This is a genomic window from Balneola sp. EhC07 (assembly GCF_001650905.1).
Classification (GTDB): Bacteria; Bacteroidota; Rhodothermia; order Balneolales; family Balneolaceae; genus Balneola.
Genome location: NZ_LXYG01000018.1, coordinates 1 through 57,671, shown reverse-complemented (window position 1 = coordinate 57,671; position 57,671 = coordinate 1). Strand labels below are relative to the sequence as shown.

The window sequence follows — 57,671 nt, the reverse complement described above, 5'->3', positions numbered from 1 at the left end:
ATCATTTGACGGAACCAGCATGGCAAGTCCTGCCGTTGCCGGTGCAGCCGCTTTGTTGATGGCATACTATCCAAATCTATCAGCACATGATGTAAAAACGATTTTACTGGAAACGGTTACCAAACCTTCAAATGTGGTGTACAAACCCGGAAGTGATCAGGCGGTCTCTTTTTCCTCACTTTCTTCTACGGGAGGAATTTTAAATATATTTGAAGCGTTTAAACTGGCAGAGATTAAATCATCAGGATCGAATTAATTGAGTTCAACGCTTTCAAATTATGATGCCTTTGTTATTGGTTCGGGTCCGAATGGATTAGCTGCTGCTATTGCGTTGGCACAACAAGGTTTGAAAGTTAAAATTTTTGAAGCAAAAGATACTGTTGGCGGTGGAACCCGAACTCAGGAACTGATGGAATCCGGTTTTAAACATGATATTTGTTCAGCCGTACATCCAACCGCCCTTTCATCTCCCTTTTTTAAAAGCTTACCTTTAAAAGATTATGGTCTTGAATGGATTCATCCCGATTTTCCTGTTGCCCATCCTCTTGATAATGGTGAAGCAGTTATCGCTGAAAAGTCTTTTGAGAACACTTTAGAACGTCTTGGAGCTGATTCAAAAAACTATCGAAAGCTTTTCAAAGATTTTATAGATTCATGGGAATATCTCTCAAAAGATCTTTTCGGAACACTCAGAATACCTAACCACCCCCTGGCGATGATGAGATTTGGTTGGTATGGAATGTTTTCTTCCAACTTACTCTCCAATAGTTTTTTTAAACTGGAACAGACAAAAGCTTACTTTGCGGGTTTGGCTGCACATAGTATTTTACCTTTAGAAAATGCTTTTACAGCTTCTTTTGGCTTAGTTTTAGGTACAACTGTTCATTCTGTGGGATGGCCTATTGCTAAAAATGGTTCCCACTCTATCACGAAAGCTCTTGCAGGATTTTTTCAATTTTTGGGTGGTGAGATCGAACTGAATACTCATATTCAATCTTTAGATGAATTCCCTTCTGACAAGCCGATCCTTTTTGACCTTACTCCTCAACAAGTGATCACAATTGCAGATAATAAAATCCCTGATTCATTAAAAGACAAACTGCTTAGATTTAATTATGGTCCGGGGGCTTTCAAAGTTGATTTCGCCCTTTCAGAGCCTGTCCCTTGGTTAAATGAAGACTGCAAAAAAGCAGGCACTCTTCATCTAGGAGGTTCCATGAAGGAAATATCCCATTCTGAGAAAGAAGTTTGGAAAGGTATCCATTCCGAAAAACCCTATGTACTTGTATCTCAACCCTCTTTATTTGATGAAAGCAGAGCACCGGAAGGAAAACATGTGCTTTGGAGTTATTGTCATGTTCCAAATGGAAGTACTGAAAATATGGAAGAACGGATCATCAACCAGATTGAAAGATATGCACCGGGATTCAGAGATATAATCATTTCAACATCCACAATGAACGCAATGGATTTTGAAAAATACAACCCGAATTATATTGGTGGAGATATTAACGGTGGAGCTCAAAATTTAAAGCAATTATTTGGTCGACCTTTATTAAAATGGGATCCTTATAAACTTCCTGTTGATCATCTATATATTTGTTCATCATCTACCCCACCGGGTGGCGGAGTTCATGGGATGTCTGGTTTTAATGCCGCCAGATCTGTTCTTAAAAATGAATTTGGAATAAAACTCACCTTGTAGCTTAACATTCCTTATTTTTGACCTATGTTTAAAGCGCTTCGGTTTTTGGCCGGTACATTTACATCTTCTGATTCTAATAAATATCCAACTACGCTATCAAAGAAATGGGCAGTAGTGTCTGGGATTATTGCAGTTTTAGTTTCTATTCCAATTCTTTCGGTTCTCTCCTCATTCTTTGTTTCCTCGGGTGAGATATGGAGTCATTTAGCTTCTACTGTACTTGGAGACTACATAACCAATTCTCTTTTGTTAATTGTAGGAGTTTCTTCAGGAGTGGTTCTTCTTGGCGTCACTCTGGCATGGATCATTACCATGTGCAGTTTTCCGGGACAAAAGTATTTTGAATGGGCTGCGGTTCTTCCTTTTTCGATCCCCGCTTATTTATTGGCTTATATTTATACAGATTTCTTTGGAATAACCGGCACCTTACAAACGGCTATTCGTTCTACTTTTGATCTAGGTATCGGTGAATTTGTTCTGCCTGAAATCCGGTCTGTATGGGGTGCTATTTTAATTATGATATTGGCATTCTATCCATATGTTTATATGCTAGCGCGTTCTGCTTTTCTGAATCAATCTGTATCTCTTTTTGAAGCGAGCAGAATTATGGGTTATACCACTACTCAAAGCTTTTTTAAGATTGCGCTGCCTCTCGCCAGACCGGGAATCGCGGCGGGTTTAGCGTTAGCTTTAATGGAAACACTGAATGACTTCGGAACCGTACAATACTTTGGTGTACAAACATTTACAACAGGCATATATAGAACTTGGTTCGGTCTTGGAGAACGTCCAGCAGCAGCTCAGCTTGCCGGATTCTTATTACTTTTTATTGTTGTTCTGATATTACTCGAACGTTGGTCAAGGTCCAGAATTAAAGACCAGACCAACGCTACAAATCGTTTTAAAAGAATTCAAAGATTTGATCTGACGGGATTCAAAAAATGGGGAGCGTTTTTAGTGTGTGCCATTCCCGTTTTTTTAGGGTTCATTCTTCCCGTTGCGCTTTTGTTGTCCATGTTCTTTAATAATATAGATTCGGTAAATACACGGTTCTTATTATACTCATTGAATACACTTAGCGTTGCAGCCATTGCCGGACTTATTACAGTATCTGTTGCATTACTGATGGCATATTCATCCCGGCTTAATCCATCAAAATTGGTAAAAGGTCTAAATCAATTCGGTGCTCTGGGTTATGCTATTCCCGGGTCTGTGATAGCGGTTGGTGTTCTTATCCCCTTTGGTTGGCTTGATAATACCATTGATTCGTTTGCACGATCTAATTTTCAGGTTTCAACCGGATTACTGTTGAGTGGAACTCTGTTTGCAATGATCTTCGCCTATGTGGTTCGGTTTCTTTCTGTTTCTTACAATGGAATCAATTCCAGTTTACAGAAAATTTCTCCTAGTGTTGATGAAGCTTCCAGAGGAATGGGATATTCTTTCTCCCAGATCCTGAGGAAAATTCATATTCCCATGCTTTCCGGAGGATTACTTTCTGCTTTCTTATTGGTTTTTGTAGATGTGATGAAAGAACTGCCTGCTACCATTATCATTCGACCGTTTAACTTCGATACACTAGCTGTACAGGTCTATCGTCTTGCATCTGATGAAAGACTGGGTGAATCAGCCGGAGCAGCTCTAGCGATCGTTTTGGTGGGTATTATTCCTGTGATACTCCTCAGTAAGACCATTACCCGCTCCAGGAAAACTGAAGAGCATTAGATTCTGTTTTTAACACTCTCATTCCTCATACAAGGATATAGTTAAGCAACTGGACTTTAATATTCAGGACTGAAGTCCTTACTTGTTTATGTTCTTTTTATAATCCCGTACATATGCTAGCAAGGGATTTATCCCTGCTATTCATATTTCTGTTTTTTAGGAAGAAACAATTTAGACATCAAATAAAAAAGCACCCATACATAGTACAGATGCTTTAAAATACAATTTAAAAGTCAGCCGAAATCAGCGGTCTTACTTCCACCCTGCTCTGTCCATAATTCTGATAGCTTCAGGATTGTTTTTTCCCAGAGCTGAAACATTCATTTCATCCGCTTTAAACTCACCAAATCCTTGAAGAACAGGATTCCAGGTCGCATCATCGTTAACAGGATATTCATTGTTATCAACTGTCAGGTAACTTTGAGAAGTCTCGTTAGTAAGATATTCCATGAACTTAATGGCATTATCTCTGTTTGGAGCATCTTTCAGTACACCTGCTACACTTATATTTACATGAGCACCACGACCTACTTCACTTTGATTTGGGAATACAAGCTGAACACTTTTGGCAATTTCCTGATTCTCTTCATCACCGGTAAGCATCATAGCCAGATAGTAATGATTTACAATTGCAGCATCACAAACACCTGCAGAAACAGCTCTAATTTGATCTCTGTCTCCACCTTGGGGCGCACGAGCCATATTATTTACAATTCCTGTAGCCCACGCTTCAGCTGCTTCAACACCATTAGACTCGATGATAGAAGCCATTAATGACTGATTGTAAATGTTATTAGATGAACGGATACAAACTCTTCCTTTCCAGTCTTCAGTTGCAAGATCTTCATAAGTCAAAGACTCAGGATTAGCTACATTTGCAGGATTAATCACAATAGCTCTTACTCTTTTTGAGATTCCGTACCACAGTCCATCAGGATGTCTTAATGAACTCGGGATTCTTTCGTTAAGGATATCTGACTCAATAGAACCTAAAATTCCTGCCTCTTCTGCTCTCCAAACTCGTCCTGCATCAACAGTTACCAAAATATCTGCCGGAGAATTAACGCCTTCACTTTTGATTCGTTCGATCAGTCCGTCTGAACCACCTTCAATCAGATTAACCTTAATTCCGGTTTCCTCAGTGAAATCAGTATACAATGCCTGATCGGTCTCATAATGGCGGGCTGAATAAATGTTTACTTCCTTAGGTTGACTACAAGCTGATAGTACTAAAACAACACCAGCAGCAATTAGCGATAAATATTTCATTAGTTAGTTTTTGATTTAGCTTTTAAGTTCTGTCAAAAATAACATTATTTAGAGAGAATCTAAATAGAGAATTGAGATTATTCTGTTTTAAAATGTGAAAAGCTGTTAGACTTGTGAATTTAAATAAGTCTTTTGGCGATCATTAAAAGACTCGAATGGCTCTTACATGTAGAAGTCAGATTAATTACTTTTATAAATTGTCCTGTTTATAACCCAAATGATTTTCAAAAAAGCTTCCGCCTACACCGACCTTTAGAATTATTGGCGAGCCAAGAACGCAATGAAATCGACGGCTCCAAAGGAGCAATCATTACACTCAGGATGATTTGTGAATAGGCATCATACGAACGAAGACCTTTTGTAATGATTAGTCGATGTAATGAAGTTCGCGCCAAAAATTCTTGTCGGGAGTTTTTGGTACTTTTGTCGGCACAAAAGTACACGAAACCACGAATTGAACCCTGCAAACACTCAAAGCTTAGAATACGGGCACCTACTTTTGTCTTGATACAAAAGTAGCAAAAGATCAAGCCGAAGTATTTAAGACGGGTTCACTGATCCTGCGCTGAATAATCCTAAAGGTCTTCGTTCGATCTGATACATTTCTACACTCTTCACCTGAAAGGATTATTCCTGCTTCGCAGACGCATCCGGATCACGCTCTCTTCTCCGTCTTAAATACTAAGGGCAAACTTTTCTAGAACTATCACTCCTAAACTGTCAAGTAATTATCTAACATCTACAGGGATGACCCTCTAAAAAAAACCCTACTTATGATTCTCCGGATCCAGAAACCTCAAGGTTTCCCAGCGGTACATACCTGAATTGTGTCCATCAGCCCAGGTTATCTGGATGGCATGATTCCCAACCTGCTGAATATCTTTAATATCAATTTTAGAAGGATTTTCAACAAAGAACATCTTGGGCTCAAATTCATTCATATGCGCATGCCCTCCCCTGCACATCACGCAAGGACAGTTTTTTCGAAGCCCAAAAAGAGGATAAACTGATTTTACTCCATCCGACCATTCTATTTCCAGAACTTGATCATTGTTGCTAACTTCTATACCCGTAGGTTGAACTGAATTTTCCATACTCAAAATTAAGAAATGATCTGGACTATTATCTCAGCAGTTTTAGTTTTATTCGTTAGTATCTGGCTGGGTGAAAAACGATTTATCAAGCTCGAACAAATATCAATACGTCGCTTTCTTTTTGCCGGTATTATAGGAATGGCATTATTTCTGGTGCTAAGATATCTAAATAATCTGGGATATTTTCCTCAACCTGTCGGTGCAGCCTTCATGACCAACTGTTATTCTTCGTTCTCGGGATTCTTTCTTGGCGCTGCTTATGCTCAGTATAAAATGAAAAAAGAACTTGGGGATATTGATTATGTGAACACTGCTTTTATTTCTGATCTGCTACCAAATCTTCTAGCATTGACCATTATAATCCTAGGAATCGCACGGACTTCTATTTTCAGCGAGTTGCCCGTTTCGCCTATTCGAATGTCATCCGGTATTTCATTGATTGCTGTTGGAATTTATGCCATAACTCTGAAAGTGACACCGGAACTTCGAAAAAAAGGGTTTGTAATACTGGACAGAGAAATTCCCTGGAAAGATCTTATTTCGTACAATTGGTATCAGGAGCAGGTAATTGAGCTCGAGTTTAAATACAAAGATCAGATTCGTATTCATCGTAGCGTAGTTGCTCCGGAAGATGAAAAAGAAGTGGAAAAATTACTGTCTAAAAAAATGATCGAAAAGATGGAAAAAGAAGCTGATAGCTGATAGCTGATAGCTGATAGCTGATAGCTGATAGCTGATAGCTGATAGCTGATAGCTGATAAAAAATAACTAAATTACATCAAAACAAACTAAACGTAAGAACATGGCCTCATTCGATATAGTAAATGAAGTAAACACTCAGGAAGTAGATAACGCGATCAATAATACGCTGAAAGAAATCTCAACACGCTACGATTTCAGAGGACTGCATACCGAAGTAACCTTCCACAGCAAAGAAAACAGGATCCATCTTGTAGCGGCAGAAAGCATGAAAATGAAAGCCGTTCAGGAAATGTTGATCAAGAACTTCATTAAAAGAGGTGTCGATTCTAAAGTACTGGATTTTGGAACTGAAGAAGGGACTTCTCAAGGTCATTTGAAAATGGATGTAACTCTGAAAGAAGGAATTGACAGAGAAACTGCAAAAAAGATCGTTAAAGAGATCAAAGACCTGAAGATGAAAGTGCAGCCTCAGATTCAGGACGATCAGGTTCGAGTAAACGGCAAAAAAATAGACGATCTGCAAGCAGTGATCCAACATCTGAAACGCAAAGACATGGGCGTTCCATTACAATTCACGAATATGAAGTAACTGAATTAAGAATGTAGAATTAAGGATTAAGAATTAGCCGTAGTACTACGCCAATTCTTAATTTTGAATTCTTAATTCTACATTCTCTCCCATTCAACCATAATACACTTATTCTTTACATACGGTATTTGAGATTCTTCAGCGATCTGCTCAGCTTCATCAGAGGAAACATCTAATTGAGTCCAAATAACTGCTTTTTGGCCGGTTTTCTTGTTCCATTCCAGAACTTCTTCAACAACACCTGCCGTATGTTCATTAGCTCTAAAGACGTCAACAATGTCTATAGTGGTCTCAGTGGGGATATCGTTCAACGCATCGTAACACTTTTCTCCAAGTATTTCATTTTCTGCAGGATTGACAGGAATTATCGTATAACCTCTCTCCTTCAGAAACTTGGCAATGTAATTGCTTGTTCTATGTTCACTGGCTGAACATCCAACGATTGCAATGGTTTTGGATTCGTTTAAAACTTCATTGATATCAGGCGTGTTCAGTGACATAAGCTAAGATTTTGGATTTCAAATACTATGTGTTCGATTCCTTATCTTTAAGCTCTTAATAATTATTATAATTCCAAAAGAAAGAAAATATTTTGTCAACTATTAAAGACGGTAGCACCGTAAAAGTTCATTATACAGGTCAACTAAAAGACGGATCTGTATTTGATTCATCCATCCAGAAAGATCCACTAGAATTCACAATGGGACAAGGACAATTGATCCCGGGTTTTGAGAAAGCAATTGAAGGTTTAGCCGTTGGTGATAAAACAACTGCTGAAATTCCTGCAGCTGAAGCTTATGGAGAGCCAAATCCACAAATGGTTGTGGAAGTAGAAAAAGCTCAGCTTCCTGAAGACCTTGAGCCTGAAGTTGGTGTTCAACTTCAATTGAACCAGCCGGACGGACAAGCAATTCCGGTTCAGATCACAGCTGTAAACGAAGAAAAAGTTACACTTGATGCTAACCACCCGCTTGCAGGACAAGATCTTACCTTCGAAATCGAAGTAGTAGAGATCGCATAATTTCACTCTCAAAAAGGCTGTGAAATAAACTCACAGCCTTTTTTATATCTTATAATTACTATGGCTGACTTTTCTCAAAAATCCACAATTTCTATAACCTGTCCAAAATTAATGACTCCATATCTTCGGAAGGAAGTTGAAGATCTTGGATTCAAAGTTGATCATGAACGTCTTGCAGGGCTTGAAATCACAGGTTCTTTAAATGATTGTATGAAATTGAATCTGTGTTTAAGTACGGCTCACAGAGTTCATTTTTTACTGAAGAAATTTGAGGCACATAATGCAGATCAACTGCATGAGAAATTAGTAAGTATTCCGTGGGAAGAGTACATCGATAGAAGCGGATATGTGAGTGTTACTTCGTTCATCAAGAATAAAACGATTGATAACACCCAGTTTGCTCAATTGAAGGTAAAAGACGCCATTGTTGATAGAATCAGACAAGAAACAGGTGCAAGACCCGATTCCGGTTCTGATCTGAATCACACAGTAGTTTTTCTGTTCTGGAAAAATGAAGAAGCCATGGTTTATCTTGATACATCAGGAGAATCTATTTCACGCCGTGGGTACAGAGTTCAAAATCATACAGCTCCCATGCAGGAAACTTTGGCTGCGACTATTGTTCAGGCAAGCAAGTGGGAACCGGGACAACATTTTGTTAATCCGATGTGTGGTAGCGGAACCATTGCTATTGAAGCTGCGCTCAAAGCGTTAAATAAACCGACAGGACTGCTTCGTCCTAATTACGGCATCAAACATATACTTGGCTTTGATGTAGGAGAATGGAACAGTTTACGAACCGATCTTAAATATCAGGGAAATAAAGATTTTGAAGGTCGAATTTTGGCTACCGATCATGATCGCCGAGCCATTCAAGCTGCACAGAAAAATGCTAAAACTGCCGGAGTTGATCATTTGATCGAATTCAAGGTATGTGATTTCAGAGAAACAGAAATTCCTTATGGAGATGGAGTTGTTGTCATGAACCCACCGTATGGAGAACGCATCGGTCACGATCAGCAACTGGAAAGTTTATACACCGCCATTGGTGATTTCTTCAAACAAGATTGCAGTGGAAAATGGGGTTATGTCTTCACCGGAAACTTCGATCTAGCCAAAAAAGTAGGCTTAAGAACCAATCAACGTATTGAACTGTATAATTCTACTATTGAGTGCAGGTTATTGGAATATGAGTTGTATTGAAGCTCAGTCATCCTGATCCCGAAGTATTGTGAAGAAGGATCTGCAAAAATATTAACTACCTCTCTTCTATCAAGATTGACTAATTCCATATTTCAACTTATATGGAGATATGAATAGACTGATAATTTTATTTCTTGCGTTATTCTTCTTTAACGGCTGTAGTTGTTCAGTTGAGAACGGTGCTTTTGCCGGAGAATGGTATGTTGTTGGAATGGGAGAAGAGTATAAACATTGGACTATACAAAAAAATAATAAAGTAACTATACGAAATCGTTTTGGTGAGATAACAGATGAATATGTCTTAAAAGATCGCTTTTTAGATAGAGTCTTTGATGAAATACCCAATTATTATTTAGTTTCATCAGACAAGAAAGATACCATCGGAACGACATGGGTTGAAATTCCAACTAAAGAATATAAAATTCCCAAAGATACTATACGCTTCTACCATTCATTCGTAATGGTTAGAAATAAGAAACCACCTCAAACTCATCTATCAAAAAAAGAGATTGTAGAGTTCTTAGATGATTCATATTGGCAATACACCAAAGACAGCACAAAAGTCGAGTTATTCTTAACAGATTCATTATTAGAAAATCAAAAAAAGAGAGCTTATATAAACATATCTGGTTGTCTTGATTATTCGTCAAGAAATGAAGAATGGTATGTAGATACACTCACAAATAACATCGTTTTAACTCATACAGTCCATTATTCTGAAGATTTATTTTTGGTAAAAGAGATTAGCAATGATAAAATTAAAGTTGATCGTGATGATATATATTGGTTTGATAAAAACTTAGTTATTAAAAAAACTGAACCCTGGAACTTGAATAAATTCACACCTTCTGAAGAGTTTGTAAGGAGTCGCTCAACGCCTGCTTGTAGATAATAACTAGCAAGCCTATACTGCTCGAAATCGTTTTTATATAAAACTAAAAAATCACTATCAATCATTTATTGCCGTATTCCAGAGATCTGGATTGATTTCAAGGCATATACAAATCCGCCGGACGTAAACGTCCTACTAGCTAACACTCTTCAATTTAGACGTTAAATCAGAAAAGCCTTCAGGCTCGGCGAAAAGGCTTTTGTTAGACTTTTAGAATCTAAACTACTTCAAGTGTCTCGCTTGGTCGATTCTAAAATCAAGCTTATTTGACTAATCCGGGATTAAAATTGAATTGTGCAGATCCTTCGGAGGTATCCTCAGGATGACTATTAGTCTTATTCAAAATCAAGACTCCTCACTCCTCACTCCTCACTCCTCACTCCTCACTCCTCACTCCTCACTAATAACATTTTACTTCCTTTTCTCTTTCTCTGTTTTATATTCCAAGAACTAACTATTCAAAACTAACTTCCGGAATATGAAAATGACCAGAATTGCCTTTCTATTTGTCCTTGTTGCATTTATTGCCTGTCAACCATCTCAATCTAAATTTGAGCAATTAGGTTTAGAAGAAGCCACTATTGATGAACTTCACGAAAATTACATGAATGGCACTTACACAGCTAAAGATGTTGTTGAAGCATATCTGGAACGTATCGATCAATACGATCAAAACGGACCTGAGATCAATTCTGTGATCACCATTAACCCGGATGCTATTGCCATTGCTGAGGAATTAGATAAACAAATGGCAGAGGGAAATACGGTTGGAGCTTTGCACGGTATTCCGGTCTTACTCAAAGACAATATCGATACCGAAGATAAAATGGCAAACACCGCCGGTTCCAGAGTCATGGAAGGATCTATGCCTGTGCAAGACGCTTACATTGTGCAAAAACTTCGTGAAAACGGAGCCATTATTCTGGGAAAAGCTAACCTAAGTGAATGGGCTAATTTCCATAGTAATAATTCGTCAAGTGGCTGGAGTGGTTTGGGTGGACAAACAAAAAACCCTTTTGATATAACAAGAAATCCTTGTGGTTCAAGTGCCGGTTCCGGAGCTTCAGTATCCGCAAACTTTGCTATGTTAGCTATTGGGACAGAAACAAATGGATCAATTACCTGCCCTTCTTCCGCAAATGGTGTTGTAGGAATAAAACCAACTGTAGGTTTACTGAGTCGTTCAGGAATCATTCCAATTTCAGAAACTCAAGATACCCCCGGACCAATGGCCCGAACTGTTACCGATGCAGCTATTATGCTTGGAACTATGGTCGGAGTTGATGAGCGCGATTCATACACTAATGAAAGCGAAGAGAAATTTCATTCTGATTACACACAGTTTCTGAAAACAGGAGCACTGCAAGGAAAAAGGCTCGGTCTTTATAAACCATCCATTGGCAGTGATCACAAAACGGATACATTGATGTACGAAACTATCCGATTTCTGGAAGAGCAAGGAGTTACCATTGTAGAAATCGACAGAATAGGAAATGTCTCGGGCCGGGATGGTTACAATGTTCTGCTTTATGAATTCAAGGATGGTATCAACAAATACTTGGAATCGCTTGGCGAAAATGCCACGGTTGCTGATCTGGAAGAGATCATCGAGAAAACATTAGCGGATCCTGTTGAAATGAAATTTGATCATGACATTTTGCTTCAGGCACAGAAAAAAGGCGATCTCGATACAGAGGAATACATTGAAGCCAGAGCAAACATGCTGAAAGCAGCTCGGGAAGATGGAATCGATAAAGTAATGGAAGAACACGATCTGGATGGTTTTATCGGGATTACCGGAGGACCAGCATGGAAAACAGATCATACTAACGGCGATAACTTTGGAACTTCGTCCAGCTCTCCTGCTGCCAGAGCCGGATATGCTGCGATAACTGTTCCGATGGGATTCATTGATGGTTTACCTGTTGGAATCACTTTCTTTGGCGGTGCCTGGATGGAACCTGAAATGATCGAGATGGCGTATTCTTTCGAACAACTAACCAACGTCAGGAAAGCCCCTGAGTTTAGAAATTATGAATTCTGATATTGTAAATATACGCCCGTTTGATAGTTCAGATATTCGTGAACTCGCTGTATTGTTAAACAACAAGAAGATCTGGGATCAAGTAAGGGATTACCTCCCTCATCCTTTTTCTGAAGCTGATGCAGAAGAATACATCCATGCCAAAGCGCATCAGAAACCGATCCTGACTTTTGCCATTGAATCACAGAATAAACTTGTTGGAAATATTTCTTTAAAGCCTCAGGAAGATATATACAGACATTCTGCAGAACTTGGTTACTGGATCGGGGAACCATATTGGGGAAATGGATTTGCTACCAAAGCAATTCAAAAAATCGTTAAATACGGTTTTGAAGAATTAAAACTAGCCCGTATCTACGCCACGGTAATGGAAGGAAACCCCGGATCAATGAAGGTGTTGATCAATTCAGGTTTTAAATCAGAAGGTGTTTCACAAAAAGGATTTATAAAGAATGAAGTGTATCTGGATGAGCACCGTTTTGGAATACTGAATCCCGGTTTTTTTTAATTAATCAGATTAATGTATTTTTAAACCTATAATCTTTTGAATGTCTTGCACTTAAAGCATTTTAGATGAAAAACCTCATACTACTTTTTATATTATTTTATCTGTCTTTAGCAATGCCGGCGTTATTACATGGACAAGGTCAGGGACCTGTTAAAAAATCGGTACATACTTTAGTTAAGCCGGACAATTCCCAAGATGGGAACAAGTATAGTATCTCCTACACATTCAAATCTTATAAATACCACGAAAGTGATGCTTACTTTGACCCCAGCTTGTTAAACAAAAGCAACTATCAAACCTACCAACATAAAGAATACATTGAAAATACCTTGATATTATTCATTGGCTGTAATCATGTAGAAAAAACAGATCGATATATATGCGAAAACTACCGGGCAAAACCTGAAACTAATGTTAGTATTGTCACTTCAGATTTTTGCAAAGTTATAGAAAAGGCAAATCAACAAACTAGTGATATAAAAAGCTTATATAATGCCAGCACTATTGTAAATGGTAATGTTATAGAATTTGAAGAAGCTTATTCAATAAATATATATAAAGAAGATCCTCTTAAACCTATTTGTTCTATATCCAATGATGCATTTAAAGCATCATTCGAAAAATTTAACGAAGAACAAATAAACAAATATTATGCTTCTCAAAACGAATGTACCTGTCAAGACCCAAATTAAGCTCTTTTAGTTGTTTACCAATCAAGTAAAGCTAAATGATCTATTGCTTTAGTGAAGCAAGTTATTGTATCATTGTCGGCTTAACATTCTAAAACCGACCAATGAAAACACTCCTGCTTCTATTTATTTCTATTCTCCTCCTTTCAACCGGTTCAATAGCCCAAACAGATTCTACTTTAGTAACTATACCGAATTATGTTAAATCAGGTTTTGGAGCTACCCTTACAGCAGGGTTTGGTTTGGGAGTAGAGAATAAAGAAATCTTTGAAACAGAAGATGGAGATGAATCTACTCTTAGTGCCGGTGGAGGGTTTTTCATAGGAACAGGCTTGTATTATATAACTGAAAAAAACATCAAATTCGGATCTACTTTTTATTATCAAGCCAGTGAACTTCGACCGCCATTGGAAAATGCCAGCTCTTCCTTCAAAAGACTTGTGATCACGCCGGAGATAAAATTCCCAATCGAATTGATCACCAATAGAAATTTAAATATTGGTGGCGGGTATGGTTTCTATCTTAATGGAAAGATGAATATTGATGCAGATGAAATTGCGGGGTTTTCAACAAACACAAAGTATGAGGATACCAGTGGACTACATCTGCTTTTTGAGTATGAAGAGCACTACGAAAGAGGTTTTTTAACAGCCGGTATTAAATATTATAATGTTGAATATAACTACGAATCAGGAGTACCTATTTTCGAATCCTTAAACGGATCCGGTTTCGATTTTTATTTAAGCTACACTTTGAGGATTTAAAAATTAGTTCTTCAGTAAGGGATTATTTGATTATTAATTCATAATTCCCTCATTCATTTTTATCTTCGCATAAAATAATCTTCTATTTAATCACTTTAATGTCAGACAATAAACGAATTCTTGTTACTGCAGCTCTTCCCTATGCTAACGGACCATTACATTTAGGTCATTTAGCCGGGGCTTATTTAACTCCCGATTTCTATACCCGTTATAAAAGGCTAAAAGGCGATGATATCGTTTTTATTTGTGGCTCAGATGAACACGGAGTCCCCATCACTATTGCTGCTGAAAAAGAAGGTGTGAAACCTCAGGACATAGTGGATCGGTTTCATGAAATGAATAAGAATGTGTTCGAGGAATTCGGAATTTCTTTCGATTATTACGGAAGAACGAGTTCTAAAACTCATCATGAAACAGCTCAGGAATTCTTCACAAACCTGAATAACAAAGGTTACTTCAAAAAGAAGACGGAAAAGCAGTTATATGATTCCAAAGCCGATATGTTTTTACCTGACCGCTATGTTAAGGGAACTTGTCCAAATTGCAGTTACACAGAAGCTTATGGTGATCAATGTGAAAAATGTGGAACATCCCTATCTCCCACTGAACTGATCGATCCGGTTTCGGCACTTTCAGGAGAAAAGCCTGAATTAAAAGAAACCGAGCACTGGTATATGCCGCTTGGAGACACTCAGGAAAAACTGGAAAAATGGCTGGATACCAGAAAAAACTGGAAACCTAATGTAATGGGTCAGGTTAAGAGCTGGCTCAATGACGGGCTTGCAGACAGAGCTGCCACAAGAGACTTAAGTTGGGGAGTTCCTGTTCCGTTAGAAAACGCAAAAGGTAAAGTTCTCTACGTTTGGTTCGATGCTCCTATCGGTTACATCTCAGCAACTAAAGAGTGGGCTGAACAAAAAGGAACTCCCGAAGCCTGGAAGGATTACTGGCAGGATGAGAATTCCGAACTTTATCATTTTATAGGTAAGGACAACATCGTTTTTCATTGCATCATGTTTCCGACCATCCTGATGGAGCACGGTGGTTATGTTATGCCTGAAAACGTTCCTGCGAACGAGTTTTTGAACCTGGAAGGCAAAAAGCTTTCTACTTCCCGCGGATGGGCGGTTTGGCTTCATGAATATTTAGAAGATTTTTCTCCTGACCTGCTTCGTTATGCATTGGGAACTACCCTTCCTGAAAGTAAAGACTCTGATTTTTCATGGAAAGATTTTCAAGCCAGAGTCAATAATGAACTTGCAGCTGTTTTGGGCAATTTCGTATTCAGAGCACTCTCCTTCACACAGAAATTTGCTAATGGAGAGGTCCCTAAACTAGTTGATCCGCAACAAATCGATCTGGATGCATTGAAATCCATCGAAACCCAGAAAGAAAAAGTAACCCAAGCTATTGAAACATTTAAGTTTAAGGAAGCCATTTCTGAAATGATGAATCTGGCCAGAGCCGGAAATAAATACTTTACTGAAACTGAGCCTTGGAAAACCAGAAACAGCGACCCTCAGGCTTGTGCAAACTCCTTACATGTAAGTTTGCAAATATGTGCTGCGCTTTCTGTATTGATGGAACCTATTCTCCCTGATTCCATGAAAAAACTAAGAAATCAGCTTTCTTATTCCGGAAAGGTTTCCTGGGACAGTATTTCTGATTCTATGTTGGAAGTTGGAAACTCGATAGATCCCGGAGAAGTGCTTTTTACTAAAGTAGAAGATGAAGAAATTGAAACGCAGATAGCCAAATTAGAAGAAAGAGCTGCTGCTAATGATCCAACCTCAAAATTTACACCATTGAAAGAAAATATTGGCTTTGAAGACTTCATGAAACTGGACATTCGTGCCGGTGAGATCTTAGAAGCAGAGAAAATTGAAAAATCAGACAAACTTTTAAAACTCAAAGTCGATATCGGCATCGAGATACGAACTATAGTTTCAGGTATCGCCAAACACGTTGATATGGATAAGATCGTTGGTCAAAAAGTTAGTGTGGTTGCAAATCTGGCTCCCAAAAAACTTATGGGTGTTGAAAGTGCCGGAATGATCCTGATGGCTGAAGACACCGAAGGCAATCTTAAATTTGTGGACACTGAAGCTGAATCAGGAAGCACAATAACTTGAGCTTGAATTCCCAAACTGTCACTTCTGTTGATTTTGACATCTATAAAATGGGATATACCATTACTGAGAAAGGTGTGGTCTTCAGAGTCTTCTCCCCTTTATCTGATTCTATTGAAATAATAGTTTATGATAACTATTCAGATGAAGAAGGCTCTGTTTATCCCTGCACTAAAGATGAAAGTGGAATCTGGAACGCCCTTGTTTCCGAAGACCTGACTTATAAATGGTACTGTTACCGGGTATCCGGAAATGGTGAGACCCAACATGCAGCTGATCCATGGAGTACATTTGTAACTACTACAAATCATCACCTTCAGTTTCCGAAAACAAAGATCTTTCGATCAAATGAATTTGATTGGCAGGATGATCGCTTTGTTAAAGTTGAAGACCCAAGAGATCTCATTATTTATGAGACTCACATCAAAGACATGGTTGCTCACTCCTCAGCAAGAACATTTGTTCAGGGAATCTACAATGATTTCAGAGAAGCTGAAGTCGGTGGTATTGCACATCTAAAGCGCCTTAACGTAAATGCAGTTGAATTCCTGCCCTTGCAAAAGTTTGCTTATTTCGAGCCTCCGTTTAACGAGCAAACTAAAGAAGGAATAAAGAATACCTGGAATCCATACGCGAGAAATTACTGGGGCTATATGACCTCATTCTTTCATGCTCCTGAAACCATGTACGCTTCCGATGCCAACCTCAATGAAAATGAAGTAATCGGGAAATCTGAGAATACAATTTCAGAGCTAAAAAGCTTAATTCGTGAACTTCATAAAAATGAGATCGCTGTTATAATGGATGTGGTTTACAATCATGCTTCTCATTATGATCAAAATCCGCTCAAAATCCTGGCTAAAGAGCATTATTTCAAACTTGATGAAAAAGAGAATTTCATCAACAACAGCTGGACAGGAAATGATATTGATACCACATCTGAGCATTCCAGGAAGCTGATCGTTGAATCTGTTCTTCATTGGATCAAAGAGTATCATATTGATGGGTTCAGATTTGATCTGGCAGGAATAATAGATTGGGAAACCATTGACATGATCAAGCAAGAAGCACAAAAGATCAATCCTGATGTAATTTTGATCGCTGAACCCTGGGGTGGTGAATATAAACCTTCGGGATTCTCCGATCACGGCTGGATCTCCTGGAATGACAAGATCAGAAATGGAATCAAAGGCTCTCACCCTATTTCTGATAAAGGTTTTATTTTTGGTGGATGGAATCATGAAACTTCACGATTCGCTTTAGAAAATTTTATCCGCGGAACGCTTAAAGAAGATGAAAAAGGACTTTTTAATACCTCTGCTCATTCGCTCAATTATATTGAAAGTCATGATGGGTACACTCTTGGAGATTTCATCCGGATATCCTTGGATCATTCTAAAAATGAACAGAAGTTTGAAAACAAAAGAGCACTTACACATCTGTCTCAGGAAGAACTAGCTACGGCCAAACTTGCAGCGCTCACTCTTTTTGTGAGCCAAGGTGTAACCATGATGCACGCGGGGCAGGAATGGGGTCGATCAAAACTGATATTCGATCCCTTAGATCTTGATAAAAGAAATCGAATGCTCGATCATGACAGTTACAACAAAGACAACGAAACTAACTGGCTGAATTTCAATGAAATAGAGATCAATAAAGGTTTGTTTGAGTATTATAAAGATCTCATTGAACTTCGTTTAAGCTCCCCTGCTCTCAGAAAAGCTTCACCCTCAGATATTAATTTTAAAGTTTATAAAGACCCTCTTCATGTCACTTTTTCGATACAAGCGAATGAAGAGCTGGACCCATATGAGTATTTCATTTCGTTGAATGGAAATCCGAAAAAAGAACATTCAATTGACTTGCTACCAGGGAATTGGGAGCTCATAGCAGATAAAAATTCAATCAAACTAAATAAAGCTAAAATAACTATTGAAAATTCTTATACTCTAGCACCTTCTTCCGGTGTTATATTAAGAAGGTTGCGAATAATGTGATCAAGAAATATTTTAGTGCTTTAATCAACTCTTAAAGGAGGACATCTTTTGGCAGGTACATCAACAAGCGAACGTGGTGCATGGAATTCAAAACTTGGATTTATTTTAGCGGCAGCCGGTTCTGCTGTAGGTTTAGGTAACATTTGGAAGTTCCCTTTTGAAGTGGAAGCTGGAGGTGGAGCTGCATTTGTCCTCGTATATCTTATTTTCTGCTTTATTTTATGCTTTCCAGTACTGATTACTGAAATTGCAATTGGTAGAAAAACGCAAAAAAATGCAGTTGGGGCATTTGATAGTTTAGGATTTTCATCTTGGAATTTTATTGGAAAACTAGGCATTCTTTCGGGAATAATAATATTGTCCTTTTATAATGTGGTAGCAGGTTGGGCTTTTGGATTCTTCGTCGAAATGGTAACGGGTAATTTTCAGATAGGATCTCAATTTAGTGAGTTTACAGTCGACATAATCAAAATAGGTGGTTATGCAATCCTATTTTTAACTACAACAGCGATAATAGTTTCCAGAGGTATTAGTGCTGGAATTGAAAAAGCTGCCAAAATTCTCATGCCTACTTTAATAATCATGATTGTAGGACTTCTGATATACGCGTTTACTCTTCCTTATTCCGGGGTAGGATTAAAATATTATTTAATTCCTGAGTTCTCTGAGCTTAATCTTCAAACAATAGGCGGAGCACTACGTCAGGCTTTCTTTTCTCTTTCTTTAGGTATGGGAGCCTTAATAACCTATGGTAGCTATCTTTCTAAAAAAGAAAATATTGTATCGTCAGCAGCTCTGATCACTCTATTCGACGTTGGAATAGCATTTATTGCAGGACTTATGCTGTTCCCTATTGTTGCGTATAGCACAGGTGGTGATATGACAGATGTACAAGGAGGAGCTGGTTTGATTTTTACAGTACTTCCCGGAGTTTTTGAATCTTTAGGTGGCACATTAGGTGCAATTGTAGGTGGAGGTTTCTTTTTATTACTTTCCTTTGCCGCTTTAACATCAACTGTTTCCTTGTTGGAGGTACCTGTCTCCTATATAGTAGATGAACATAAAAAATCGAGAAAAGCAGCTGTTATAATTTCAGCCGCTGTAATCTTTATTTTAGGTATTCCATCATTAGTAGGTAATGGTTACAGTGCATTCTTTACTCAGTTTATTACATATGTTGGTGCAGATGCTCCTACTGATGTTATGACATTTTTGGGTCACCTTGCAGATACTTTTCTTTTACTTGGAGGCCTTCTGATTGTTAGTTTTACTGCTTTTGTTTGGAAAAAAGAAAGTCTTTATGAAGAATTATCCTATGGTTATGTAGGTTTTCAAACTTCCAAAGTAAAAACATTCCTAAATTTTGCTATTACAATATTATGTCCTGCTTTACTTGCAATTTTATTTGTGCTGGTTGTGCTTAGTAATTTTTTCGGAATCTCAATTATAAACTGATTGCTTACAAATTCATATTTTGGTTGTTATCCAAATAGGCTTGTAGTATTTTTGGGCAACTAATTAACGGAGATATTTTTAATGGCTAAAATTTCTACTTCCGACTTCAGAAATGGGTTAGTTCTGAATATGGATGGTGAATTGTATTCAATTACTGAATTTCAACATGTAAAGCCCGGAAAAGGCCCTGCTTTTGTAAGAACAAAGCTCAGAGGTATTGTAAACGGTAAAAACATTGATAAAACATGGCGCTCAGGAGAAAATACTGAGGCTGTTCGTGTAGAAAACAGAGACTACCAATTTTTATATCAGGATGGTCCCCTTTTCTACTTTATGAATAGTGATACTTATGAACAGATTCCCGTTAATGCCAATCAGGTTGAAAGAAAAGATTTTTTAATTGAGGGACAGGTCTGCAATGTATTATTTAATGCAGACGACGAACAAGTTTTATACGCAGAACCACCGGATCATTTAGTGCTTACCGTAAGCCAAACAGATCCCGGAGTTAAAGGTGATACTGCACAAGGAGGAAGCAAACCGGCAACTTTAGAATCCGGAGCTGTTGTAAACGTGCCTCTTTTTATTAATGAAGGTGAAGAAATTAAAGTAGATACAAGAACAGGAACTTATCTGGAACGAGCTAAATAACTTACCATGGACTTAAAACTGATAAAAAATATTCTAAATCTAATTTCTGATAGCGATGTAGACGAGGTAGCTATCGAAGAAGGCGATTTTAAAATTAAAGTAAAGAAAACAGGGACTGTTGAGCAGATTACATACTCACAACCAATGCAAGCTGCTCCGGCTCAGCCTGCAGCTCCTGCACAACCACAGGCACCGGCTTCAGCAGATGGTGGTGCTTCTTCAGAATCCTCTGGCGGTTCATCAGCAAAAGGAGAAACTGTTAAATCTCCAATCGTTGGTACTTTTTATAAAGCAGCTTCACCTGATTCCGATCCTTTTGTAAAAGTAGGATCAAAGATATCTAAAGGTGATACTCTTTGTATTGTAGAAGCAATGAAGATCATGAATGAAATTGAAGCCGAATTTAGTGGAACTGTTCAGGATATTCTGATCGACGATGGTCAGGCTGTCGAGTTTGATCAACCTCTTTTCATAATCAGCAAAGACTAATTAGTCAGCATGTTTAAAAAGATATTAATAGCCAATCGTGGCGAAATCGCACTTCGAGTTATTCGAACGTGTCAAGAAATGGGTATTAAGACAGTAGCTGTTTATTCAACAGCTGATGCCGATAGCCTTCATGTTAAATTTGCAGACGAAGCTGTATGTATTGGACCTCCTGCAGGTAAAGACAGCTACTTAAAAATACAGAGTATTTTGGCTGCCGCAGAAATCACCAATGCTGAGGCTATTCATCCCGGTTATGGATTTTTAGCTGAAAATGCTGAGTTCTCTAAGATTTGCTCTGAGCATGATCTAAAGTTTATAGGTCCATCTCCTCACGCTATTAACTCAATGGGAGATAAAGCTGTAGCTAAAGCAACTATGATCAAGAATAAGGTACCTGTTGTACCTGGTAGTGATGGTGTAGTTGACACTTATGAAGAAGCTGTAAAAGTGTGCCAGGACATTGGATTCCCGGTTATTATCAAAGCTTCTGCTGGTGGCGGTGGTCGTGGAATGCGTGTTGTTGAAAAAGAAAGTGAGTTAAAGAAAAACTTCGAAATGTGCCGAAATGAAGCCGGCACTATCTTCAGTAACCCGGAAGTATATATTGAACGTTTCGTTCAAAACCCACATCATGTTGAGATTCAGATCATGGCTGATCAGCATGGTAATGTTATTCACTTAGGTGAAAGAGATTGCTCTCTTCAGCGACGACATCAAAAAGTATTGGAAGAATCTCCTTCCCCACTTATGACCCCGGATTTAAGAAAAAGAATGGGTGAAGCTTCTATAAACGCTGCGAAAGCAGTTGATTATGAAGGCGCTGGTACTGTTGAATATTTAGTAGATGACGATGAGAATTTCTATTTCATGGAAATGAACACTCGTATTCAGGTTGAACATCCTGTAACTGAGGAAGTAACAGGATATGATCTTATTGAACAGCAAATACGTGTTGCTGCCGGTATGAAGATCGAAGAGCGTGAGATCGAAATGCGAGGCCATTCCATAGAGTGTAGAATTAACGCTGAAGATCCTGAATTTAACTTCCGTCCTTCTGCAGGAGAAATTACGGTATTTCACCCACCGGGTGGACATGGTGTGAGACTGGATACTCATGCTTATTCAGGATATCGCATCCCGCCTCACTACGATTCAATGATAGCTAAACTAATTGTTTATGCACCAACCAGAGAATTAGCTATCAATAAGATGAAACGTGCGTTGCAGGAATTTATCATAGAAGGGATTAAAACGACTATACCTTACCATATTCAACTTATGGATGATCCCAACTTCTTAGCTGGAAAATTCACCACTAAGTATTTAGAAAACAATTTCAAATTTAACCCGGAGGCCGTTAGATGAGCGTACCAAGTGATTTAAAATACACTAGAGAACATGAATGGATCAAAGACAATGGTGACGGCACAGCCACTATTGGGATCACAGAATTTGCTCAGGGTGAACTTGGAGATATCGTTTTTGTGGAGTTGGAAGAAGAAGGATTTGAGTTTTCTGCCGATGACACTTTCGGTACTGTTGAAGCTGTAAAAACAGTTTCTGAGCTCTATGCGCCTGTAGATGGGGAAATTTCAGAAATTAATGAAGAGCTTGAAGATAATCCTGAGATCGTTAACGAAGATCCGTATGGAAAAGGCTGGATGGTAAAAATAAAACTGTCAGATACCTCCCAACTGGAATCTCTTCTGTCAGCAGACCAATACAAAGAAATCATCGCTTAAATACTATCAAATTTAATGAACCGACATAACGAATGGATTTTAATTCTTGATTACGGATCTCAGTTCACCCAGCTTATCGCAAGAAGATTGCGTGAATTCAATATCTACTGTGAAATCCATCCTTTTAATGTCGATCTGAGTACGGTTTCTGAACCGGTTCCTAAAGGAATCATTCTTTCAGGAAGCCCCAAAAGTGTAAATGACGACGATGCTCCATCCCTCCAAACAGATATTCTGGATTGGGATGTCCCTATACTTGGCGTTTGTTATGGCTTGCAGCTTCTTGCTCATACTCAAATTCCCGGAAGTGTTGAAAAAGCAGATAAGCGTGAATTCGGAAGAGCTCATCTTATTGTTGATAACAACAACGGAATACTGAAAGATGTAGAAGACAATTCTGTTGTATGGATGAGTCATGGTGATCACATTCATGAGCTTCCATCCTCTTATGTGATTGTAGGACATACAAATAATGCCGGAGTTGCAGCTGTTCATCATAAAGAAAAAGAGATCTACGGAGTTCAGTTCCATCCTGAAGTAGCACATACAGATTGTGGCAAACAAATTCTCCATAACTTTGCTTTCGATATCTGTGGTTTATCCGGAGACTGGACCGCAAATTCGTTTGTGGAAGAACAAATTGAAGCGATCCGAAAGAAAGTCGGGAATGATAAGGTTCTTTGTGCACTATCAGGCGGAGTGGACTCGACAGTTGTTGCTACCTTGATTCACAAAGCTATTGGAGATCAACTGGAGTGCGTTTTTGTTGATAACGGCTTGCTCCGTAAAGATGAGTTTAATGAGGTGCTCGATCTGTATATCAAAGATCTTGAACTTCCAGTAAGAGGTGTGGATGCAAGTGAACTATTCCTAACCAGACTAACGGGTGTTTCTGATCCGGAAAAGAAAAGAAAGATCATTGGAGTTACTTTTATCGATGTTTTCGAGAAAGAAATCGGTGGTCAATCTGAGTTTAAATATTTAGCACAAGGAACTTTATATCCTGATGTTATTGAAAGTGTTTCTTTCAAAGGTCCATCTGCGACAATAAAATCGCACCACAATGTGGGTGGTTTGCCCGAAAAAATGAAGCTTGACCTGATAGAACCTGTACGGGAACTCTTTAAAGATGAAGTACGTGAAGTTGGGAAGGCTTTAGGTATTCCTGCTCATTTTATTGGTCGACATCCTTTTCCTGGCCCGGGACTAGGGATCAGAGTAATTGGAGAACTCAGTAAAGAAAGATTGGATCTGCTTCGCGAAGCTGATAAGATCTTTATCGATGAGCTCAAAAATCAGGGGCTTTATGATGATGTTTGGCAAGCTCTTGCTGTTTTACTTCCTGTTCAAAGTGTTGGTGTAATGGGTGACGAGCGGACATATGAGTTTACTGCGGCGATCAGAGCGGTTACAAGTGTAGACGGCATGACTGCTGATTGGGCTCATCTCCCCTATGATTTCCTTGGAACAGTCTCTAATCGTATTATTAATGAAGTAAAGGGAATCAACAGAGTGGTTTACGATATTAGCTCTAAACCTCCTGCAACAATTGAATGGGAATAAATCAGAACAAATTCGTTTATTCTGAGTGTAAGCATTTGTATTAATTAGCAATTCTATGAAATCTACTTTTTCAATTTTCTCTTTTTTATTAATTCTTCTTTTTTCCACCTCAGCTTATGCCCAATCAGTAGAAGCAGGTAAAAATCTGTATCAAAATGAGGACTATGAAAGAGCACTTAGAATATTCACTCAAATTGATACTCCGGAAGCGAATTTATTTTCAGGGAAAAGCTATTTTTCTTTAGGAGAGTTTTCTAAATCCAAAGCTTATCTGAATAGAGTTATAGATTCAGATGAAAGCACAAATATTTTTGTACAGGAGGCCAAGTATACAAAGGCTTTGGTTTTATTTCAGATCGATGATTTTGCAGCTTCTCTTGAACTTTTACATGAGCTCAAATCCAATAGCAGAAATAATCCTTACTATACCAGAGCTATTTCTTTCTACGATCAGATATTGAGCTACCTAAGCATTGATCAGATCAAAACCGTGTTCAGACAAAGTTCTAATGTTGAAGTCTTAGCGGATGTTATTTCCGGTGCTTTAGGCAGAGTTGATTTCTCAAAAGCCAAAACTATGGTCAACTCGTTAAAATCTTCTTTGATTGATAGTAGCGCTGTAGATCTTTTTCAGATAGAAGCTGCATTGAAAGACTCACTTACCTATGCTTCCAGATATCCTTTCCAAAAGTATTCATACGCACCAACCGGAATGTCTTATCAAATTGGCGTTGCACTGCCCTCTTTTGAGATGAATTCTGATAATTATGAAATCCCACAACATCTCTATTTTGGAATTCAAACTGCAGTCGAAGAATTCAATGCAAACCAACCAGATAAAAAGGCTTTCATTAATTTTTCCAGAACTAATGTTGATTCTATTCAATCAGAAGATATTTTAAATCATTTAGTCTGGAATAAAGATGTAGATGTGGTAATTGGTCCTTTATTTTCTAATGTAGCAAAATCATTTTCTGAACTTGCTGAAGTTTATGAAGTACCTGTAATTACTCCTTTGGCAAACTCTGATTCGCTGAGCATCGCCAATAACTATATGTTCCAAACGAATCCTACTTTTGCGGTGCAAGGCAAAAAAATGGCTCAATATGCTGTGAATTCTTTAGGCCTTGATACAGTAGCAGTTTTGGCTGAGATGGATGCACTAGGAGAAGCTTCAGCATTGGCATTCAGACATGAAGCAGAACGTTTAGGAGCATTTGTTCAGCACTTTTTTCTGAAAGATCTGGAGTCTGATGGCTATGATATTTCTGAATACACAGCTTATCTGTCTAAAACTGATACACTGTTACCATCGCCTGGTTTGAAAGCGATCTACGCCCCTTTCACAGGTGCGGCAGCTCCAACCTTGATCAGGAATCTACTCACTGATCTAGAAGCTTCAAGAAGTGATTATATACTCCTTGGTTCAGAGGAATGGTCGGATACAGACCTGGAAAATACACGCTTGCCTGAAACATCTATTCATTATACTCAAAGTTTTGAAATACGATATGGTGAAACTGATGTAGAAGAGTTTGCTTCAAACTTCAGATTACGATTTCAAACAGAACCTAATCAGTTTGCTTTTATCGGTTATGATGTCACCAAATTTGTGTTGAGTACATTAAACAGAGTAGGTAATCCGGATTTATTAAAACAAGGTCTGCATGAATTGAAAAATTACCGTGGTCTAAGTGGGAATTTTGGTTTTGATAGTGAGCATATAAACCAAAAGGTTCTTATTAAATCTCTTTACAGGCAAGAATAAAAACTCTCTGAAATTTATTCTCCTGATTCCTGCAGTTCTCTTTGTCGCTTAATTCTGTATTGCTGCCTCAACCATTTTCGCCATTTTTCAGCATCCACTAAATGCTCTTCATAGGTTCGGTTGAAAAGATGGCCCCCTTCTGGATTTGCTACCATATATAAATATTGATGGTTCGCAGGATATAAAGTCGCCTTTATAGTTTGTAAGCTGGGGTTTGTAACCGGGCCGGGCGGTAATCCATATTTAGTGTAGGTGTTATAAGGGTGATCAACTTTGTAATCTTCCAGTAATAATCTACGTCTCTCTCCTACAGCAAAACTGATAGTTGGATCAGCTTGCAGATACATTCTTCTTTTTAACCTGTTCCAATATAAACCGGCTACTATTGGTTTTTCTTCCTCAATGTTAGCTTCCCATTCTACGATAGATGCCATTGCAACGATCTCATCTATCGAGTAATCCAAAGAATCTATTCTGCTTTTATACCTTTTGGCAACCTGATTATTAAATTCGCTGAGTATCTTTTCTACTGTTTGCTTTGGGCTATAAGTCCAGTATACATCGTAAGTGTTTGGTAACATTCTTCCGAACAATTGTTCTTTGGATATATCCTTGGAAGCAACAAATAGAGAGTCATCAAAAACATTCCTGACTTCAGAACTGTCAAAACTCATTTCATTTCCTAAATTTCTCGCAAACCTATCTATTGTGATACCTGGTAAAATCGTAATCGAAACCGGGTCCTGACTTCCAAAAGCAAGCTTGGTTAAAAAATCATTGTAGGAATACTCACCATCAAACTCATAATACCCTTTTTTGAACGTTCTCCAACCAAGCAGAGGACTAACCCAAAGCAATTCATTTTCATCAAATTGAATATTCGAAGATTCCAATTTGCTAACTAATTCGTTCAGGTTAATATCCTGCTCTAAATATATTTGAGTGTTTTGAGTACCAATTAGTGCCTCAGATTTTGAAATTCTGGACGTTCTGGAAATAAATGTACTCAGGAAAACAATAAGCACTACAGCTATTCCTAGTGCTGATTCTTTTGTAGTGAAATCTAATATGTTTTTATTGTTCATAATTAAAGATAAGAACCCTCGAGCTTAAACCCACCTCTTTACAGTATTTAATATGCTTATTTTTAATTAACGCAACTAAACAAAAAAACTTTCGTAGTCGACACACGAAGAGCAATCGAGCTTTTGGATGCTGCATAAGCACCAAATGCCCTAAAGATAAACCCGAGTTTTGAACGACTCGGGTTTTTTTCTTTTTCCAATCTTTTTAGAGTTCTGTGATACTTTTTCTATTATAGATGAGTAATTAGAATGATTTAATTTAACTACGAGTTAATAGTTTTAAATACAGATAATTATTAAATACTTATGCAATGAAAAACTATATCCTTCTTATTTTTGCTTTTCTATTTTTCATGAATTGTGTCAACAATGTTGAGGATCAAGTTCCCGAGATTCCTGATGGCCCAATAAGTTACGCAACCGATATTCAACCTATATTCAATTCGAGTTGCGGAGGAGGGTTTTGTCACACTAATGGTGATAATGTAAATGGGGTAAACCTGGATAGCTATCAAAATACCATTAACAGTGAAGGAACAAGTTATGGGGGGCTAATAGTTGTTCCAAATAATGCAGATAATAGCCCATTAGTTGATAAACTAGGTTCAAGCCCTGAATTTGGTAACAGAATGCCTCAAGGACGATCTGCGTTAAGTAATTCGGAAACCGGCAAGATCATTGCCTGGATAAATCAGGGCGCACAAAATAATTAAAAGGTCTTCTGCTATGAAAAAATTAATCTTTACTACATTTCTGTGTCTTTTTATAACAAGCTTAGGTCATTCACAAAGCTTTAAAACTGAAGAAGGTAAAGCAACATTCTATTCTAAAGTCCCTTTGCACAGTTTTGAAGGGAATTCTGAGAACCTGGTTGGTCTTATTAATCTGGATGAGAAAACCGTAGACTTCTATATAGATCTGGAAACGTTAGATACCGGAAATGGAAAGCGTGATAAGGATATGAAACTCACTTTAGAAACAAAGAAATACCCTTTTGCTGAATTCTTCGGCAAGCTCGTCTCCGATTTTGATACTGAATCTTCTTCAATTCAGGATGTTAAAGTAAAAGGGACCTTTAAAATTCATGGAGTAGAAAGAGAGATCGAAGTGGACGGCACCTTACAGATGAAAGATAATGGTTTACATCTTACTGCCGGTTGGATCCTGAGTTTGTTAGATTATAAAATTGAGCCTCCACAAATTTTATTTATTAAAGTAGATAAAGAGCAGGAAATTAAAATCGATGCTCTGTTAAAACCAGTAGACGGATAAGTATGAGAAAAAGTATAGCAACACTATTGTTTTCATTTTTTATGTTCAGCCTTGTTAATGCTCAATTAGAACGAAAAAGAGCAAACCCTGATGGCCCGGTTGCTGAAACTTTTTTAACTAAAAACATAGCTGGTTTAGGTACAGTACAGCTTTTAGGTAAAGGTGATTTGAATAGTATGATACAGCACAATTTTGGGGATGTTCGTGGTGGTATAGATACTTTTTTCGGAGTTGATGAAGGAGCTAATGTCCGGATCGCTTTTGGCTATGGACTTACTGATGATCTCAATATTGGAATTGGACGAACAAGCCGGGAAGACAATATCGACTTTTCAATCGATTACAGAATTTTTCATCAAACAAAGTTGGATGGAGTTCCTGTTTCGGTTGTACTAAAAGGAAACACGGGAATCAGAACTCAAAAAGAATCCTTTGGATTAACCTTCCAAGAAAGGCTGAATTATCTTGGTTCAGTTATGATAGCGCGTAAATTTAGCGACAATTTTAGCTTTCAGGTTTCTCCTATGGTCTCTCACTTTAATACTGTGGTTAAGACAAAAGCAGATTCAGAATTGTATAATACCGTTTACGGTCTTGGTTTTGCCGGAAGATTTAAGATCAATGAGAGAAAATCTATTTCATTTGAGTATCTACCGGTAATTGGTGATAAAATTACAGACACAAAAAACCACGCAGCCCTAGTCTATGAGTTAGAGACCGGTGGTCATGTATTTCAAATGTTTTTTATGTCCGGAAGATGGTTTACAGAACAGCACTTATTAACCCGAACCGAAACTAATTTTTTTGAACCAAATTTCAGATTCGGGTTTAATGTAAATCGTGTTTTCGGGCTTCTATAAAAGGGATCTGACTTCCTGAGCAACCTTTCTGTTATATTGAAAAGTGAGATCCTTATAGTTGACCAGATCAACGATCACTCCAATAAAACAAAGACCTGCAGTAAAGAAGTATAAAATTCCCATTCCTATCTGATTTAATATAAATCTGTGTACTCCTGCAAGACCTACAAATCCTAAAAGACAAAGTACTAGAATAGTCTGTGGGTCTTTTCTTCTGGATCTGTATACATTAGAGAATCTTTTTTTATTCTCATCATCTAGTGAAGTTAGAAGTTTAGCCAAATAAAGTGCTTCATCTCCTTCTGCTTCAGGTATAAAATCATAAACTTCTGCCATCTGTTTGTCCTGTTTGTGTAGTAGTTTTATTTATATAAAGATCTTTCCAGATCTGTAGAATTCTCAAACTCAAAATGAGTACGGCCGGAATACCAAAAAGATTCGCATTTACCGCATTATTAAATTCGCCTCTGAACAACCATGCTATGGAATGTCCCAACCCCTCTCCCGGACAAAATTCGATTCCAATAAACTCAAAAAAACATAATGAAGAACCCGTACTTAAAGGATCCATAGTAGCCATAAGAACTAAACCTGTAGTAAATGCTACCCACTCAATATGAGGTCTGATTTTTTTCATGAAGAAATATACGCTTCTGAATTATTTTTGTTCGGTGCGTTTTAGATTGTATTTAAAAAAATGAGAAATGGTAAAAAATATTCTGTTTGACTGATATACAGAACTAGTTGAAAACTCAGTACCCACTTTTATCTGCCAGAACTTTTTGAACTTATGTTCTACGTTTGCCCTGCCGGTTAAAAAGTAGCCATCCCTTGAAGCATGTTTTCCCATTAATTCCAATTCAAACAAAGAATCATAGCTAAAATCGTTAGGGTTTCGATATCTCAAGTCAAAACCTAAACCTTTTAGTAAATAGTTATCCTGAGTAAAAAATGGTTCTGCATTCGGGAAACTTTTTGAAGCATCCTGCCAGCCTAACTCACCGATCAATCTTCCTCTGAAAGGAGTTCCCCAAGGTTGAAGGTATCCTCTCCCTGTTATAGAATAATCGAATACTTCATTTGTATAAACCTGACCGGATCCGGACACCGTTGTCAGAAATTTATTTTTTAACCATGGATCTTCTCTATAGAATTCACCCTTCAGCTTATAGATATCCTGAACAATAGCCTGGCGGGTAAACTCAGGTTCAATCGACAAGTTGAGCGTAGTAAATGTAGAATCATAGCTTATTGAATAGGAAACAAACGCTTCTGCTAAAACACCTTCTGCTCCATAAAATACAGAAGGGCCAAACCTGAAGACACGGCTATAATCTTCTTTTCTATTCTCGAATTCATATCCAATACCTGTAAAATTTGAAAAGAAATTTTGATTCCCAACTCTGTCATTTACATAAATATCTTCCAATTTAAATAAGTGAGATACATCCAACCTGTTCCCGAATTGTACCGACAAGCCTCCTCTGGCAGATTGATTATCAAAATTGTCAGAGAAGTATTCACCAAACAAAGATGTTCTTACTCCTTCATTCCATCTTAGATCAGTTTTAAATATCTCTTCTTCTTTCTCTGAAAAGAAGTTCGGGTATCTTCTGAAAAGATTTTTCTTGTCTTTATAAGTAATAAATTTAAATTCTTCTTCGATTAACTGGTGAGCTTCGGTTTCTGTACTTTTTCCTTTACCGAATAATGGATACATGATTTCATATCCTCTTTCTTTAAATCCAAGATAATAGAGAGTTGTACCTGCAAACACTCTTAAGGAATCGTTACCGGGGTTATTCTGTAAATAATCCTTACTGATGGCATAGAATTGATCCAGTTCATTTTGCTGAGCTATCCATTCTAACTTAGTTCGGTTTGAGATATTATCCGATCGTTCTGCCCAATACAAAGCTTTATCGTAATCAAAAAGCTGATAACCATATATGTTAGCAAATTGCCCTGCAAATTCATTTAACTGACTATGAGACCATTCAGGAAACTCTTCCAGTAGCGCAATGGTACTATCTGCTGCTTCATAATAAAATGATCTCTGAATTGTATATGCATACAAGCTGTCATTTCGTGGATCGTTATTTATCAGACTTCTTAGCCTTTGTTTTATCTCCGGCCAGGTTTCAACACTTTCAACAGCATTTACATAAGCTAAAACTGTTTCATTGGTTTCGCCATAAACTTCAATTTCTCTAAGTCTCCATCTCTTTACAAATTCAGGTGAATACAAACCAAGCTGTTCAGCTATTCTGTTTTTTAAAAGAATAACCTTCTCATCACCATATTTTCTCCAAAGCTCTTCCAGAAAATTCTCTGCCCTTGTATAAGCGGATTCAAATCCATAGTAAGTAACTAACCGATCTATGTCACTTTTTTGCCAATCAGGGTTAGACTTTAACCTGAATTCAAGAATTTGAATAGCACGCATAGCCTCATCATTTTCGATACTAAGCTCGATTAACTCTTCCTGAGCCTGAATGTTTTTAGGATTTCGTAAATATCTGTTTATCGCATCCGAAAGTTGTTCCTCTAAGGTAATTTCAGGCTCAACAGTTACGGATGATGTGGCTAAATAAAATGGATTGCTCAGATAGCTATTAAACCTGTTATTTGCTAATGCCAAACCAGATTGTATTTGCCTTGAAGTTCTATTATAGGATTTTGGTTTGGGAATATTTATCAAGTTTTTTTTTGAATAAAATTGAAAAAGATAACCATCCCAAATTCTGGAAAAAGTATATCCGTCTACGATCTTACTTAAATGCTTCTCAATATCAGCCCGATCTTCCCTTGGGACATACATAAACCAATACTTTTCGTCCTTGTCCTCACTTGCGGATTTATAAGCATCAGGTGGTGTTACGTTCACCAGATATTGATCATCCGTTTCCAAATATTCAGAATCTGCATTCAACCAATCCTGAGCTATGTTTGCTCCATAATCAGCAGAAACCAAACGTAAAAATGGATACTGTTTCTTTGTATGGCTTAATCTTTTAAGAAACTCCTGATATAGTGAAGTGGTTGTGTCCGGGGTAGATCTCCATCCGAGATTATCAGGGTTTCTGCTTTCAAACGCATCAGCATCTCGCTGTACAACTTGAAATACATCATCTGGGTGTACAAAATGGTTCCAAACCCCTGTTAGTAGTTGCATACTATGCTGATTAAAAACTGAATTCCCTTCTATATTAAAACCACTGGATATCCTTGGATAATTAAATAATTTATCTGAATATGGGTCGGGACCAAAACCTCTTTCTCCACCATATTCCTTTTCTCCCAGATAAAGAGAACTAAGCACTTTTATAGACGGCATTGCTCTTGTTAAAGCCTGTATTCCGGTTGAATCTATATAATTGGTTGGAGGAACATAAGTTATAGGAAGCTGTCCAAGATCATCAACTCTCCATCTCTTTTTTACCGAATTTAATGCCGATTCCATGAACGATGAATTTGAATTCCATTCTTCATTCAATAAAGAAAAGTGATTATAGCCATGAAAGGCTAACTCATGTCTTGATTCAGCAATTTCCTGTGCCAGATAAACACTTGCATTAACGAGCTTGTTCTTTCTTCTGATTGTTGCAGATGTCCACTCTATGTAATCGAATGGAGGTACTATATTTGCATTATAGTTAAAAGCTGTCATCGCAGAATATGTGATTAGCAAAGAATCAGCAAGTCTTTGCATATCAGGCCACCAAATATTTGCAACAAAGTCTGCTTGCTCTACATCGTATTCTGTAGCAATAGGTTCTAACTTAGTATTATAAAGCGGAGCAGGAAAATCATCCAGAAAAATAGTACCTACATTTGCATTTCGGTATGGTAAATGAGGTAACATTTTAATTACCGACGAAAACATCAGTCCTCTGTAGTCTTTTTCATACAGTACATAACTGTTAAACACTAATACAGTACCAAGACCAATATTATTCTCAAAAAGAATAGGATAATCTTCATCGGTTACTGCTGTTGCCAGCACTCTGATTTGATCAATAAAACTACTCTTTTTTAAGCGGTTATGAGGAACACTGAAGTTTGAATAAAATTCCATTCCTTTATAACCAGGGAATATATTTTCAACTCCCTTAATTCCACGAACTGTCTGATCAATATTATAATCTGCTCCTGCCTTGATTCCTTGGATATATGCAAACCTTTCATCTGTTACAGTACCAAAAAAGATCATTTTACCACCTTTACCTAAATAATCAATGATCTTGTTTAACTCTTTATCATTTATTGAAGTTATATTGGTACTGGTATTGATAAGAAGATTGGTTTTTTTATCTATTGGAATATTTTTGGATTTATCCAGATCTACAATTTCATATTTGAATTCAGGATATTTAAATCCCTCAATCAACTCGTTGGTAACTTCAACAGAAAATTCATCGGTCGAACTCTGCAGAATTATAATAGGAGCTATTTCATTTTGTGCATTTAACGGTTTATTTAAAACCATTAATCCAAAAAATAGTAATGAACTAAGTAAGTATTTATTTAAATAGCTTAGCTGCACGCCCTTCCTCTTTTGGGTAAATATTCATCAAAATATCACCTATGTTAGATCCGTCTTTCTGATTTATTATCTCATAGACAACAGCATCCTCTGTTTCTTTATACACCAAAACTTCTCTACCGGGCAATGAATTATATTTAGATATCCAATCACTTAGAGCTTGCATCTGCTCGCCCGGTTCAAACAAGATCCCTTGCTGTATAGACTCATAAGGTGGTTTTTGTATAAAAACAAATATACTTGCAGGTGGAATATTCGCAGTATCCGGTCTTAGTTCTTTGGGTAGCTCAAGATACTCCTGATACAGTGAATCTATATTCCCATAGTTTTCCATGAAAAAATCATAATTCATAAAATAATGTCTGTTCTTGGACAATGCATTATCAATGGGTGGGCTTACTGTGGCATAAGTAAAAGGAAGCCTTTCATTGATTATTCTATAGTAAGATTCAAAAAAACCATTCGGCAGTGTTTGTGGTAATGTTTTGCCGGTATTCACCCCTCCTGAAAGGAATAACCCACCCGTCACTAATAACACCATTAAGATTGGTTGGCTATAGCGTACAGAACGATGTTTTATATTCATTACCACTTCTATTAATGTATATATAGCATAAAAGACCAGTCCACATAAAACAGAAATGAGAATTGCATAAAAAGCATTGAGCTGATCTAAATCAATAAATGAAATACTAAGATTATTATGAGAAGAATACAGAAAAGCCATAGATCCGAACATTGCAAAATAAACTAATTCATCCGCAAAGCGTTTCTTTTTTTGAACTAAATGAAGAATCAAAAAAACGATGAATAAGCCCCCCGTTATATAAAGGTACATCGAACTCAGGGCTTCTATATCTGTAATTAAGTATGGAAAATAACTGAATATAAGAGTGTCTAACAGCTGTGACTCAAAAAATGAATTAATATCCAATCCCATTATTATTAAATGGATAATATATGGACTTAACGAAACTGAAAAGACAATAACCAAGTAGGCAACTACTTTAAGGAAATTAATACCAAACCGCTTTCTAGGAATGGCTAATAATCCATATATCAAAAAAGGTAATAACACTACTAAAAGAACAAATATATCAGTAAGGGCTGTTGCGATAATTCCCATAGTCACATAAAACCATGGCGCCTTGTCAACCGACCTGAGGTTTCGAACAAAGATAAAAGCAGTTGGCAGAGCAAAACAAAGCGCCAATAAAATTGTATTAATACCGGTTTCAGCTTCAAGACTTATTGGTAGTAACAATGTAGGGATGAGAGCAAAGACACTGGCACCAAATAAGGCGGCAGTTAATCGTTTACCCTTTGTAATTTCCCTTATCAACCAAAAAATTATAATCGTCAAAAGAAAACTGGTTAAACTCCCAAGCAAGCTAAGGGTGAGCTCCGGTCCTACTTGTGTAAGATTGCTAAACATACCAACCAAAGAATGCATCCCTTTTGGTATTGGTAATTCACTAAAATATTCCTGGAGTCTGATATTTTTGACTTCATCGAGCTCGAAATACCAAGCCCTGCTGTAAGGTGCTGCATTTTTTAAAACAGGAATAACACGGACAATGCAAGATATGATACCTATAGTTATAGCAGCGATATTATATCTATTGTCGTAAAAAGAAAACTCTCGTTTCTTTGAAAACCGATCCTTTAATCCCTTGTAGGTAAAAATTTTGATCGATTCGATTACTCTTACCTGATTTGCTACTATCTTATTTTCTATAACTTTAAAAATGGATGTTATAGATGTTCCACTCCTCCATTCTTTAAACAAAGCGATAAGAATCGGGATCAAAACCAAAACAGTGAAAATGCTTATCAAGTCATATAGATTCAGGATCGTGAGAATAAAAATGGTGAGTATGATAGTACCCCCAATACCGATCCAGCTGTAAAGCATCTTATCAATTCCATGCAACTTTTTGGTATGAGTAAGGAATTTAGGACCTATCCATGAAAACAAGATCACAAAAAAGAGTACAAGCCGGGCAATAGAAAGAAACACAATTAACCAATATGGCATATTAAGCTCCTTTCTTTAATGTTCTAGATTTTCCGCTCAATACGGGTAAACCTCTGAATTCGATATTACTGATAAAAAAGGGGTAACCGGAATCTTCTAACCTTGATTTAACCTGTAAGGAGGATTCATAATTTTCAGCAAAATCTATGATCAAAAATGGAGTTCCGAATTTACTATGCAAAGAATTTATAAGATCTAATCTCTCTTCGTATTCTTCTACCGGTTTGATTTGATATTCATTTTTTGTGAAATCATAACCGGAAGCAACAGCTTCAATCGTCACAGCATCAATATAAGCTGCTGTTTTATCCAACAGGAATAAACCTGCATTTTGAATTAGCAACTTATCAGGGTTTCGGGATCTTATACCGGATATCAAATCTACCATATCCTGTTCCATATTTCTTCTGAGCGTATATGGAGCTACAGCGTCAATGGTGTCCAGAAAAAGACCGTCATAACCATATGAAAGTAACTCCGGAACAATTTCATTAACAAATTTTTCTTTTACTCTTGCTTCCGAAAGGTCAACAAAGTACGAACCATGGTTTTCATTTTTTCCTTTTAAACCGATCTCTTTGAACTCACTGAAATATCTTCGTGATTCATTCACTTCTCCCAAAGAAAGATAGGCTACAACCTTTATTCCTCTTGAATTAAATTCATTTATTTCTTGCTTGGTGTAAAAATACGGTTCTACGATCAACAGTTTATAACCGGAAACCACAGTAGAATTAATATCAGAATACACAACTCCAAAGGAGTCATAGATCGAATCTTCTGACAGCTTATTACTCGATGATATGCAATTTACAGTGAGCAAATAGATAATAATCAGTGATAACTTCTTATACATTAATGAAACTTATTCAACTCCTAATTGCGCACAACCTGACCAACCAAGCATGGTTAGTTGCTGAATAACTGTAGGGATTAAAACCATATCAAATTGAACATCCGCGCGCTCTATTAAGTTGGATTTCAACTTCTCCAACATTTCATCTTCTTTTTCAGGAGCTACATCAGGATTTGATTCAAAGAAGTCTACAACAAATTCATAAACGGATATAATTTTACCTGTCCACGGAATATCTTCCCCTCTGATCTCATTGGGAGTACCTTTCCCATTTACCCATTCATGGTGAGTTTTAATGCCTTCAATAATATCATTATGAACAGGCAGATTACTGATCATAGTTGCACCGGCAATTGGATGAGCCAGTTCAGAACCTATACTCGCCAAAGAACTTATTCCTGCCGCGCCTACATATCCGATATCATGTAGTTTTGCAGTAGTCTTAATGATCTCCATTTCATGGTTATCCAATCCAAAAAGCATACCGAACATTTCAACAAAAGCGATCATTCTTGGTGAATGATATTTAGTTTTCTCTCTTTTTACCTCAATAGCGCGGAGCATTTTATAAAAAGCTTCCAAAAGATCGTCGGAAAATACTTTATTTACATCTCTGAACTTAAAGAGCTTGGCAACAATTTCAGAAATATCTTCAAGCACCGGATTAGATTCTTCATCCTCTTTAGCTTCAACTCTGTTAATCCAAATAAACCCCTTTACCTGTTCAGTAATATAAGGCAGGAATAAAGGTTTAACTTTCAACTGGCTTATAAGGTTCTTCCCATGATCTGAAATCGAAAAGGTGTTATCTGAAAATGAATACATCATATCTCCTGATAAACCCAGTAAAGATTTCAAATAACTCTCATCCAAATTATTTGAAGCTATCAGTTCTGGTCTTCCTCCTTTATATTCTATTACAGCACCGGAATTTCCATGAAACGAATTTATGATGTAAAGAAGCAAAAGCTCAGAAATTCCTTCGGTATTTAACGCACCGGTACCTAAATCTCCAACCAATCCGTGTACTTCCTTCTGATATTTTAGCTGTGATTTCTTTTCCTGCTCGTCCAGTTTTATCAACCATGCAGAAAGCAACCTACTCACAATTGAAAATTTTGGAACCATATTTTCAGGGCTTTTTATATTTGGCCCTATTACATAGATCCCCCAAAATTCTCCGTTCTTTTTGTAAAGTGGGATATGTTCACAATTACCGATTGTATGAGCTGAAACACCATGCTCTTTAAAGTCTTCGTCCCATTGTCGCTTTTTCTCAAGATTCTGCATTTGATTTTCAAAATCCTGAATAAACTGAGTTCTTTGAGCGTCTGCTTTCCCGGGCTTACCTCCTCCGGGTTTTTCAGGTAGCAGATTTTCCGAAATTAGTTGTCGTTTGATAAGTATTAAATGCTCTTTATCCAACTTATACACAAAGTGAACAGGGGCCTGATACAACAGATCTATCCAAGTAATTATATTCTGAAACGTTGGATCTTGCTTACGAGACATATGCTCTGCAGAAAGTGCCCAAAACTCCAGCTCCTCTTCTGTTCCAAACGAATCTATTGCAAAGGCTTTTCCAAGCCTGCTTCCTATTATATTTATGTAGTCTTTTACGTCTTTACTCATAGGATGTCCTTAGTATGCAGAGTAATAAAAATAGTCCAAATGTTTAAAAAATCTTTTACCGATCAATCCGGTCACAGCTGCAAATGTTATAGAACCTGCTACTAAACCAACTACAGCATATTCAAATCCTATCACTCTGCTACATATATAACCTGTAATCGCATTAACTGCTAATGCGGCAAGCATAGAATAAAGTACAAATTCCGGCCTATTCATTGTAAAAAAGAATAGGGAATTTAGTAATCCAAAAACCAAAAACAGGTAACCAATGCTTCCCATCCAAAACACTTTAAAGGTTAGTGGATTTGCAAAGAAATCCCTTATTTCCGGATAATCATCTTCAAATACTCTTAAAGCCTCCACTCCGTAATAGGTTAACACTATGGAGATTATTCCAACAAAAAAGAGTAATACCAACTGTAAGGAATAAAAATTGCTAAAGTATAAATTGAACTTCTTGAGCTTATTTATCTCCGTTTTCTTTTGAGCAGGTATAATCCTGTGTGAAAATAAATGAATAATAAACTCCAGCAACGCTATAGTAAATATGAAGCTTAATAACGCCCAATCCATCCCAAGTTCATAAGGAGTGTTGAACCAGATGATATACGGCGGTGGCGGAGGTCCGGCAGACCAAGCCAAAATTCTGTCAACAAACAGAAAAGTAAAATATCCAAAACCATACAAGAAATATCTGTAAGTATTATAGTAACTCACCTCAAGATTCGGCAGAGATTGTTTAAACAGACGCTGACGGTTAGATCTGATCTTATACTGATAATAAATTATTATATAAATTATCTGAGATCCTGTAGTTATTCCGATTCCTAACCATTGTGATAAATAAATCCCCCAATCAAGTACTTCCATTCCAAAAGCTACAGCCAATGTACCTGCTAAAATACTCCCCAAAATGATCAATTTTTGTTGAGAAGCATACAAAACGGCCGCCGAAAGCATCATACTGGAGATCAGAATAAAATAGGTAAGCCCTATTGTTACCATTCTCTGAGGGTAAAAAGGAAGAATTACATTTACTATAAAAACAAGCGCAGCAATTCCCAAAACAAGAGGAATGGCAAAATACATAACTGCTTTAATAGCTTTCCAGCTTAAATAATAATTAGTTTCCCCCATATATTTTGAAACAAGCCTTCCGAGCACCTGAATAAAACCACCGGTAATAATGAAGGCCCCTATAGTTCCCATCGCTATCATGGTTGCCTGAGCTACATTAAACCGAAACCATGCCCATAGCGCGTATTCAAAAATAATGATTGCTGCAATCTGAGAGATCATCGGCATGGTAAAAAGCACACCCATTCCAAAATGTTTGAAAAAGAGTTTAAAACTTTCTCCTACATCACCGAGTTTAAACTCTGATTCACTTTCTTCCTCATACTTACCCCTTATATGCTTTTTAAGCCTTTTAAATACTTCCTCTGCTAAATCAAAAACGCTCTTAAATCCATAATCGGTATTTGCGTCCACATCTCTTACTCCCAACGACTCAATGGTAGCTGCCACTGCCCAAACACTTAATGGATTTCCGATCAGGTCATAAACCTGCTGAGTCAATTCTTCAATAACTGACAGATCTTCTTTTTCAAGAATAATATCTCTTTCTTCAGTTTGCATGAGCGAACCTCTTAACCCTTAAATATTCAAGCAGGTTTAATACTGACTCTGTTTTCACTTTATTTTTTAAAGGCTCTCTTGGCTTAGCGGCCAGTTGTTTATAAGACTCAAGATAATTTTTAACTGATCTGTCTGTAGTAAAATTAAGAAGTACTTTCTCACGAGACTTATTACCGAGTTCAATTCTTAAGTCTGTATCCTCCAATAACTGAACTACTCCCGCTGCAATCTCTTCCGGAGAACGCGGCTTACAAAGAATTCCACAACCTTCTAAAGCATCTTTTATTCCTCCTACATCAGTTGCAACTACAGGTCGGCCACAACTCATAGATTCGATCACGGTATACGGAAACCCTTCAGATATGGAAGTTAGAATTGATATATCCCCTTCATTGAAGATCATACTTGGATTGTTATGAAAACCTCCAAATGTGAAATTATCCTCCAGATCAAGCTCTTTTATAAGTTCTCTGCATGTTTCAACATAATCTGTATCCACATCCAAACTGCCATAGACCGTAAATTGTACATTCGGAATTGTTTTCCTTACTACTGCACAAGTACGGATCATAGTCTCGATATCTTTTAACGGAAAAACCTGAGCCACTGCTATTACCGTTGGTGTACCTTCAGTTTTAGTAGGTTTTGGTGTAGGTTTAAAAAGATCTGTATCCACACCATTATAGATCGGTAAAATATTCTCGGGTTTAGCTTCAAAGCGTTCTTCCCATTTCTGATTTGCCGTAGTAACAGGTGAAATCTGATCAGCGGTATGATAAACAGCTCTTGTTACCATTGTAGAGAGATCTACAAGCATTTTTTTGGAAAAGAAAGTCATATCAGACCTACCAACATTGATAAGACGTTCCCGCATATACACTCCATGATCTGTTACCATACTTGGAATACCATATTCATACTTAGCTGCAATAGAAGCTAAAGCCGGAAAGCCGGCTAACGTAGAATGAGAGATATTTACTTCTTTTGGGATCGGAGATGCGATCGGCATTAAAAAATGGTACAACCACCTCATCCCAAAAGTCATATCGATCACCTTTGGGGTATCTCCTAACTCAGGATCATAGTTTTCAACATAGTTTTCATGAAGCGAGTCCTTGAAAACTATCCAAAGCATGGGCTCTTTCATGGTTATTTTATAATCGTAATATTGAAAAAATTTCCAGAATCCATATATGACATCACTGATCTTGTCTACATCCTGAAATGGATCATTCAGACATGAAATAAAATCTCTAAATAATGGAAGAAAATGCTGTTTAACTACCTCTTTTGTAGTTCTGGCTTTTTTTTCAATTTGACCTGAGAATGGAATTGTTTTATCAAAATAATGGACCGGTTCTTCAACACCCCAAAGCGGAATATGTATAATATCTGTTATATTCTTCGGAAGTTTATAACGTGGTTCCACGAATGGATTACCTGTAATTGCCATCAGATGAAAATCCACTTCTTCCTGCAACTCTGTGCATAATATATGAGCCCAAGTGCTTACTCCTCCTCCACTAAATGGATAAGAGCCTTCTGTTTCAAATAATACAACCGGTTTTACTTCTTCCATCACTATGCATCTTCAACTAAAAGTTCTTGGAAAAGCTCGTCGTACTTCTCAAAAATAGAAGTCCATGTATGATTATAAGCTACCAGATCATATTTGCTTTCTGTCAGCTCATTGAATTTTGATGAATCTCTCCAAAGAGCGCTTACCTGATCAACCAGAGTGTTGGTGCTAGTCCCTGTTGGGACAACAAAGCCAAATTCCGATGTAAGATCCCCAACTTCCCAGCCAATAGGTAAAGCTTTATTTGAAAGTGCTTCAAACATAACTAAAGGTTGCGATTCATTATGGCTGGTAATGCAAAGCATATCAAACTGATGCAGATACTGATGAGCTGGTTCATTCCAGATCATGTTCACTTCAGGATACTTTTTTGCCAATGCTCTCACTTCCTGTTCAAGTTCTTTTTCATTTGCATCGCTTAGCATCATAATAAAGCTTGCATCCAAAGACCTGCTTTGAAACACTTCCACAAACTCAAAGAACAGTTTTGGATTTTTCATTTCCGCACATCTCCCTATCCATCCTATAACAGGAGCTTCATTTCTGATCTTGTTCGGAGTTAATAGATCAACCGGGACACCGTTGGGAATATATTTGGGTGAATGTGCTCCAAATTCTTTCTGGTAAGGAATATTAACCCTTGAAACTGATACTACTTCTTCTGACGAAGAATAGACTTCAGATGCAATTTCTTTAAAAATATCTACGATTTCTGATTTCGCTTCAAAATTATCCGGTATTTGATAACCACATTCCAAAGCTACTGCCCCCTTTTCTACCTCTTTCCAATACAAGGCGTGTTCAGTTAATACAAGTGGGGCATTAAAAATATCAGCTATTCGGATACCTAACCAACCTGCAAAACCCGTATTGGTAACATGGATGGTGTCATATTTATAAACAGGCACCGATTCAACAATAGATTGAAACCATGTCTCTTTCGTAGTTTCCCAATCGGATTTCAATGTAGGTGGCTGTACACGAGTAAATGACTTAACATTTTCGGTAATAGGATAAAGAGCGTTATAAGGATCCAGTTGTTTAAATTCATCCGTAGCTACTTGGAGAATATGAAAATCATAACTATCCAATTCTTTCAAATATTGATAGACCCATTCACTAACTCCACCTCTGTACCAGGGATAGGTTCCTTCAATTATCAGCAAAATGGATGTATTATTCGAGTTCATTTATTTTTTTGGTAAAGCCTCCAAAGTATTGCTCCCGTTTGTGTTACTAATCTGGAAATTAACTCGAATTCTTTACTTGAAAATAGTTTTGATCGCTTGATTATTAACATTCCAAAAAGCTCTGATTCAGTTGGAGCGCTCAGGTTATTCATAAGCATTGCTTTTTCATTTGCTGAAAATAAAGGGACTCCTATTTCTGCCGGCATTTCATTTTTTGTGGAGAAATCAAGAAAACACCCGAATTCTTCATTATAAATATGGTTGCTCAGAAAAGATTCTTTTTTAGCATTTAGAAAATCGAAAGAGTTCGAGTTTTGAAAGGTAGAGAAATCAGCATCTGATGGTTTATTATCTCCGTGAACAATAAGCGGTTTAGGTTCTCCATCTTCCAAAACGAAGAAAGTTAAAAGGTCACTATTTAGAATGTCTGATAAGTGAGAGCAAAAAGTTTCAGCAGTATCAGTAAATGATCCTTTAATTGCTGACTCCATCAATTTCATTACAAGCTTATTCTTACTTTTCTCAAGATCTTCATCCAATCCTTTTACATTAACATCGGTTAGAATTTTCATTCTTACCAACTCAATAACTCCTTCACGATCTGTATTGAAACGCTCTTTTTTGATAAAATCAACCGCTCCAAGGTCTAAAGCTTTTTGTTCCTTCTCAACCGTCGGAAGGTTTGTCATTATAAGGACCGGAATCTTACTCTTTTCTTTATCATCTCTGATAGACTCCAACAATTCCAAACCGGATAACCCGGGCATATGAATATCTGATAAAATTAAGTTTACCGGCGTTTCAGATAGTATATTTATAGCCTCTTGAGAATCTCTCGCATTAACAAGTTGAAATTCTTTTCCGAGCAAGCTCTTTGCCATGATGTGAATTGGTTCATCATCATCTATTACTAAAATTGTATGCGACATATTTATTGTAAATTTCCCAGTGGTAGTTCTATAAAAAAGGTTGTGCCTTTATTTTCCTCTGACTCTACCCATATCCTTCCTTCATGAGCATCGACATAAGTCTGTACATCTTCAAGTCCAAGTCCACTTCCCAAAATACCCGCGGAGTTAGAGCCCTGTTCTTTATGAGATGATATTAAAAAATTTGGTAGCATTGTATTAGGAATTCCTATACCAGTATCACTGATTTTTATTAAAAATGAATCGTCTTCAGTATTAAGAAATTCAATATTTACTTCTCCGTCTAATAGTGTGAACTTAACCGCATTAGAAACCAATGTATTTAGCACGTACCGGATCTTCTCTTTATCTAACTTCACAATTAGCTCATCCTGAAAAGTGCTCAAGCTAAGACTAATTTTTTTAAGAGCGGCCTTTGGCCTATTATCTGAAATAACCTTATTTACAAGATCAATAATATTCACCTCTTTCAACTCCAAAGCTCCGAATTCTGTTCCTATGACTTCTTTATCTAAGAGGTCTTTTACAAGAGACAGTAACTTTTCGCTACTTTGTTTTATAAGATCGAGCATTTCATTCTTCTCTTCCTCATCAAGCTCATCGTCTTCTATTAAGATAGTCACTAATCCCATTATGCCTGAAATAGGATTTTTAAAGTCATGGCTAAGCATTCTCATTAACTTATGCTTCTTTTGATTAGCCTCACTTAACTCTACTTCTCTTTCTTTCAATATCCGGAGTTGTTCTTCACTTTCTTCTTTCAGCACCTTTAGCATTAAGTGGTTTCGAACTCTTATAATAAGCTCATCTTTGTCAAAAGGTTTGTTTATAAAATCTACTCCACCGGCTTCAAATGCTTTTACCTTATCAACAGACTCGTTGGAGCTACTTAGAAAAATAATGGGAATGTCTTCAAACTCAGACATCCTTAAAGCTTTTCCAACTTCCAATCCGGACATTTTTGGCATCATAATATCCAGAAGTATAATATCCGGATTAACTTCTTTTATTTTCTTTAATGCTTCATCACCATCGTAACTTTTCTCTACCCGAAACCCTTCTTTTTCCAAGACATGAGACAGCAATATCACATTGGGCTTTGAATCATCTACAACTAGAATCAAAAAATCTAATGGATTCACTTCATTTTGAGCCATGAATTCTAATTTTTTTCTTGAAATTTTGTATTATTTTAAAAAACGTAAAATAAATTGAAACTATTCAATTTCTAATGCGTCTTATTTTTAGTTGAATACATCAATGTACATAGATTCACGTCTAAAATGCGATTTTTAAAGTACTCATTTATATTTGTTTGCATTCTCTCTTTCAGCAGTAATCTTTATGCTGAAAAGACTGATCCTATAAATGAAAAACCTGCTTTATTTGAAATTGAAGATAAGTACAACGAAGTTAAACTTTGCCTTACCAAAACTTCTGTGTATATGTTGATGAAGAGTTCAGTAAAAGATAATATGAACCAGGAAATTGCTCAGCGACATAGTGTTGAAGCAAGTCAATTTATTGACTCACAAGGTCACTTTCTTCTTGGTGATGTTATACTATTAAGCTCAGAAAAATTAGAGTATTCATTTGATGATATTGAAAGTATTTCTTTTGAAAATGGAGAGTTACTCTTTACATACAAAAATCTTCAATCATTTGTTTTTTCAGATATTCTTGGGAATGATGGAAACCCCGCCCTCCAAAACTTTTATGTTGAAGATCTTGAAAAGTTCTTTCTTAAGTACAAAAGTATAACATCCTAGTCTCTCTTTTTTGTAACGCTCAGTGCTCTTTGATACTCTTTTAACAAAAAGGACAAATCAAGGAGACAAAATGATTAAGTATATATTCCTCTGTATTGTGATTGGATTATCGATCATGGCATGGTCTGAAATTCCGATTAAAAGAGGGCCCGGAATATTAGCAGAAGAAGCACCAAAGATTTCAAAACTAATCTCTTCCGATGAAATAAATTTTGATGGAAACACTTACACCACTCATAAAAAAGTAGATGCGAAAGTTCGTGTTATCGAAAAAGAAAGATATTTCTTAGACAGCATGTCAGAATTCTCTTCTTATGATATACTGGTTGGTTGGGGACAGGTATCTGACCAAAAAAACTTAGATTATATCAACTTTAAACTTAGCGATAGAACATTTGAATATAAAAATTACAGACTTCCTTTAGATCCCGATCTTATTAATAACCAAACATTACTTTGGCACTTAATTCCTTCTTCAGAAGAAATCAAAAACAGTCTTTTTACCTTACGAAAGGGGCATATAATTGAAATCTCGGGTTATATAGTCGATGTTACTACTAAGACAGGTTTACAATGGAAGTCCGCAACTTCTCCTTCTAAATCAGAATCATTTGTTAATGGTCATAACATATTTTGGATAACATCACTGACAAAAAAATAGAAAACACTGTTACTTTTTTGAATTAACAGCTACCTTATTGAAAAAAGAATTCATGAGTTGGCTTAAAGATTCTGTCTTGGATGTAATTTTTATGGGAGTAATTATTTCTACTCTTTTCTTTCCAAGCAACACAGCTTTTATAATTATTTGGGTATATACATGCCTTTTACTAACAAGTAAAATACTTGCATTATTTATGCCCTTTCTACAGAAAAAAGCTGCTAAGACTAATACACCAAATTGGATCTACCACTTGATTTATGCTGTTTCGGTCGGCTCATTGCTATATATACAAAAGTGGTATTTAGCAGGTGCCTGGGCTTTAGTTTGGATTCTCTCAATATTCTTACTTTCAAAACAGTATAAATCTTGATCCGTTTCAGTAAAGCAATTCTTTTTATTTTCGTTTTTCTGGCTTTTCAACCTAGGAACATAACTGCTCAAAAAAAGCTGACTGATCAACCCATACAATTTAGAGTTTGGTCTGGGTATTCTTTTAACTCCGTTTATTTTTTAGGGAAAACCACTAATGCGAGATCGGCAATTGTTGGAATTGGTTTTAAAACCCCAATACGAAAATATGGCTCGGATCTACTTTTGTATTATACCACAGATTTAATTCCATACATTTATTTTGACTACCCGAAAAGAGACGATAATGACCGCCCCACTGAACTTCAAGGGCTGGGCATCTCTCCTGTAGGGTTTTTATTGGAAAAGAAGATCAACAACTTTCTTTCCTATGAACTATCAGTCTCAGGCTCTTTTATTCTAGTTGACCATGAATTTCCAACAGATAACGGTAGAAAGCTAAATTTTACTTTTGACCCTTCTCTTACCCTACAAGCAAACCTTTCAGAATCTGTGAATCTATCCGGGGGCTATAAATTTCATCATATTTCCAATGCGCAAACAGGAAAAGAAAACCCCGGGTTGGACTCTAATTTTTTATTTTTAAATATCACCATTAAGTAACTAACTCTATGAAAGCAACTATTTCAACAACCAAAGGTGACATAAACCTTACCCTATTCCCTGAGAAAACTCCAAAAACAGTAGCAAATTTTGTAAATTTATCTAAGCGAGGCTACTACAATGACCTCTCATTTCACCGGGTAATTGACAACTTCATGATTCAAGGAGGATGTCCTAACGGCGATGGCAGAGGCGGTCCCGGATACACTTTCGAAGACGAGTTTGATTCTGAATTAAAGCATGATTCACCGGGTGTTCTTTCGATGGCAAATGCGGGTCCTGGCACAAATGGAAGTCAATTTTTTATAACACATATTGAAACAGCTTGGCTGGATGGAAAACACTCCGTATTCGGAAAAGTGATTTCTGACTCAGACCAAGAGGTTGTTAATTCCATCACTCAAAGCGACAAGATAAAATCGATAAGCATTGAAGGTGATGTTGATAATTTGATTTCCGGAGTTGATGAAGTCTCTATGTGGAATGAAGTATTGGATGAAAGATTTCCAAACTAATTATCAAATTCTTCTTATCTAGATTTTTTGTTTAGAAACCTTTTTAACTCAGCTTCGTAATTGAGTTCGAATTTATAACCGAACTCAATTATGAAGCATTTATTTACTCTGTCTTTTTTAGCCTCCCTCCTGCTAATCATCGGCTCAAACTCTGTATCAGCTCAAAACTATGGAAACAGATATGATGATCTCGAATATCGTAAATGGAGATTAACCCTTATCAACCCAATTGGCACAAATGGTATTGCAGCCGGCAAATACACAGCCAAGTATTCTATAAATTTTTTAGGAGGATATCATGGCGCACTAAATGGATTTGAGATCGGGACTCTGTACAATTACAACAAAAAATACGCTTCTGGTTTTCAGATAGCCGGTTTAGTAAATGCTACAGGTGGAGATCTTGAAGGAATTAATTTAGCAGGGCTTGCTAACTACTCAGTAGATGAAATGTCCGGAATTCAAATTGCAGGTTTAGCCAACATCAGTGGAAGCAATATCGAAGGGTTACAAGCTTCTGGTTTGTTTAATTATGCCAAAAACGACCTGTCCGGATTACAGGGCTCTATTGGCTCTAATATTGCGGAAGGTTCTGTTGAAGGTGCTCAAATATCAGGTCTCTTCAATTTAGCTAAAAGTAATATGAGCGGGATTCAAGTTACCGGAGGTGGAAATGTTGGTTTGGACGATATGGAAGGATTGATGATATCAGGAATATTCAATGCTGCAAAAGGAGACGCAAGTGGTTTGTTCATCACCGGCGGTGGAAATATTGCAACTGATGATATGGAAGGACTAATGATCTCTTCATTGTTCAACGTTTCATCAGAGTATTCAAGTGGTTTACTGATTACCGGAGGATTAAACTACTCCAGATATCAGGAAGGATTAATGATATCAGCAGGCGCAAACATAACGCAGGAAATGGAAGGAATGCAATTCGGAGGGCTTCTGAATTATGCCACTACCGCAAGAGGTGTACAAATTGGAATTATAAATATTGCCAAAGAATTTGAAGGCGCTTCCTATGGTTTTTTCAGCTTGTATGGTAATGGACGTAAAAATTTCGATGTGCGTTATTCTGATGCCGGCTTTACTGATATTGGAATAACAACAGGTACACACAGAGTATATAATATGGCCATTTTTGGATATAACACTTCTTTCGATAGAAATGTATACCGGTTTGGAGTGGGTGTTGGTTTGGAAAAAAATATCAATGATTCATTTAGAAAAATTGAAAGTGATCACCTTTTTGTAAACCAGGAGTTTACAGTGCTTCACCACTTTGAAGAAAACTGGAGTAAAAATACAAACCTGATCTTTTCTTATAAGTATATGGTTGGAAACCGATTTAACTCCGGATTATCTCTATACGGAGGACCTAGCTATAACATCCAGGTTACCAGAGTAAACCCAGCAAACGATTACACATGGTATAGTTTGTGGAGCCCCGAATGGAACGGTCGTCAGTATCGTATGTGGGTTGGATTTACTGTTGGAGTCAGGTTCTTTAAGCAAAAAAACCTCCCCCTTCTCAACGAATATGATTTTGACTATGGTTGGGACTGATCAGATGTTATAAATCTGTGAAACAATTCATTTCGTATTATTGTTATGTTAGGTGAAACTTAAACAGACAATAATTATGAAAACGTTAGCAATATTTGTTTCAATAGCTCTTGCAGGACTTTTTTTAATAACAGCACATTCTGACGAAGCTGTCATAGAGCATAATCATACCGACAATATCATGGCTACTCAAACACAACCTGATCCGGATAAAAAATATCCCTATCAAAAAACCGAAGCCGAATGGAAAGAAATTTTAACGGCTAAAGAATTTAAAATCCTTCGCGGCAAAGGTACGGAAGCACCCTGGTTTAATGAATACAATGACAACAAAGAAGAAGGACTTTATGTATGTGCAGGGTGCGGACAGAAACTCTACAGTTCTGAACATAAATATAACAGCCGTTCAGGGTGGCCGAGTTTTTGGAAGCCATTGGCTGATTCATTGGTTGCTGAAGAAGTAGACAAAAGTTATTTCATGACCAGAACTGAGATTGTCTGCTCAAATTGTGGCGGACATTTAGGTCACGTTTTTGATGACGGTCCAGAGCCAACAGGATTGAGATACTGTATGAATTCTGCAGCAATGGATTTTATTCCAAAAAATGAATTAGCAAGTAAAGAACAATAGTTCTGAACCACATTTTTATTTATACTCAAGGCGAGCTGATTAAAAGCTCGCCTTTTTTATATAATTAAATTTCAAAACATGACAGAACCGGCAAAAACTTTATTAGAAGCCAGCTTCAACCCAAAGATTAAATCATATCTTCTTTGGTATGGTGTGTTGATGTGTATTGTTATGATATTTACGATTCCCTTTATCCCTCTTTGGTTGATTTTCGCATCCTACTTTGTGAATAAATACTTTGAGAGACTTCATTGCGAACTTACAACCCGTTCACTAAAATTTAACAAGGGTTATATTTTCAGAACTGAAAAAACTATTCCGTTAGATAAAATTCAGGATCTTACATTTAAAGAAGGTCCCCTTTTAAAAGCTTTCGGTTTAAGTATTCTTCAAATTGAAACTGCCGGCAGTTCAGCTTCCGCATCAGCAGATCTGTCTTTGATCGGAATTGTTAACGCATCGCAATTCAGAGACAAAGTACTTGACCAAAGAGATTTAGTAACTGAAAACACATCATCTTCATCAGCGCCAAGCTCTGATAATTCTGAAAATGTACTCGAAGTTTTGAAAGATATCAGAGCTTCTCTGGAAAGGATTGAAAAGTCTAAGTAATCAGCAGATCAACCGCCACTTTGATGTAACCGGATGATTTCGGAATAGCTCATATCGTCTAAAAGATCTCTTTGGTACAGGCCTTGCAAAAATCCTTCAGATACCCCTGATGTGTATAAACCTATGATCCCTGAATAATTTACTTCATCAAGATAATCTACATCATCTAAAGTAGATAAATAGCTTTCAGGTACTCCGGAAGTATATAAACCAATGATTCCAGAGTAATTAACCTCATCCAGATAGTCTATATATTCTAAATGCTCAATATAATTGATCGGTACCCCACTGGTGTATAAACCGATAACACCGGAATAATTTACTTCGTCCAGATAATCCAGATCTTCAAGACCGCTGATATACTCACTGGTTATTCCATTACTATTTAGCGCGATAACACCGGAATAATTTAGTTCATCTAAATAATCAACATCATCCAGTGCTTCAAGATAGTCGATCGAAACCCCACTGTTGTACAAGGTTGTAATTTGGGAGGTTGAGGGTGTACTTCCAAAATCCAATTGCCTTACCCGATCCAAATAGTCAAGTTGAGTTAAACTCATTGCATCTGAATTGGAAGTTTGACCAACAGACTGGGTTTCTTCATTTTCAAATAAATTGGTTATAGAAGTTCCTATACCGTATGCAGCTTTCATTGGACTCCAATCAAAGTGCCACAAAACTGCTACTACAATAAAGATTCCGATAACCCAAGTGTTTCTTCTGGATAATATATCTTCGGGATCTGAAGGTTTTCTCTTTTCTTTGGGACCTTCATCGCTATAAAAATCAGAGAAATCTTTTTCTTCTTCACTTGAATCAAGATCGTTGGTAAGTCTGTTTTTATTTCTTTGTCTGCTCATGTCTCTTAATCAAAAGCTGTTTCAGGAAAGTAATGAATCAATTTATAAGTTTTTATTCTTTTCTTCTATCCATTTGCTCATATACTTATAGCTTTGAAGCGTATTCTGAAGCATCATGGATCCAATAAAATTTCTCTTTCGGTGATTCTGAATGTTCTCGGTTACTGATTCGATCTTTCCTTCAAGGTTTTGTCTGTGCTCTGCTTTATTAAACAGCTGATCGAATATCTCAAATCCTTTTTTTTGTGCTTCAACCCATACTGACTTATCTGAATATAGCTGAACTGCTTTTTGAGCGATCTCATCCGGAGTTTCAGCCAGGGCTCCCCCCCAATCGTGATTGCTTTTCATTCCTTCAGCCCCGATTTTTGTAGTAACTGATGGAGTTCCGAATTTCATAGCATCAACGAACTTTCCTTTTAAACCGGCTCCAAAGCGTAACGGTGCCAATAAAACCCTAGATTGCTTCAACACATTTTCTGCACTGATTGCTCTCCCTTTAATCAGGAATCCTTCACTCTCATTATGAAGTTGCTCTACTTTCGAAGAAGTATACGCTCCGTAAATATGCAGTTCTGCATCGGGTAATTCCTTTCTGATGAGTTTCCAAATATCTTCTTTCAGAAATCGCACGGCGTCCCAATTTGGTTCATGCAAAAAATTACCGATCGATATAAAATGCTTCCTCTCTTCAAATTCTGGAATTTCAGAAAGATGATCCGAGTCGAGTTCTTCAAACATAAACGGGAGGTAATGCAAAATTTCTGCGTCAATGTTGAAAAAATCTGTAAGCAGCTCATATTCAAATGTTGAAATGATCAACGAGATATCACACCGATAAATAGCTGCAATTTCTCTGCGAGCTTCATCCGAATATAAGTCCTCAAGTTTGAATTCAGAGCCTTTTTTCAAAGCTTTGTGCCGGGCGTACCTCAGAGAATGCAAATCTTCAGTATCAAGTATCTTCAGTGCTTCTGGGCAATGTTCAGATACCCGCCAACCAAACTGTTCTTCGGTCATAAACCGATCAAAAAGTACGACATCAGGTTTTAGATCCTGAATTAAGCGATCAAAACCAGAATCATTTATTTTGATGTTTTCGGTTTTGATTCCAAGTGTTCTTAGATCTTCAGAAAACTCCAGATTAGATGCAGAACAGGCGAATGTAATTTCAAATTCATTTGCCAAAAAGAAGTCTAATAGTTGCATCATCCGGGTGCCGGCAGCTGAAGATTCAGGCTCAGGCCAAACCGTTCCAAGAATTAGTAATCTTTGATTTGCGAACATTTACACACTTATATTTTTGAAAATCGCTAAAAGGTACGATTATCAGCTATGAATTTTAGAAAGACTACACTTTATTTTTCAATATTCATTTTAGGTATTATTCTGTTTGATGCCCTTCAGCAACAATATTACCTGTCCACATATGATATTGTAGAAGATGGATCAAATATTGCTTTCTCTACCCTTTTTATAAATCATCTAATCCGATGGATTGTATGGGGTATTTGTAGTATTCCCCTGGTAATTGTGTCCTGGAAGTATTTTTCAAAGTCAAATCAACAAATTGCTTCATCGCGTTGGATCTTAATTTTTACCGTTGGTTTTATTGGATGGCTAGTTTCAATTTTTCTAATAAGTCTGACATCTTTAATAACCAATGGAGAAGAGTTTTCTGTTTTCGATTTATTATCAACGGCTGAGTTTTTTGTTTACCAGAAAGGGATAACCTTTATTTTCGCGTATTGTGTGCTTGTTTTAACTTTATACAGCAGTTCCAAAAACTTAGTAATTGACGCTCAATGGATTGAGATCAAAGATCTAAAATCAAATACTGGAATTAGCAACGAAATCTCTCATGATCCTCAAATAAGCATAAAAATAGGTAACAGACTCAAGTTGATCCCTCTGAATGAAGTCACCTGGATAGAAGCAGATGATTACTGTGTAAAAATACATACAGAACGTAAAGCTTACTCGATGAGAAAAAGCATGAAATCTCTGGAAGAACAACTAGCGTCGTATCGTTTTATCCGGGTTCACAGAGGAGCTTTGCTAAACCTTGGATATCTGGATCATGTTGACTTCGAATCTTCACTTATAAAATTGCAAGATTCCTCTGAATTGCCTCTATCAAAATCAGGAGCTCAGGTACTTCGCAAAGCATTGAAAGAAAATTCCATTTAATTAACTGCAAACACAGGTTGATTCACTGCATTTAGTAGATTTGGATAGAATTTGATGGTTTCTTTAAAATAAAAAGCCATGAAAAAAATTACTTTCACTATCCTATTCTTCATCACTGCAGTACCAACATTTGCTCAATATGAATATGAGCCAAACAAAGAACATCCATACGGACAATTAAATCCGGCTGCATTTCCACAAACCGGAGACTTTGCTCCTTTAATTGGAGTTAGTGAATGTATTTCTGAAAGCAGAGCCCCTGACGGCTCCTGGAATGATGAAGTTGATATGCTGTGGAAATGGAAATATATAATGAATGGAATGGCTGTTCAGGATGAAACACTTAAAGCGGATGGTCTACATTCAGGCAGTATTCGCCAGTTTAATGCGGACAGCAGTAAATGGTATGTACACTATTACTCCTCAGTGCCGGCCTCTCCATCGTTAAGTACATGGGAAGGCACCAAGACTGATGAAAGCAAGATCGTGCTTTACAGGCGTCAAGCAGCCCCAAACGGAACTGATGGCTATTATCGCCTGACATTCTATGAAGTTACTGATGAAAGTTTTAAGTGGATCGGTGAATGGGTGAATCTTGGAGAAACGTTCTCTTATCCAACCTGGAAGATCTCTTGTTCTAAGAAAAGTTGATTATGAAATTCAGTAAATGATTCTATCTTGAAATAGTATACTTCAATCAGATCAAAAAGAAATCTGTATGAAACATTCAGGATCCATTGTAATCAACAAATCTATAGAATTGGTAGCCAGACTTTTTGCTGATCCTGCTAACCTGAAAGAATATCAGGATGGTTTTCAAAGGAAAGAACTTATCAGTGGAGAGTCCGGTAAAAATGGAGCCGTTTCCAAAATGTATTATGATGACGGAAAGAGAAAAATGGAACTTACTGAAACCATCACTTCCAATAATCTTCCTCACTCATTTGAGGCTTTCTATCATCACAAACACATGGATAATACCATGAAATGCAACTTTACAGCATTGGATGAGAACAGCACCAGATATGATTATGAATTTGAATACACTCGCATTGACTGGGTGATGCCAAAACTGATGGCTGTTCTGTTTCCCGGAATGTATCGTAAACACGGAGACAAATGGATGCAACAATTTAAAGACTTCGTTGAAAGAAATGACTAATTGGGAAGAACGACTAAAGCTTTACGATGAACTGGTCGCAAAATGCTCCCGTTTTGAACGTAAAGGTAAAACCATGCCCTACACCTCTGCCAATGGTTATATGTTTTCACAGATGAATAAATCCGGTGAAATTGGCATTCGCTTTTCCAAAGAAGTTCAGAAAAAATATCTGGAAGATTTTAATACCAAACTCTATAGATCCTATGGTTCTGTAATGCAGGGTTATATTCTGATTTCAGATGAAATGCTGGAAGATTTGAATCACGTTTCAAAACTACTCGATGAGAGCTATGATTTTGTGATGGATTTGGAGCCTAAATGATTGAACTGTTTTGGGGAAGCCATAAAATCCTCCTTTGAATTTGATATCTATAGATTTGCAGACGACGGTTATCCAAAGAATTAGTTTTGGTGATACAACCAATAAAGCTTCTATCTATAGCTGTGATATCAGAACTCTCAATGTTATATTTAAGAGAGTATAAACACTCAGATTTATACAAAAATTTTCTCAAAAAAATCAAAGTTGAATGGCAAGATTGATTCTAATTTGCGGACCTACTGGCGCAGGAAAAACAACATATTCACTGTCTCTTTCTAAAGAAATTGGTGCAGTTAAGTTTTCTATAGACCCATGGATGCAAACATTATTCTCGGATGATATGACATCACTAGACTACTCCTGGATGATTGAACGAGTAAATCGATGCTATGAGCAAATTTGGGAAGTAAGTAAGCAAATTCTAGCACTTGATGGAAACGTGGTTTTAGATCTGGGTTTTACCACTAAAGAACAAAGAACTTTATTCTCTGAGCGAGCCAAAGAGTTAAATATAAATTCCGAAATTCATTACCTGAATGTGCCAAAAGATGTCCGTGTAAAGCGTATTAAGAAACGTAATCTTGAAAAAGACCCCAATGTATATGCCTTTGAAGTTACTGATACGATGATCAATTTTATGGAGCCAAGATTTGAAATTCCGGATCAGGAAGAACTCAAAAATGGGTACGAAGTAGATGCATAAAGAGTCTTAATGCCCTGATATTCTTCAATAAATTCATACTCAAAAAATGTACAATATGTCACTCTTAAAATCCTTCCGTTACACCGCCATTCTAGAAGGTATAAGCTATTTGTTATTTGGGCTTACAATGCCATTAAAGTATATGTATGATATTTTAGAACCCAACTTTTATGTAGGTATGGCGCATGGCCTGTTGTTCATCTTGTATTGTATATTGGGACTAAGCTGCGCTATCCACTACAAATGGAAATTCGGCTTTAGTGTTATGGCTTTTTTGGCTTCGCTAATACCGTTTGGCACGTTTTACTTGGAAGCTAAGTATTTGAAGAAAGATGAATATGCAAACCACTGAATTAGTAAACTAGATGCACGAACTAGCTTTGCAGTTCTTTCTCCCGAAGTTTCGAAATCAGAATAACGTTGTTTAGTTATTCTTCTTAAAGCCCGAAACCAAAATCCTCCTTTGAAGGAGGTGTCCGGCGACTGGTGGACGGAGGATGTCGTGCGGTTTACCAATTCATAAACTTCACGACATCTCTCGGATCATCTAAAGAACTGTTTGGATGATCATCTCCCCTGCCTATACCGAGAGGCAGGCTTCGAAGGGAAATTTAATTGCTTGAAATAAATATTTCTCTTAGCATCAGGAATGAATTTCAATCCACCAATAAAAACCAGACCGGACAAAGAGTTATTCGAAATTACTTCAAATACCGAAGACTGGGATAACGAAGCAGTCTTAATTGCAAAAAAGAAATTACTTAAGAGAGGATATTCTAGTCGAAAAATTGAGCACAAAGAAAGCGTAAGCTCTAAGAGCAAAGAAAAAATAAAAGCTTTAAAAAGATCAAAAGGACTTTCAAAAAAGGAACTCATAATTCTGATAGTGTGTGCTCCATATATCTTTATTTCGATGTTTAGCACTTTTCTCCCGCGTATTGGAAAAACTGTAATGGAGCTGGAAAACGAGGGTTTTCATAAGTTAAAATGGCAAAGATTAACTGTTTTAACTCTGGCCAACATGCTCTGGTTTTTTGTTCTTTCTGTTTGGCTGAATTTGTTCTGAAATGCTGACTTGATAGATATAAAGAACGCGTAGGTGGTTTCAATCCTCAAAAAAAGTAGAATAAAAGACATGAAAATCCTCCTTTGAAGGAGGTGTCCGCCGACTGGCGGACGGAGGATGTCGTGAGGTTTACCAATTCCTAAACTTCACGACATCCCTCGGATCATCCAAAGAACCGTTTGGATGATCGTCTCCCTTCGAAGGGAGTTTTTCTGAGTTACTAGTTATGTAACTTTTTTTTAAAGTTTTATTGCATGGAATTGTTTAGAGCATTTTGTTTATTAAAGAGATTTATTAATCCTTATAAAACCACAGATGAAGTCCATTAAAGATATTATCTATTTAGATATAGAAAAATCAAAATCCCTAATTAGTCAACTCAAAGGTGGAGTAATTAATGAAATTTCTAAAGTTTTTGAAGAAGAAAACACCTTAGAAGGAGAATTAGGATTAGATATAAAAATAGTGAAAATTGGGGGAAAAGAATTTGATACAGAAAGAACAATCAAAACTGAAAAGGTTGAGCTTTTTCATGAAATGATAAATGAGATAGAATCTCAGCTTAAAGAAGTCGACTCTCTTTCAGATCTAAATGAACTATATAAAGAATTTGAAAATGATATAGAAACGTTCTTTAAACTGCTTCCAAATTTGAATTACATAAAAGCAACTGGTTGGGCTAATTTTGAAGATTATGAAAGATTTAAAAATATTTATACAAACTTTAATGAGATTCAGAGACTGATATTCCACTCTGTAATTATTGATAACCCTGAGATTGTTGAAATACGAAAGCAACTCAATGATGCAAAAAAAAATGCTAAAACAAATACCAACAGAAATGCAGTTTCAAAAGAACTAGCAAAAATTACATCTCTTGAAAAAAGGTTTGATATACAATTAGAATCCCTTACTGGAATAAGTTTACAAGATGAAGATTATATAGAAAGAATGAAAATATTCTTGGATACTTTTTCTCCAAATAGATTAAATTTTAGGCTTCTTC

57 protein-coding genes (1 of these 57 running past the window's edge) are annotated in these 57,671 nt (G+C 36.9%); 40 read left to right on the top strand and 17 right to left on the bottom strand.

The genetic code is table 11. From position 1 onward, the window contains the following. The 3 genes in view from A8B79_RS12090 to A8B79_RS12080 are tightly spaced (at most 24 nt apart) and all read left to right on the top strand, a layout consistent with a single transcriptional unit that may run on beyond the window. A protein-coding gene (locus A8B79_RS12090) for a S8 family serine peptidase (RefSeq protein WP_066223112.1) crosses the window boundary here: on the top strand, positions 1–256 show its 3' portion. It extends 1,391 nt beyond the left edge of the window; only the last 256 of its 1,647 coding nucleotides appear in the window; the start codon falls outside the window, past its left edge; it ends in the stop codon at positions 254–256. Next, positions 257–1,705 carry a phytoene desaturase family protein gene (locus A8B79_RS12085; protein ID WP_066223110.1) on the top strand — a complete coding sequence of 483 codons (1,449 nt, stop codon included), beginning with the start codon at positions 257–259 and terminating at the stop codon, positions 1,703–1,705. A gap of 24 nt (positions 1,706–1,729) precedes the next feature. After that, on the top strand, positions 1,730–3,430 hold the full coding sequence (locus A8B79_RS12080) for an ABC transporter permease (RefSeq protein ID WP_066223108.1): 1,701 nt from the start codon (positions 1,730–1,732) through the stop codon (positions 3,428–3,430). Between the two features lie 252 nt (positions 3,431–3,682). On the opposite strand, the gene A8B79_RS12075 is transcribed toward A8B79_RS12080, so the two are convergent. Both A8B79_RS12075 and A8B79_RS12070 read right to left on the bottom strand, forming a co-directional pair. Beyond that, positions 3,683–4,699, bottom strand: a complete 1,017-nt coding sequence (locus A8B79_RS12075; RefSeq protein WP_066223106.1) for a Fe(3+) ABC transporter substrate-binding protein — start codon at positions 4,697–4,699, stop codon at positions 3,683–3,685. Between the two features lie 767 nt (positions 4,700–5,466). Beyond that, on the bottom strand, positions 5,467–5,793 hold the full coding sequence (locus tag A8B79_RS12070; protein WP_066223105.1) for a DUF971 domain-containing protein: 327 nt from the start codon (positions 5,791–5,793) through the stop codon (positions 5,467–5,469). Positions 5,794–5,808: 15 nt separating this feature from the next. On the opposite strand from A8B79_RS12070, the gene A8B79_RS12065 reads away from it, so the two are divergent. Next, entirely contained in the window at positions 5,809–6,495 is a 687-nt protein-coding gene (locus A8B79_RS12065; RefSeq protein ID WP_066223103.1) for a DUF5673 domain-containing protein, read from the top strand. A 100-nt stretch (positions 6,496–6,595) separates the two neighbouring features. Continuing rightward, a complete protein-coding gene (locus A8B79_RS12060; RefSeq protein ID WP_066223100.1) occupies positions 6,596–7,084 on the top strand; it encodes a YajQ family cyclic di-GMP-binding protein in 489 nt (162 codons plus the stop codon). Between the two features lie 77 nt (positions 7,085–7,161). Here the strand turns inward: A8B79_RS12060 and A8B79_RS12055 are convergent, their stop codons facing one another. Further along, on the bottom strand, positions 7,162–7,584 hold the full coding sequence (locus A8B79_RS12055) for a CoA-binding protein (protein ID WP_066223095.1): 423 nt from the start codon (positions 7,582–7,584) through the stop codon (positions 7,162–7,164). A 92-nt stretch (positions 7,585–7,676) separates the two neighbouring features. Between A8B79_RS12055 and A8B79_RS12050 the strand changes: the two genes are divergently transcribed. The 16 genes from A8B79_RS12050 to A8B79_RS11975 all read left to right on the top strand — a co-directional run bounded on the left by A8B79_RS12050 (position 7,677) and on the right by A8B79_RS11975 (position 25,999). Continuing rightward, positions 7,677–8,105: an FKBP-type peptidyl-prolyl cis-trans isomerase gene (locus A8B79_RS12050; RefSeq protein ID WP_066223091.1), complete on the top strand. Its 429-nt coding sequence runs from the start codon at positions 7,677–7,679 to the stop codon at positions 8,103–8,105. 60 nt (positions 8,106–8,165) lie between these two features. Continuing rightward, positions 8,166–9,308, top strand: coding sequence for a THUMP domain-containing class I SAM-dependent RNA methyltransferase (locus tag A8B79_RS12045; protein ID WP_066223088.1), 1,143 nt, complete (start codon positions 8,166–8,168; stop codon positions 9,306–9,308). Positions 9,309–9,417: 109 nt separating this feature from the next. Then, the gene (locus tag A8B79_RS12040; RefSeq protein WP_066223085.1) at positions 9,418–10,200 is read left to right on the top strand and encodes a hypothetical protein; all 783 of its coding nucleotides are present in this window, start codon (positions 9,418–9,420) and stop codon (positions 10,198–10,200) included. A gap of 478 nt (positions 10,201–10,678) precedes the next feature. Further along, positions 10,679–12,244: an amidase gene (locus tag A8B79_RS12035; RefSeq protein WP_066223082.1), complete on the top strand. Its 1,566-nt coding sequence runs from the start codon at positions 10,679–10,681 to the stop codon at positions 12,242–12,244. Beyond that, a complete protein-coding gene (locus A8B79_RS12030; RefSeq protein ID WP_066223079.1) occupies positions 12,234–12,752 on the top strand; it encodes a GNAT family N-acetyltransferase in 519 nt (172 codons plus the stop codon). The genes A8B79_RS12035 and A8B79_RS12030 overlap by 11 nt, the downstream gene beginning before the upstream one ends. Before the next feature lie 65 nt (positions 12,753–12,817). After that, positions 12,818–13,444 (top strand): hypothetical protein, encoded by a 627-nt coding sequence (locus tag A8B79_RS12025; RefSeq protein WP_066223070.1) that lies wholly within the window; start codon positions 12,818–12,820, stop codon positions 13,442–13,444. 101 nt (positions 13,445–13,545) lie between these two features. Beyond that, a complete protein-coding gene (locus A8B79_RS12020; protein ID WP_066223068.1) occupies positions 13,546–14,205 on the top strand; it encodes a hypothetical protein in 660 nt (219 codons plus the stop codon). A gap of 98 nt (positions 14,206–14,303) precedes the next feature. Beyond that, positions 14,304–16,337 (top strand): methionine--tRNA ligase, encoded by a 2,034-nt coding sequence (metG, locus tag A8B79_RS12015; RefSeq protein WP_066223063.1) that lies wholly within the window; start codon positions 14,304–14,306, stop codon positions 16,335–16,337. Beyond that, positions 16,334–18,331, top strand: coding sequence for an alpha-amylase family glycosyl hydrolase (locus A8B79_RS12010; protein ID WP_066223060.1), 1,998 nt, complete (start codon positions 16,334–16,336; stop codon positions 18,329–18,331). Before metG ends, A8B79_RS12010 begins: the two co-directional genes overlap by 4 nt. A 48-nt stretch (positions 18,332–18,379) precedes the next feature. Next, complete coding sequence (locus A8B79_RS12005) at positions 18,380–19,786, top strand: sodium-dependent transporter (protein WP_066223057.1); 1,407 nt, start codon at positions 18,380–18,382, stop codon at positions 19,784–19,786. Positions 19,787–19,867: 81 nt separating this feature from the next. Further along, positions 19,868–20,437 carry an elongation factor P gene (gene efp, locus A8B79_RS12000; RefSeq protein WP_066223055.1) on the top strand — a complete coding sequence of 190 codons (570 nt, stop codon included), beginning with the start codon at positions 19,868–19,870 and terminating at the stop codon, positions 20,435–20,437. A 6-nt stretch (positions 20,438–20,443) separates the two neighbouring features. Further along, positions 20,444–20,926, top strand: coding sequence for an acetyl-CoA carboxylase biotin carboxyl carrier protein (accB, locus tag A8B79_RS11995; protein WP_066223053.1), 483 nt, complete (start codon positions 20,444–20,446; stop codon positions 20,924–20,926). Positions 20,927–20,935: 9 nt separating this feature from the next. Beyond that, positions 20,936–22,291: an acetyl-CoA carboxylase biotin carboxylase subunit gene (gene accC, locus A8B79_RS11990; protein ID WP_066223050.1), complete on the top strand. Its 1,356-nt coding sequence runs from the start codon at positions 20,936–20,938 to the stop codon at positions 22,289–22,291. After that, the gene (gcvH, locus tag A8B79_RS11985; protein WP_066223045.1) at positions 22,288–22,668 is read left to right on the top strand and encodes a glycine cleavage system protein GcvH; all 381 of its coding nucleotides are present in this window, start codon (positions 22,288–22,290) and stop codon (positions 22,666–22,668) included. Before accC ends, gcvH begins: the two co-directional genes overlap by 4 nt. Positions 22,669–22,683: 15 nt before the next feature. Then, positions 22,684–24,231, top strand: coding sequence for a glutamine-hydrolyzing GMP synthase (guaA, locus tag A8B79_RS11980; protein WP_066223042.1), 1,548 nt, complete (start codon positions 22,684–22,686; stop codon positions 24,229–24,231). Between the two features lie 55 nt (positions 24,232–24,286). Continuing rightward, on the top strand, positions 24,287–25,999 hold the full coding sequence (locus tag A8B79_RS11975; protein ID WP_066223039.1) for an ABC transporter substrate-binding protein: 1,713 nt from the start codon (positions 24,287–24,289) through the stop codon (positions 25,997–25,999). A 14-nt stretch (positions 26,000–26,013) separates the two neighbouring features. Here the strand turns inward: A8B79_RS11975 and mltG are convergent, their stop codons facing one another. Next, positions 26,014–27,084, bottom strand: coding sequence for an endolytic transglycosylase MltG (mltG, locus tag A8B79_RS11970; RefSeq protein ID WP_066223036.1), 1,071 nt, complete (start codon positions 27,082–27,084; stop codon positions 26,014–26,016). A 311-nt stretch (positions 27,085–27,395) separates the two neighbouring features. Here mltG and A8B79_RS11965 point away from each other — a divergent pair, with 311 nt between their 5' ends. Genes A8B79_RS11965 through A8B79_RS11955 form a run of 3 tightly spaced genes read left to right on the top strand, consistent with a single transcriptional unit; the run spans position 27,396 to position 29,216 of the window. Beyond that, positions 27,396–27,797, top strand: a complete 402-nt coding sequence (locus A8B79_RS11965; protein WP_235603687.1) for a hypothetical protein — start codon at positions 27,396–27,398, stop codon at positions 27,795–27,797. A 13-nt stretch (positions 27,798–27,810) separates the two neighbouring features. Continuing rightward, positions 27,811–28,356, top strand: coding sequence for a YceI family protein (locus A8B79_RS11960; protein WP_066223033.1), 546 nt, complete (start codon positions 27,811–27,813; stop codon positions 28,354–28,356). Positions 28,357–28,358: 2 nt separating this feature from the next. Further along, the gene (locus A8B79_RS11955) at positions 28,359–29,216 is read left to right on the top strand and encodes a DUF5777 family beta-barrel protein (RefSeq protein ID WP_066223031.1); all 858 of its coding nucleotides are present in this window, start codon (positions 28,359–28,361) and stop codon (positions 29,214–29,216) included. Here the strand turns inward: A8B79_RS11955 and A8B79_RS11950 are convergent. Genes A8B79_RS11950 through A8B79_RS11900 form a run of 11 tightly spaced genes read right to left on the bottom strand, consistent with a single transcriptional unit; the run spans position 29,211 to position 44,781 of the window. Beyond that, on the bottom strand, positions 29,211–29,552 hold the full coding sequence (locus tag A8B79_RS11950) for a TM2 domain-containing protein (RefSeq protein ID WP_066223028.1): 342 nt from the start codon (positions 29,550–29,552) through the stop codon (positions 29,211–29,213). The genes A8B79_RS11955 and A8B79_RS11950 overlap by 6 nt on opposite strands. Further along, positions 29,536–29,853 (bottom strand): DUF2752 domain-containing protein, encoded by a 318-nt coding sequence (locus A8B79_RS11945; protein ID WP_066223024.1) that lies wholly within the window; start codon positions 29,851–29,853, stop codon positions 29,536–29,538. The genes A8B79_RS11950 and A8B79_RS11945 overlap by 17 nt, the downstream gene beginning before the upstream one ends. Before the next feature lie 21 nt (positions 29,854–29,874). Further along, positions 29,875–33,705 (bottom strand): DUF2194 domain-containing protein, encoded by a 3,831-nt coding sequence (locus A8B79_RS11940; protein WP_066223022.1) that lies wholly within the window; start codon positions 33,703–33,705, stop codon positions 29,875–29,877. Between the two features lie 34 nt (positions 33,706–33,739). Further along, entirely contained in the window at positions 33,740–35,800 is a 2,061-nt protein-coding gene (locus tag A8B79_RS11935) for a hypothetical protein (protein ID WP_066223019.1), read from the bottom strand. Between the two features lies 1 nt (position 35,801). After that, complete coding sequence (locus A8B79_RS11930) at positions 35,802–36,656, bottom strand: endo alpha-1,4 polygalactosaminidase (RefSeq protein WP_066223016.1); 855 nt, start codon at positions 36,654–36,656, stop codon at positions 35,802–35,804. Positions 36,657–36,665: 9 nt separating this feature from the next. Next, positions 36,666–38,288, bottom strand: coding sequence for an HD-GYP domain-containing protein (locus tag A8B79_RS11925; RefSeq protein WP_066223013.1), 1,623 nt, complete (start codon positions 38,286–38,288; stop codon positions 36,666–36,668). 9 nt (positions 38,289–38,297) lie between these two features. Continuing rightward, positions 38,298–39,926: a hypothetical protein gene (locus A8B79_RS11920; protein WP_066223010.1), complete on the bottom strand. Its 1,629-nt coding sequence runs from the start codon at positions 39,924–39,926 to the stop codon at positions 38,298–38,300. Further along, the gene (gene pelF, locus A8B79_RS11915) at positions 39,916–41,505 is read right to left on the bottom strand and encodes a GT4 family glycosyltransferase PelF (protein WP_066223007.1); all 1,590 of its coding nucleotides are present in this window, start codon (positions 41,503–41,505) and stop codon (positions 39,916–39,918) included. Before pelF ends, A8B79_RS11920 begins: the two co-directional genes overlap by 11 nt. 2 nt (positions 41,506–41,507) lie before the next feature. Beyond that, the gene (locus A8B79_RS11910; protein WP_066223004.1) at positions 41,508–42,695 is read right to left on the bottom strand and encodes a DUF3492 domain-containing protein; all 1,188 of its coding nucleotides are present in this window, start codon (positions 42,693–42,695) and stop codon (positions 41,508–41,510) included. Beyond that, entirely contained in the window at positions 42,692–43,624 is a 933-nt protein-coding gene (locus A8B79_RS11905; RefSeq protein ID WP_066223001.1) for a response regulator, read from the bottom strand. The genes A8B79_RS11910 and A8B79_RS11905 overlap by 4 nt, the downstream gene beginning before the upstream one ends. A 2-nt stretch (positions 43,625–43,626) precedes the next feature. Continuing rightward, on the bottom strand, positions 43,627–44,781 hold the full coding sequence (locus tag A8B79_RS11900; protein WP_066222995.1) for a hybrid sensor histidine kinase/response regulator: 1,155 nt from the start codon (positions 44,779–44,781) through the stop codon (positions 43,627–43,629). Positions 44,782–44,907: 126 nt separating this feature from the next. On the opposite strand from A8B79_RS11900, the gene A8B79_RS11895 reads away from it, so the two are divergent. From A8B79_RS11895 to A8B79_RS11860, 8 genes are all read left to right on the top strand, one after another. Next, a complete protein-coding gene (locus A8B79_RS11895; protein WP_066222992.1) occupies positions 44,908–45,393 on the top strand; it encodes a hypothetical protein in 486 nt (161 codons plus the stop codon). Between the two features lie 70 nt (positions 45,394–45,463). Next, the gene (locus tag A8B79_RS11890; protein WP_066222989.1) at positions 45,464–46,054 is read left to right on the top strand and encodes a hypothetical protein; all 591 of its coding nucleotides are present in this window, start codon (positions 45,464–45,466) and stop codon (positions 46,052–46,054) included. Positions 46,055–46,106: 52 nt separating this feature from the next. Beyond that, a complete protein-coding gene (locus A8B79_RS11885) occupies positions 46,107–46,427 on the top strand; it encodes a hypothetical protein (protein ID WP_066222986.1) in 321 nt (106 codons plus the stop codon). Continuing rightward, positions 46,424–47,029, top strand: coding sequence for an acyloxyacyl hydrolase (locus A8B79_RS11880; RefSeq protein ID WP_066222983.1), 606 nt, complete (start codon positions 46,424–46,426; stop codon positions 47,027–47,029). Before A8B79_RS11885 ends, A8B79_RS11880 begins: the two co-directional genes overlap by 4 nt. 8 nt (positions 47,030–47,037) lie before the next feature. Then, positions 47,038–47,544: a peptidylprolyl isomerase gene (locus tag A8B79_RS11875; RefSeq protein WP_066222977.1), complete on the top strand. Its 507-nt coding sequence runs from the start codon at positions 47,038–47,040 to the stop codon at positions 47,542–47,544. Positions 47,545–47,634: 90 nt separating this feature from the next. Beyond that, positions 47,635–49,116, top strand: coding sequence for a hypothetical protein (locus A8B79_RS11870; protein WP_153038433.1), 1,482 nt, complete (start codon positions 47,635–47,637; stop codon positions 49,114–49,116). 76 nt (positions 49,117–49,192) lie between these two features. Continuing rightward, complete coding sequence (gene msrB, locus A8B79_RS11865) at positions 49,193–49,747, top strand: peptide-methionine (R)-S-oxide reductase MsrB (protein ID WP_066222972.1); 555 nt, start codon at positions 49,193–49,195, stop codon at positions 49,745–49,747. A gap of 78 nt (positions 49,748–49,825) precedes the next feature. Continuing rightward, on the top strand, positions 49,826–50,359 hold the full coding sequence (locus A8B79_RS11860; RefSeq protein WP_066222970.1) for a PH domain-containing protein: 534 nt from the start codon (positions 49,826–49,828) through the stop codon (positions 50,357–50,359). Between the two features lie 8 nt (positions 50,360–50,367). Here the strand turns inward: A8B79_RS11860 and A8B79_RS11855 are convergent, their stop codons facing one another. Both A8B79_RS11855 and A8B79_RS11850 read right to left on the bottom strand, forming a co-directional pair. Further along, positions 50,368–51,222 (bottom strand): hypothetical protein, encoded by an 855-nt coding sequence (locus A8B79_RS11855; protein ID WP_066222968.1) that lies wholly within the window; start codon positions 51,220–51,222, stop codon positions 50,368–50,370. Between the two features lie 42 nt (positions 51,223–51,264). Continuing rightward, positions 51,265–52,509, bottom strand: a complete 1,245-nt coding sequence (locus A8B79_RS11850; RefSeq protein ID WP_066222965.1) for a glycosyltransferase family 4 protein — start codon at positions 52,507–52,509, stop codon at positions 51,265–51,267. A 48-nt stretch (positions 52,510–52,557) separates the two neighbouring features. On the opposite strand from A8B79_RS11850, the gene A8B79_RS11845 reads away from it, so the two are divergent. The 8 genes from A8B79_RS11845 to A8B79_RS11810 all read left to right on the top strand — a co-directional run. Further along, on the top strand, positions 52,558–53,412 hold the full coding sequence (locus A8B79_RS11845; protein WP_066222962.1) for a LytR/AlgR family response regulator transcription factor: 855 nt from the start codon (positions 52,558–52,560) through the stop codon (positions 53,410–53,412). 78 nt (positions 53,413–53,490) lie between these two features. Continuing rightward, on the top strand, positions 53,491–54,063 hold the full coding sequence (locus tag A8B79_RS11840) for a hypothetical protein (protein WP_066222960.1): 573 nt from the start codon (positions 53,491–53,493) through the stop codon (positions 54,061–54,063). Between the two features lie 67 nt (positions 54,064–54,130). Further along, positions 54,131–54,574: an SRPBCC family protein gene (locus A8B79_RS11835; protein WP_066222957.1), complete on the top strand. Its 444-nt coding sequence runs from the start codon at positions 54,131–54,133 to the stop codon at positions 54,572–54,574. Continuing rightward, positions 54,567–54,896, top strand: a complete 330-nt coding sequence (locus A8B79_RS11830) for a hypothetical protein (protein ID WP_066222954.1) — start codon at positions 54,567–54,569, stop codon at positions 54,894–54,896. Before A8B79_RS11835 ends, A8B79_RS11830 begins: the two co-directional genes overlap by 8 nt. A 208-nt stretch (positions 54,897–55,104) precedes the next feature. Further along, positions 55,105–55,599, top strand: a complete 495-nt coding sequence (locus A8B79_RS11825) for an AAA family ATPase (RefSeq protein ID WP_066222951.1) — start codon at positions 55,105–55,107, stop codon at positions 55,597–55,599. A gap of 46 nt (positions 55,600–55,645) precedes the next feature. Beyond that, positions 55,646–55,951 (top strand): DUF3817 domain-containing protein, encoded by a 306-nt coding sequence (locus A8B79_RS16395; RefSeq protein WP_066222948.1) that lies wholly within the window; start codon positions 55,646–55,648, stop codon positions 55,949–55,951. 297 nt (positions 55,952–56,248) lie between these two features. Further along, positions 56,249–56,665 carry a hypothetical protein gene (locus A8B79_RS11815; protein ID WP_066222945.1) on the top strand — a complete coding sequence of 139 codons (417 nt, stop codon included), beginning with the start codon at positions 56,249–56,251 and terminating at the stop codon, positions 56,663–56,665. A gap of 315 nt (positions 56,666–56,980) precedes the next feature. Further along, positions 56,981–57,671: DUF6414 family protein (locus A8B79_RS11810; RefSeq protein ID WP_153038432.1), on the top strand; the 691-nt coding region annotated here is incomplete at its 3' end.

Coding starts and splice junctions, on each gene's coding strand:
- A8B79_RS11965 (WP_235603687.1), top strand. CDS start 27,396: ATGAAAAACTATATCCTTCTTATTTTTGCTTTTCTATTTTTCATGAAT.
- A8B79_RS11955 (WP_066223031.1), top strand. CDS start 28,359: ATGAGAAAAAGTATAGCAACACTATTGTTTTCATTTTTTATGTTCAGC.
- metG (WP_066223063.1), top strand. CDS start 14,304: ATGTCAGACAATAAACGAATTCTTGTTACTGCAGCTCTTCCCTATGCT.
- A8B79_RS11890 (WP_066222989.1), top strand. CDS start 45,464: ATGATTAAGTATATATTCCTCTGTATTGTGATTGGATTATCGATCATG.
- A8B79_RS11900 (WP_066222995.1), bottom strand. CDS start 44,781: ATGGCTCAAAATGAAGTGAATCCATTAGATTTTTTGATTCTAGTTGTA.
- A8B79_RS12080 (WP_066223108.1), top strand. CDS start 1,730: ATGTTTAAAGCGCTTCGGTTTTTGGCCGGTACATTTACATCTTCTGAT.
- A8B79_RS12045 (WP_066223088.1), top strand. CDS start 8,166: ATGGCTGACTTTTCTCAAAAATCCACAATTTCTATAACCTGTCCAAAA.
- A8B79_RS11830 (WP_066222954.1), top strand. CDS start 54,567: ATGACTAATTGGGAAGAACGACTAAAGCTTTACGATGAACTGGTCGCA.
- A8B79_RS11825 (WP_066222951.1), top strand. CDS start 55,105: ATGGCAAGATTGATTCTAATTTGCGGACCTACTGGCGCAGGAAAAACA.
- A8B79_RS16395 (WP_066222948.1), top strand. CDS start 55,646: ATGTACAATATGTCACTCTTAAAATCCTTCCGTTACACCGCCATTCTA.
- A8B79_RS12025 (WP_066223070.1), top strand. CDS start 12,818: ATGAAAAACCTCATACTACTTTTTATATTATTTTATCTGTCTTTAGCA.
- pelF (WP_066223007.1), bottom strand. CDS start 41,505: ATGGAAGAAGTAAAACCGGTTGTATTATTTGAAACAGAAGGCTCTTAT.
- A8B79_RS11895 (WP_066222992.1), top strand. CDS start 44,908: ATGCGATTTTTAAAGTACTCATTTATATTTGTTTGCATTCTCTCTTTC.
- A8B79_RS12040 (WP_066223085.1), top strand. CDS start 9,418: ATGAATAGACTGATAATTTTATTTCTTGCGTTATTCTTCTTTAACGGC.
- A8B79_RS11940 (WP_066223022.1), bottom strand. CDS start 33,705: ATGGTTTTAAATAAACCGTTAAATGCACAAAATGAAATAGCTCCTATT.
- accC (WP_066223050.1), top strand. CDS start 20,936: ATGTTTAAAAAGATATTAATAGCCAATCGTGGCGAAATCGCACTTCGA.
- A8B79_RS11975 (WP_066223039.1), top strand. CDS start 24,287: ATGAAATCTACTTTTTCAATTTTCTCTTTTTTATTAATTCTTCTTTTT.
- A8B79_RS11815 (WP_066222945.1), top strand. CDS start 56,249: ATGAATTTCAATCCACCAATAAAAACCAGACCGGACAAAGAGTTATTC.
- A8B79_RS11845 (WP_066222962.1), top strand. CDS start 52,558: ATGAATTTTAGAAAGACTACACTTTATTTTTCAATATTCATTTTAGGT.
- A8B79_RS12060 (WP_066223100.1), top strand. CDS start 6,596: ATGGCCTCATTCGATATAGTAAATGAAGTAAACACTCAGGAAGTAGAT.
- A8B79_RS11925 (WP_066223013.1), bottom strand. CDS start 38,288: ATGAGTAAAGACGTAAAAGACTACATAAATATAATAGGAAGCAGGCTT.
- A8B79_RS11850 (WP_066222965.1), bottom strand. CDS start 52,509: ATGTTCGCAAATCAAAGATTACTAATTCTTGGAACGGTTTGGCCTGAG.
- A8B79_RS12055 (WP_066223095.1), bottom strand. CDS start 7,584: ATGTCACTGAACACGCCTGATATCAATGAAGTTTTAAACGAATCCAAA.
- A8B79_RS11920 (WP_066223010.1), bottom strand. CDS start 39,926: ATGCAAACTGAAGAAAGAGATATTATTCTTGAAAAAGAAGATCTGTCA.
- msrB (WP_066222972.1), top strand. CDS start 49,193: ATGAAAACGTTAGCAATATTTGTTTCAATAGCTCTTGCAGGACTTTTT.
- A8B79_RS12075 (WP_066223106.1), bottom strand. CDS start 4,699: ATGAAATATTTATCGCTAATTGCTGCTGGTGTTGTTTTAGTACTATCA.
- A8B79_RS11870 (WP_153038433.1), top strand. CDS start 47,635: ATGAAGCATTTATTTACTCTGTCTTTTTTAGCCTCCCTCCTGCTAATC.
- A8B79_RS11945 (WP_066223024.1), bottom strand. CDS start 29,853: ATGAAAAAAATCAGACCTCATATTGAGTGGGTAGCATTTACTACAGGT.
- A8B79_RS12065 (WP_066223103.1), top strand. CDS start 5,809: ATGATCTGGACTATTATCTCAGCAGTTTTAGTTTTATTCGTTAGTATC.
- A8B79_RS12035 (WP_066223082.1), top strand. CDS start 10,679: ATGAAAATGACCAGAATTGCCTTTCTATTTGTCCTTGTTGCATTTATT.
- A8B79_RS11855 (WP_066222968.1), bottom strand. CDS start 51,222: ATGAGCAGACAAAGAAATAAAAACAGACTTACCAACGATCTTGATTCA.
- guaA (WP_066223042.1), top strand. CDS start 22,684: ATGAACCGACATAACGAATGGATTTTAATTCTTGATTACGGATCTCAG.
- A8B79_RS11905 (WP_066223001.1), bottom strand. CDS start 43,624: ATGTCGCATACAATTTTAGTAATAGATGATGATGAACCAATTCACATC.
- A8B79_RS11875 (WP_066222977.1), top strand. CDS start 47,038: ATGAAAGCAACTATTTCAACAACCAAAGGTGACATAAACCTTACCCTA.
- A8B79_RS11840 (WP_066222960.1), top strand. CDS start 53,491: ATGAAAAAAATTACTTTCACTATCCTATTCTTCATCACTGCAGTACCA.
- A8B79_RS12020 (WP_066223068.1), top strand. CDS start 13,546: ATGAAAACACTCCTGCTTCTATTTATTTCTATTCTCCTCCTTTCAACC.
- A8B79_RS11960 (WP_066223033.1), top strand. CDS start 27,811: ATGAAAAAATTAATCTTTACTACATTTCTGTGTCTTTTTATAACAAGC.
- accB (WP_066223053.1), top strand. CDS start 20,444: ATGGACTTAAAACTGATAAAAAATATTCTAAATCTAATTTCTGATAGC.
- A8B79_RS12030 (WP_066223079.1), top strand. CDS start 12,234: ATGAATTCTGATATTGTAAATATACGCCCGTTTGATAGTTCAGATATT.
- mltG (WP_066223036.1), bottom strand. CDS start 27,084: ATGAACAATAAAAACATATTAGATTTCACTACAAAAGAATCAGCACTA.
- A8B79_RS11910 (WP_066223004.1), bottom strand. CDS start 42,695: ATGAACTCGAATAATACATCCATTTTGCTGATAATTGAAGGAACCTAT.
- A8B79_RS11950 (WP_066223028.1), bottom strand. CDS start 29,552: ATGGCAGAAGTTTATGATTTTATACCTGAAGCAGAAGGAGATGAAGCA.
- A8B79_RS11835 (WP_066222957.1), top strand. CDS start 54,131: ATGAAACATTCAGGATCCATTGTAATCAACAAATCTATAGAATTGGTA.
- gcvH (WP_066223045.1), top strand. CDS start 22,288: ATGAGCGTACCAAGTGATTTAAAATACACTAGAGAACATGAATGGATC.
- A8B79_RS11930 (WP_066223016.1), bottom strand. CDS start 36,656: ATGTATAAGAAGTTATCACTGATTATTATCTATTTGCTCACTGTAAAT.
- A8B79_RS11860 (WP_066222970.1), top strand. CDS start 49,826: ATGACAGAACCGGCAAAAACTTTATTAGAAGCCAGCTTCAACCCAAAG.
- A8B79_RS11885 (WP_066222986.1), top strand. CDS start 46,107: ATGAGTTGGCTTAAAGATTCTGTCTTGGATGTAATTTTTATGGGAGTA.
- efp (WP_066223055.1), top strand. CDS start 19,868: ATGGCTAAAATTTCTACTTCCGACTTCAGAAATGGGTTAGTTCTGAAT.
- A8B79_RS12070 (WP_066223105.1), bottom strand. CDS start 5,793: ATGGAAAATTCAGTTCAACCTACGGGTATAGAAGTTAGCAACAATGAT.
- A8B79_RS11935 (WP_066223019.1), bottom strand. CDS start 35,800: ATGCCATATTGGTTAATTGTGTTTCTTTCTATTGCCCGGCTTGTACTC.